Genomic DNA, 57,671 nt, shown 5'->3' with positions numbered 1-57,671 from the left:
TGTCGGTGGCGCGGTCGTAGACGAGCGGATGCGTCAACCGGCCTAGATCCTCCAGTTCGTAATCCGTTCGTTGCAGCAGCGACGACACCGTATTGTTCTCGAAGAACTCCGGCGTCACCCGCTTGGTCGTCGCTTCCCATGTGACCGCTTTGGCGCCGTTCTCGCAGAACTGGAACGTGGACTTGTGCTCCTTGTCCGGCCAGGCGCAACCCGGACAATCGAAGCCATCAGGCTGATTGGTCCGCATCAATGTGATCGGCGCCTCGATGCTTTCCATTTGGGTTCGGACAGCCTGGGCTGTCGCGCGGAGCGCGCCCCAGCCGCCAGCGGGTCCGTCATACGGTCGGATTCCAGGCACTTCGCGTCGTGTGGTCATTTGAAACTCCATGGCCTTCATTAGGATGCCTGATAGCCATCCGGATTGAGGATACGTCGCATCGCGGCATAAAGCGTGGATACGGATTCAGTCTAGCTGGGTTGATACGCTGCGAAAGGTACAGATCGACCCGCGGCCGGCGTGCACAGTACACACAGTACGTGTGCGGTCACACCGCCTGTATCGCCCAGGCTGGGACCCCGCACACCGTCGGCAATGACGTAGCGGTGGCTCCCAGCTGGTTATGCACCTCATTGCTTCGAGTGAGCGCTTTCCGTTTCCTCGGGGCTGCTGGCCTCTTTGGACGGTTTCTTCTTCGCACGTCCGTTGCTACCCTTCGCGCCCGTTGCCTTGGGCGTGGATGGCGCCTCGCTCTTGCTGAACTTCACTTTGCCGCTATCCTTGTCGTAACTGACATCGACGGTGTCGCCCGACTTCAGGACGTCGCCAAGCATCTCCTTCGCAAGCCGCGTTTCCAGTTCCTGGCGAATCTGGCGCTTCAACTCGCGTGCACCGAACTCCGGCCGGTAACCAGCATCGGCGAGGTGATCGACAACCGATTCGTCTATCTTGAGGGTAATGTCCTGTGCAGCGGCAGTGCGCACGACCCGTTCGAGTTGGATCTGCACGATCGAGCGGATGTTGTCGCGCGAGAGCCCGTGGAAGACGATGATCTCGTCGATCCGGTTCAGGAACTCGGGCCGGAAGTGGCCCTTGAGCACGCCCATCAATTCCTCGCGAATTGCTTTCTCGGCCTGGCGGTCTCCCTCGGGTTTTTCGAGGTTGTCCATGATGATCGATGCGCCGAGGTTGCTCGTCGCAATGATGATCGTGTTGCTGAAGTCCACCACGCGGCCCTTGCCGTCGGTCAGCCGCCCGTCGTCGAACACCTGCAGCAGCACGTTGTACACGTCGGGGTGCGCCTTCTCGATCTCATCAAGCAGGATCACGCTGTAAGGACGCCGCCGCACGCGCTCGGTCAGCTGGCCGCCCTCGTCGTACCCGACGTAGCCCGGAGGGGCCCCGATCAACCGCGCGACCGAGTGACGCTCCATGTACTCGGACATGTCGATACGAACAACCGCCTGCTCGTCGCCGAACACCGTTTCTGCCAGTGCCTTCGCAAGTTCGGTCTTGCCGACGCCCGTCGGTCCGAGGAACAGGAACGTCGCGATCGGCCGGTTCGTCTGGCCGAGTCCGGCACGTGACAGGCGCACGGCGTCGCTCACGGCAATCACCGCGTCGTCCTGGCCGACCACGCGTTCGCGCAGCTTCTTTTCCATATCCAGCAGCTTCTGGCGCTCTTCCTGCGTCAGTTCCGTGACCGGAATGCCGGTAAGACGCGACACCACTTCAGCGATTGACTCCACGGTCACTTCGAGCGTCTCTGAGCCGGTCTTGCGCTGCCATGCCTCCATCTGCTCGTCGAGTTTCGCCTGCTTTTCGCCGATAGTTGCCTCGAATGCCTTCGCTTCATCGAAGCGTTTGCGCGAGGAGGCATAATCCTGCTCGCGCTTCGTCTGCGCGATTTCGGCTTCGAGTTCCTGGATGGCTGCGGGACGCGAGGTCGCACCGATGCGCACGCGAGCTGCCGCCTGGTCAATCAGATCGATGGCCTTGTCAGGCAAAAAGCGCGATGTAATGTAGCGATCCGACAGCTCGGCTGCCGCCACGAACGCATCGTCGGCGAACGTCACCTGGTGGTGTGCTTCAAGCTTGTCGCGCAGGCCACGCAGGATGACGATGGTCTGCTCGACCGTCGGCTCCGGCACTAACACCGGCTGGAAGCGCCGCTCGAGCGCCGCATCTTTTTCAATGTACTTCTGATACTCGTTGAGTGTCGTTGCGCCGATCAGACTGAGTTCGCCGCGCGCAAGCGCAGGCTTGAGCACGTTCGCTATATCGAGGCCGCCCTCGCCCCCGCCTTGCCCCGCGCCCACGATCGTGTGCAGTTCGTCGATGAACAGAATCAGTTCGTCCTTCTTGGCTGTGACTTCATCGATCAGTTGCTTGGCGCGCTCCTCGAATTCGCCGCGATACTTCGCGCCTGCCACCATCGAGTTGATGTTGACTTCGACAAGCCGCTTGCCGCGCAGCACTTCAGGCACGTCGCCGTTGATAATCCGTTGCGCCAGCCCTTCGACGATCGCCGTCTTGCCAACACCTGGCTCGCCAATCAGCACGGGGTTGTTCTTCTTGCGCCGCGCGAGCACCTCGATCGTGCTTTCGATTTCCTGCGCACGGCCGAGCACCGGGTCGAGCTTGCCCTGACGCGCCATGGCCGTAAGGTCGCGCCCGAACTTGTCAAGGTTGGGCGTGCCGGTTGGCGTGTCGACACGACCGTCCTCCGCCCCTTTGCCCACGACTTTTACGACCTTCTGTCGCAACGCCTCCGGCGTCACGCCATATTTCTTCAGCAGTGTGCCCGCGATACTGTCCGGCACGGCAGCAAGCCCAATGAGCAGATGTTCCGGCCCGACGTATGAATGCCCGAGATCGCGCGACGCCTGGAACGCATACTGGAACGCCTTTTTCAAACGAGGCGATATGGTCATCTTGTCGACCGGTGAGTCAGGATCGCCCTTTCCCTTCTGCGCATGCTGATCGATGTAAGCCTTGATGTCCTGCGGGGAGAGCTTGAGTTCCTTCAGCAATGCCGCGCACACATCGGTGTCCGCTAGCACGTACAGCAAGTGTTCTGTGTCGAGCTCGTTACGGCCAAGCTCGTGTGCTTTTTCCGCGGCGCGCTGTAACAATTCGAGCGTCTGCTCGCTGAAAGCATCGGTGGCGTCGACCGATTCACGCGGCACTTCGGCGTATCCAGCATCATCTTCCTCGTCCCCGCCCTCCATGCCGCCGAAAAAGCGCGACAGGCCTCCGCCTCCCAGCAGTGAATCGAATGGGTTCTGCATGCTTTGATGTCGCATCAATTGCCGATAGTCGTAGTCGCAGATCGATAAGGACTTCCGCTCGCCGTTTTGCACAACGGTTACACGGGCGACAGCGGGACGGGCATTACAGATTTCGCAGAGAGCTGGCATCGGGAGTCACCTTTTCGGTTAAGGCATCCGGCTACGTAAAAGGTTATGGGGCGCGGTCACATGAGTTGCGAAGGCTTGACGGGCTTCGACAACATGTTGATTAGCATAACGAACCCCTGAATCCGTCATTGGATTCTATGAGGGGCTTGTGAAGAATGGAACATTGGTTTTTCCGATGATAGGCATTGGCGCAATCTGCCAGCGGCACCTCATGGAACAGGATTTCGCGGCCCGGCTTCAGGACCGCATCACGGCGTTTTCTGACATCACAGCGGCGTTGGACGCCCTCATTTGCCGGTCTCGCGACGGCTCTGCTCTTCAACAGTCAGGATCGCTTCCGGGGCGACTTCGAGCCGGGCTTTTGGTATCGGGTCACCACTCTCATCGGAGAGGCCGTAAGTCCCCTCGTCGATCTTCTGCAGCGCTCGCTCGATATCGATGATGCGCTGGTCGTTCACGTCGTGCAGCGCCTGGTTGACCTCGTTTTGCGCCATGCTCTGCGCCTCGTCCTCGAACTCGTGCGCTTCGTCGCCGTGCTGTTCCTCGTCCGTTCGCTCGTCCGCGATCGTATTCTCCTCTCCACCCAACAGTTCCTGGCGTAACGCGAGGAGGCGCTTGCGCTGCTGCGCGATGAACTCGTCACTCAACGTACCCTGCTGCTCCGACATGGTTCTCTCCCTCGCCCTATATCAGGCGACAGCGCGCTTTCAGCCAGCCTAAGGCAAGAATAGTACTAATTTGTAGAGATCAAAGTGCTATGTCGCGATCAGGCACCCAACTCCTGAAACGCATGGCCGTTCGCCTCAAGCCCCTTCAGAATGTCTGGCGTCAGCTCGCTTTGCCACACGTGTCCATTGAGTTGCCAGTCACTTGTGTCGACGAGGTCGGGGAGGCCCGCTCCCGTGCGCACATAGAGACCGAGTGTCGGCTTCTTCAGGTTGATGTAGAAATCGAATTCCTGCTGCATGGCAGCACCTCATGCGAAATACGGAGAATCAACTATCGTCGACGTTGTCCGCATAGTGGTCGATAGCGACTTTGCATTCGTCCACAACGACCTGAAGGAAGGCGGGCTCATTTCTTTCAACCCATCGTTCCACATGGAGAAAGCGCGCCGTTCCCAGATCGGCAATGCGCGCCTGATCCGAGGTCGTGACATCGACTGTGACGATCCCCCGATTACCCTGCAGAGGTGAAATCGTTGCGGCGATCTGGAACCGCCGGTATGAAAATTCATTCTGTGCCATGAAACCTCCCGTCAACCGAAAAGTTTGAGCCTCACCATTCCTTTGTACCCAAAGTCTATGAGCAAGTCATGTTCATGTGAACATAGGTTTCTCCGATGCTAGATATTGGTGAAATACACCTACCGGTTTATCACTTAACCTCAATAATCCGCGTGTCGGACTGCTGGAGTTGCGGCATGATGACGCTAGAAGAGAAGCCCTCACGCCGCGTTGCGGGCGGATATCGATCATGACCGCTGCAAAGGAGAGAACGATGCCAACACGCACTGTTTCTTACGGCGAATTCGAAATCGCCGTGCGCCCTGAGCGCAACAAGCTCGGCGCCTGGATCGCAAGTGTGAGTGTGAGTCACGGCACCCGAACAGTCGTCGATATTCGTCCCATGACCGTTCAACCCGAGTGGCTAACCGAAGAAGAGGCAGCAAGAGACGGGGTCGAATGGGGATGCCGGTTTATCGATCGCGAGTTCAACACGCCGCCGTCGCGCTCCTGGGTTGCCGAGCGCTCTCATGCGGAAACCTGGTTCCGTGATGCCGAAGAATCGGGTAGCTCGGAAACCAGCGTGTAGATAACACGTCAACACAGAAACCCTGCGAGGCCACGATCCGTGGCCTCGCAGGGTTAAGTGTGTGAAGGCCGTTCAGTGTCGCCGCAGGTGTGCCTCGATTTCCCGGGCATTGAGCGTCGACAGATCCTCGCTGGTTTGCTCGAATATCAATCGACGGGTTTCCTCGCTGAGATCCGCTTTGACCATGCCGAGAAACTTCGGCTCGATGGCAAGTCTTAGCCGATTGTAGAGTTGATGGAGCCGCCCTGCCTCCAGATACGCGGCAACGCGCTTCGCGAATTTCTCGCGATCCTTTTCCGTCAGCATCGTGCCGGTATATTCAGTGTTGATGAGACTTTCTTTTTCATGCAAGTCGAGTGTGAGCCCGGGCGTCTGGAAAACACGCGCACGGCCTCCGTCAGCCACAACAAGCCACGTCATTCCGATCATCATGCACCTCTAAGCAGGGATTTATCTGCGTCTACGGCATCCGTTCTGACTGCTCACCTCCGTCCTCACCGAAAACCGCGACCGCCAACTGCTGCGTCAATAATCATCCGTGGTCCGAACGGCGTTCACTCACGATAGCAGTTCGGAGCCACCGCGCCCATGGTCGATTTACCGATTCATAGTATAGGTCTTAAAGTTCACGACGACGCCTCCCGTGCGTATCCGCAGCGGCTTCCGGTTTGGCCGGGAGGCACGCATATCCCATACCCGAATTGCGGGTCTCTGGCTTACTAGTTAGAAATTGAAGTTGTCGATATTGCTTGAGTCGAACGTGGTCGGCGGTCCAAGAATGATTTCGCCTTGCGGTCCGATCGTGCGCTTGCCGAGCTTGCCGGCATCAAACGATTCGCCTTCCTTGCCGGCAATCGTCCCCGAGGACAGCGCCGCCGCCGCATAAGCCGCCAGATAGCCGAGCTGATTCGGATCCCACAACTGGAACGCCTTGACGGTTCCATTCTTCACGAACGCACGCATCTGATTCGGCGTGCCCAAGCCGGTCACCTGTACCTTACCCTTGCTCGACGACGACGAGATATAACGCGCCGCCGCCGCAATGCCCACCGTGGTCGGCGCGACGATCGCCTTCAGATTCGGATACGCCTGCAGCAAGCCTTGCGTTTCGACGAATGACTTCTGGTCGTCGTCGTTACCGTACGCGATCTTCACGAGCTTGATCTTCGAGTACTCGGGTTTCTTCAACTCCTCCTGCATCCACTTGATCCACGTATTCTGATTCGTCGCGTTCGGCGTGGCCGACAGCACGGCAAACTCGCCCTCGCCGCCCATCAGTTTCGCGACCAGTTGGATCTGGCCCCGCCCGATACCCTCGGCGTTCGCCTGGTTGACGAAAAGCTGACGGCCTTCAGGCGCCGTGTCCGAATCGAAGGTCACGACCTTGATGCCTTGCGACATCGCTTTCTTCAGATACGGCACGACCGCGTTCGCGTCGTTGGCCGCGATCACGATTGCGTCCTGCCGCTGCGTAATTAGCGTGTTGATGTATTGCACTTGCGACGATGCGCCCGCATCCGACGGTCCCACGACCTTGCCCACCCCGTTGAATTCCTTGATCGCGGCCATGCCGCCGTCGTCGGCAATCACTTCATAGGGGTTGTTGATCTGCTTCGGCACGAAGGCAATCTTCAGACCACTTTTCAGGCCCGCTGCGGACGCGGCACAACTGATCGCGACTAGCGCAATGCAAAGCGCGGTCTTGCCGGTGTGACGTAGAGGATTGAACATGAGGTGTCTCCTGCTTTGTTGTTGGACGGCATGCTGTCCGGGTTGTCGGTATTTGGTATTAGGTATTTCTTGTGGAGCCGGTTATAAGAGAACGTTATAAAGAAGAAGCGGACTTCGCGATGAAACGCCGGTCACGCGCCGCACGCCAGCGCGCAACCAGATTGGGAATCAGCACCGATGCCAGCAGCAGCACGCCGGTGACGATCGTGAGCGTTTCGCTCGACACATCGTCGAGCGTCAGCGCGTTTTTCAGCACACCGATAATCAGCAGCGAGAGCAGGACGCCGAACATCGAGCCGCGTCCACCGAAAATACTCACACCGCCGAACAGCACCGCCGCGATCACGGACAATTCGAAACCTTCGCCGTTATCGCCGCGTGCGCTGGTGAAGCGCAGCGTGTAGACGACGCCGGCCAGCGCGCTCATTGCGCCGGACAGCACGAATAGACGCAACCTGATCTTCGCGACTTCGATACCGGAGAAAGCCGCCGCGGTCGGATTCGCCCCGATTGCGTAGAGGCTGCGGCCGAACGCCGTGGATTGCAGCAGCACGGTAAATAACACCGCGCCGACGATCACGATCGCAAAAGGCAGCGGAATGAAAGTCGAGCCGACCGTATCCATGCCGAACGCCGTATAAGCTGCGGGGAAATCCGCGACCGCCTGATCGCCGAGCAGCACATACGCGAGGCCACGAAACAGCGCCAGCGTGCCGATGGTGACCGCGAGCGAAGGCAGATTGAGCTTGACGATCACAAGGCCGTTCAGCAAGCCCGCCAGCGCACCGGCAATCAATACCAGCACGATCACGACCGGCATCGGCAGGCCCATATGCCACAGCACGCCCATCAGCGCACTGGAGGCGCCCAGCACCGACGCCACCGACAGGTCGATTTCCGCGGCGACGATAATCAGCGTCATGGGCAGCGCCATCAACGCGATCTCAGTCAGATCGGCGAGGATGTTGCTGACATTCGCGCCGGTGAGAAACACCGGCGACAACAAGCGCCCGAGCACGAGCGACAGGGCCAGCACGATGACCAGCAACACTTCCCATTGCAACGGTGTTTCGTGTTTGCGCGTGAGCAGCGCGGAATCGGGTTTAGCCATGATCGCGTTTCCTCATCATGCGTTTGGCGACGGAGCGGGCCAGCAAAGTATCGGCGGTAATCGCGGCGACGATCAGCGCGCCCTGAATCGCCTGCTCCCAGAATGGCGAGACGTGCAGCACGACGAGCGCGATGCTGATCACACCCAGCACGAGCGCGCCGAGCGTGGCGCCAAGAATGGTGCCCACTCCACCGGTGATCGCCACGCTGCCCACCACGGCGGCGGCAACGACCTGCAATTCGATACCCTTTGCGGTGCTTGCATCGACGGTGCCAAAGCGCGCAAGCCACAACGCGCCTGCGAAACCGGCGATCGCGCCGGACAGCAGAAAACCCGCCATCACCCGACGTTCGACGTTCACGCCGGCAAGCCGCGCCGCCTCCGGATTCGAGCCGATGGCATAGTGTTCGCGTCCGCCGCGAAACTGCTTCAGATAGACAGCCAGACCGGCCAGCACGACAATCGCGATCAGCGCGAGCGTCGGTATGCCGAAGAAAGTGCCGGTAGCGAGGCGGGAAAACGCATCGGGCAAACTGGTTGCGTTGATCTGGCCGCCGTGCACCCATGCATAATCCGCGCCGCGAAAGATGTAGAGCGTGGAGAGTGTTGCTACCAGCGACGGCACGCGCCCCACGGCCACGAGCAATGCATTGATACTGCCCGCCACCAGACCGATTGCCAGTCCGGCCAGCAACGCGACGATCACCGGCATATGTGGAAACGCAACGTACAGGCTGCCGACCGCATACGCGCTGATGCCGACCGTCGACCCCACCGACAGATCGATATGCCGCATCAGGATGACCACGGTCATGCCGGCCGTCAGCAAGCTGATGATCGACACATTGAGGAGCACGTCGCGCAGATTCTGCAGATTCAGAAACTGCGGTTTCGCGAGCCCCGTGCCCACGATCAACAGAATCAGCACGACAAAAAGCGTCGTTTCGCGGCTCTTCGCAATGCCCGCGATGAAGCCACCCGGCGCGCTGCCAGTGCGCTTGGGAGCGGACGCCTGAACCGGCGCGGGATGGGTCGTCGAATGGCGCATCATGCGGCGTTCCCCAACGGTGGAATCGGTTGGCCAAGCGCCGCGCCCATGATGCGTTCTTCGTCGGCTTCGGCGCGCGCTATGTCCGCGCTGATACGTCCCTCGTGCATGACCAGTACGCGATCGGCCATGCCGAGTACTTCCGGCAGTTCACTCGAAATCATCAGCACGGCCATGCCGTCGCGCACCAGTTCCGCGAGCGCGCCATACACCTCGGCCTTGGCGCCGACGTCGATGCCGCGCGTGGGTTCGTCGATGATCAGGACCTTTGGATTCGTGGCGAGCCACTTGCCCAGCACGACTTTCTGCTGATTGCCGCCGGACAGCGTGCCGACCGGCGCATTCGGGTCGCCCGCTTTGAGGCGCAAACGCGTGCCCCACTGATTGGCCAATTGCGTTTCGCTTCGCGTGGAAATCAGGCCGTGTTTGACCAGCCGCCCGAGCACCGTCATCGAGGCATTGCGCGCAATGCTCAATTCCAGTGCCAGCCCTTGCTGACGACGGTCCTCCGGGACCAGCGCGAGGCCGGCACGCACCGCGGCGGCCGGACTGCCGGCGGCGAGACGTTTGCCCCCAATCGAAATTTCGCCCGAATCGAGGGGATCGATGCCGAAGATCGCGCGTGCCACTTCGCTGCGGCCCGCGCCGACGAGCCCCGCCAGCGCGACGATTTCGCCCGCGCGGACGTCGAAGGAAATATCCTTGAAGACACCGATGCGCGTGAGTCCACGCACTGACAATCGCACTTCGCCCGGTGGCCGGTCGGCCTTCGGATAGAAGGTTTCCAGATCACGGCCTACCATCTTTGCGACGATGGATTCAGTGGTGAGATCGGCAGTGAGTCCGTCGAATACTTTCGCGCCGTCGCGCATGATCGTCACGCGTTGCGTCAATGTGAACACTTCGTCGAGCCGGTGCGTGATGAACAGAATCGCCACGTCACGCTCACGCAGCTTGCGCACGATTGCAAAGAGGCGCTCCACTTCGGGCAGCGACAAGGCGGCGGTCGGCTCGTCCATGATCAGCACGTTCGCGTTCAACGACAACGCCTTCGCAATTTCGATCACCTGCTGATCGGCAATCGAGAGCCCACGCACCAGTTGATCCGCGCGCAGATCGACCCCGAGCGAGGCCAGCAAACCATCCACTTCGCGGCGCATGGCGTCGTACTGAATGCGGCCGATCCGGTCGACCGGCTGCCGCCCCATGAAGATGTTCTCCGCGATCGAGAGATCGAAGAACAGCGTCGGCTCCTGATAGATCACGGCGAGGCCCGCGTCGCGCGCTTCGGCAGGCGTGGCGAAGCGGCGCGCCACGCCGTCGACTAGCAGTTCACCGGTATCCGGCTGATGCACACCCGCGAGAATCTTCACGACCGTCGATTTGCCCGCGCCATTTTCGCCGAGCAATGCATGCACTTCGCCCGGCCACAACGCGAGATCGCCGTCGGACAACGCACGGACCCGGCCGAATGATTTGCTTGCGTGCCGTAGTTCGAGTCTGGGCACAGCGGATGGGGATTGCTTCACTACGTGTCTCCTTCTCTTTTGCTTTTGGGAATGCGTCAGACGCGGCGGGTACGTCAGATACGATAAAAACGCTCCGCGTTACGGCAAAACAGCGCTTCTTTTTCAGCATCGCTCGCGCCATCGACGATCGACGCGTACGCGTGCCACAAATTCTGGTAAGAGCCGAACAAGCGATCGACCGGAAAGTTCGACGCGAACATCGCGCGCTCGGCGCCGAACGTATCGATCGTTTCGAGCACATAAGGGCGCAGGCTCTCGACGCTCCATTGATGATCGAACATGGCGAGTCCGCTGATCTTCACAGCGACATTCCTGCAACCTGCGAGCGTCCGCATACCTTCACGCCACGCACGATAACCGGCGACGCTGCTGCGATCCACGAACATGCCCGCATGGTTGACGATAAAAATCGTATCGGCATGCGCGCGCGCCAATGCAGCCGCCTCCTCCATCTGCGACGGATACAGTTGCAGATCGAATGACATGTCGTAACGGCGCAGCAAGGCGAAATGTTCGCGCCACTTCGACTCGCGCATGAAATGACGGCCCACGTAATCGAACAACTTGTTCTCGTGCACATTCAGGATCTGCCTGATGCCACGCGTGTTGGCAAACGCCGCGTGCGCCTCGAGCAGTTCGGGTGCGTTCGCCGCGGACAGATCCACGGCCGCGACAATCGCATCCGGCATGCCGTGCGACGCCGGACGATCCGCAATGGACTGCAACCAGCGGGTTTCCTCGACCGGATCGGCAGGATCGTGATTCGCTTCCACATGCACCAGTTTCAGCACCTCGATATCACCCGCCTCGCCGAGCAGATCGTCGAGCAGGTAGTCGTGCTTCAGGTCGCGCGCGTCCCCCACGAACGACACGCCCGGGTTTTCCAGCCACGGATAGCGATGCGTCTTCAGATCCCACAGATGGATATGCGAATCGACAACCTGCATGCGACACCCTCCGCCCATTGGGCAAGCACAGTCAGCTAAGCGAATTCAGATGAAAGACCGGCTCCAGCGGTTGCTGAAGCGGCGTATGGTCAGGGGCCGTCTGCATGATGTCGGCCATGTAATCCCACCATTTGCGCATTACGTCGAGTTGCGGCAGCGCGTTCATAGTGTGATTCGTGCTGCGCGTCAGAATGGCGAACAGGTGATGCGAGTCTGCGTCGAAGAAGATCCGATAGTCGCGCACCCCGGCGTTGTGCAATGCATCAACCAGTTCAGGCCAGATTTGCGCATGACGTCGTTCGTATTCCTCGCGCATGCCGGGGTTGAGCACCATCCGGAAAGCGATTGTTTCCATTGCGGCCTGTCTCCCGTCGTATCCGGGCGCTTTCCCTGAGAAGCGTAGAAGCGTCTGGTACGACTATAATTCCTGCGTCGATAGCATCTCAATCCGTTGTTGGGATTGGGCGATCCACAAACCGAATCGCACCCGCAACCATGAGCCAACACTCAGCTGCCATCGCACTCGTCAATCGGCTCAAGTTCAAGCATCTGGCGCTGCTCGTCGCGCTCGACGACACGCGCAATCTCCACCAGGCCGCCGAGGCCATCAACGTCGCGCAACCCAGCGCGAGCCGCATGCTCGGCGACATCGAGGAAGCGTTCGGCTTCCTGCTGTTCGAGCGCAATGCGCGCGGCATGACGCCCACACCGCTCGGCGTGGTCACGCTGGCGTATGCGCGGCGCGCACTCGCCGAGTTGACCCGATTTGCCGAAGATCTCGACGTCAAACGCCGTGGCGGACATGGACAGCTGACCGTCGGCGCGATCATGGGCGCCGCGCCCGATCTGCTGGCCATGGCAGTCGCCGCCCTGAAAACCGAAAGCCCGCTGCTGAACGTGCGCATTCTGGGCGAAACCAGCGACCAGGTCGTGCAATTGCTGCATCGCCGCGAAGTCGATCTGGCGCTTGGACGCCTGACCAGTCCGCTGCAGCACAACGATTTCAGTTTCGAGCCGCTCGCACGCGAGACTTTGCTGCTGGTGGTGCGTTCGGTACATCCACTGGCGCAGCGCTCGCGCATCACGTTGCGGGAGCTGATCGACTGGCCGTGGGTCGCGCAACCTGTTACCAGTCCGGCGCGCGTGCTGTTCGAAGAGGAACTCGCGCGTGCAGGTCTTGCAACGCCCGTCAACCTGACCGAGTGCGCGTCGATCTTCGCCACGCTGCAATTGCTCGAGAACTACGACGCTGTGGCCATGCTGCCCGAGTCGGTAGTGCGCGATCATGTGCGCGGCAAGCTGCTGGTCGCGCTGCCGCTCGAGATCGGCAAGAGCCTCTCCGGCTTCGGCATTCTCACGCGCAAGGAAGAAGCCCTCGCCGAGCCCGCGCTGCGCTTTATCGATTTGCTGCGCGGTTTCTCGCGCAAGCTCGCCCGCGATGATTCCACCGGGAATGCGGCGGAGCCTGTGATCGTATCCGCTCCGGCTAGTTAAAGTCACCATCGTGAAATCGGCATCGCCCGTTACTGCAAGTTGACGAACAGGCCGCCGTCCACCAGCAGCGCGGCGCCTGTCACGTAACGGGCGCGGTCGGAGGCAAGGAATACCACGCAATCGGCGACGTCCTCCGGGCGGCCCAGTCGGCCCAGCGGAATACGCTTTTCGAAGTAGGCTTTTTTGGCTTCGTCGGCGAGATCTTCCGCGTTCAGGTCGGTCGCGATTGTGCCGGGCATCACCGAATTGCAGCGAATGCCGTACGGTCCCAACGCCACCGCGCATGACTGCATCAGCGAATGCACACCGGCCTTGGTCGGCGTGTAGTGCGTTTGCATGCTACCGCCCACCAGCGCGCTGATCGAACTCGTCGCCACGATCGCGCCGCCCGTACCCTGCGCTTTCATCTGCTGCGCGGCGGCCTGTGTGACGTAAAACGCACCGTTAAGATTGACTGCTACTGTCGACTCCAATATCTCAGGCGGCATGTCGAGAAACGCGTGAAACGGACAGATGCCGGCATTGCTAGCGAGCACATCGACTTTGCCGAAGGCTTCGACGGTGCGGCGGACGAGTTCCTGACCTGTTTCGCGTAAAGCGACATTCCCTTCGATCGCGATCACGCGCCGCCCCAAGGCTTCAATTTCGCCGACCACTTCCGCGACGGCCGAACGGCGCCCATACGATGCGTCGTTATCGCCCCAGTAGTTGATCGCCACATCCGCCCCTTCGGTTGCGCACGCAACGGCTATCGCGCGGCCGATGCCACGCGAGCCGCCGGTAACGATCACGACCTTGTCCTTGAGCAACACGTCATTCTCCTGTTGGCTGGATCGATAAGATGTCTTGCGGGTTGAAACCTGGTCCAACCCATCGTCAATAAGCATTCAACGCGGATAAGGCCGCACCAGCGCGCACTCCGGATTGAGCCGTACACCAAAGCCCGGTGTGTCCGGCACTTTCATCCGCCCATTCACGGGGACCGGTTCATCGAGCAGCAGCGGCGTGAACATCGGCACGACTTCATCCGCCTTCGGCGCCATCATCAGAAACTCGGCGAACGGTGAGTTGTGCCGCGTGACGACGAAGTGATAGCTATACACCGATGAACCGTGCGGCACCACCATCACATTGTGGGCGTCGGCGAGCGCAGAGATCTTGATGAGTTCGGTGATGCCGCCGCACCAGCCCACATCCGGCTGAATCAGATCGCAGCACTGCATCTCCAGCAGCATGCGAAAACCCCAACGCGTCGCTTCGTGCTCGCCGGTCGACACCATCATGCCGCGCGGCACGTTGCGGCGCAGTTCGGCGTAACCCCAGTAGTCGTCCGGCGGCAGACACTCTTCGATCCATTTAAGACCGTACTCGTGCGCCGCCTGCGCGAGCCGCGTTGCATAAGGTACGTCGAGGCTCATCCAGCAGTCGTACATCAGCCAGAAGTCATCGCCAACGCGACTGCGCATCTCGGCGAGCTTCTCCAGATTCTTCTTGAGGCCCGCTTCGCCTTCAGCAGGACCGTGCTGCAACGGCAATTTGCCGCCGATGAATCCCATCTCCTTCGCGAGGTCCGGACGCGCGCCAGTTGCGTAGAACACGAGTTCGTCGCGCACCGGGCCGCCCAATAGTTGGTACACCGGCTCCTTGCGCACCTTCGCAAGCAAATCCCACAACGCGAGATCGACGCCCGAGATCGTGTTCAACACCACGCCTTTGCGGCCGTAGTACAGCGTCGAGAAATACATCTGATCCCACATCTTCTCGATGTCGGTGACAAGCTGGCCCTCCAGAAAACGTGCGAGATGTTTTTCGACGATGAACGCGCCGATCTCACCGCCCGTCGTCACCGCAAAACCGACCGTGCCATCGCTCGCTTCGATCTCGACCACCAAGGTGCCGAGCACATTGATGCCGAACGACTGGCGGCTCTGGCGATACTCCGGATAACGCGCCATCGGCGTGGAAATGTGATCGTCGATCCAGTGTCCGTCAGGTTGATCGTGATAGTCCGCACCGCCACCGCGGACGATGAAGGCACGCACGTGCCGGATAGTAGGCATGGCCATGAAAAGGGCTCCGTTATGGGTGCGTCGAACGTGCAGCCAGAAAATGCGCCTAGCGGGCGCGGTGCAATAAGTGTTGGAAAGACCAGCTTGACTCGGCGCCGTCACGACGCAACAACGTGCCGATCAAGAGTGCCGCCAGCAGACTCGACGCGCCCAATACGATCAGCCCCGCCGAGGTCGACGAAAACGCCCGCTCTGCCGCGGTGCGCAAGCTCGGTGCAATGAATCCGCCGAGGCCGCCGAGCGAATTGATCAGCGCGATCCCGCCCGCCGCCGCAGCACCCGTGAGATGTCGCGTCGGAAATGTCCAGAACAGCGGTTGCGCCGCGATGAAGCCGCTGGCTGCGCAGCACAGCGCGATCAGGCCGATCGACGGGTTATGAGCGAGCCCCGAGGCGCCGATGCCGAGACCCGCGAGCACCAGCAGCGCAACTGCCCAGCGCCGGTGTCCACCCGTACGATCCGCTCGACGCGGCACGTACCACGTCACGGCCAACGCACACAGCCATGGCAGTGCACCGACGAGGCCCACGCGCAAACCGACCGTCGTGCCGAGCAATGCCGCCACCTGCTGCGGCAAATAGAAGATCACGCCGTAGACGCTCATCTGAATCAGCAGATAGATCGCCGAGAGCAACAGCACGCGGCGGTCCACCAGTGCCGCAAGAATATGACGCGGCCCATGCGCCGATGCGGCGAGCGCATCGTCGTCGAGCGCGCGGCGCAAGGTGGTGCGCTCCTGCGCATCGAGCCAACGGGCATCTTCAGGGCGGTTGTCGAGATACCAGAACGCCCACACGCCGACCACCGAGGCCATCGTCCCCTCGATCAGAAACAGCCACTGCCAGCCGGCCAAACCCATCGCGCCATGCAGCTCGAGCAAGGAACCCGACAACGGACTGCCGAAGATGAACGCCAGCGGCGCGCCGAAATAAAACACGCCCACCGCGCGAGCTCGCGCGGCTTGCGGAAACCAATGCGTCAGGTAATAGATCACGCCGGGGAAGAAACCCGCTTCGGCGACGCCAAGCAGAAAACGCAGCGAGTAGAAAGCAGTCGGCGTATGCGCAAGACACATCGCCGCCGAGACGAGCCCCCAGGTCACCATGATCCGGCACATCCACGCGCGCGCGCCGACCTTATGCAGCAGAAGATTGCTCGGTACTTCGAACAATGCATAACCGACGAAGAACACGCCCGCGCCGAAGGCAAAAGCCGCATTGGACAAGCCCGTATCGTGCTGCAACGCTTTCTGTGCGAAGCCGATATTGGCCCGATCGAGAAACGCCAGCACGTACATCAGCAACAGAAACGGCAACAGCCGGCGCATGACCTTGCTGTTGATCGCCTCCAGTGAAGCGGGCGAATGCGGATTCATGTCGTCTCCTTCGCAGAGCATGCGGGTCGCGCTCTGCGTTTTTCTACCTTTTGTACTGCAACGGCCACTGCTACGGCTTAGGCGACGCTATGACGACTCAATAAGTGGCGCGACCACCGGACAGGTCGAATACCGAGCCGGTGCTGAACGCGCAGTCTTCGGAAGAGAGCCAGAGAATCAGCGACGCCGCTTCTTCCGGCAACAGGAAGCGGTTCATTGGAATCTTCGAGAGCATGTAGTCGATATGCTGCTGCGACATCGAATCGAAGATCTCGGTTTTGGCCGCTGCGGGCGTGACCGCGTTGACGAGAATGTTCTTCGTCGCGAGTTCTTTGCCGAGGGATTTGGTCAAGCCGATGAGCCCGGCTTTGGAGGCGCTGTAGTGCGAGGCGTTCGGGTTGCCCTCCTTGCCGGCCACCGAAGCGATATTGACGATCCGGCCGTAGCCCTGCTTGAGCATCTGCGGCACGACCGCGCGGCAGGTGAGATACGGGCCGATCAGATTCACGTCGATCACGCGGCGCCAGACCTCGGGGTCCAGCTCCCACGTCGTGCCGTTGCCGCCGGTGATGCCGGCGCAGTTGATCAGCACATCGATTGCACCATGGGCGGCGACCGTTTGCGCCACCGCCTGAACCACTGACGCTTCCTGGGTGAGTTCGACCGTGACGGCGGTGACTTTGCCCAGTTCGCTGAGTTCGCGCTCGCTGCGCGCGAGGCGCTCGGCGTCGATGTCCCATAGCGCAACCGACGCGCCCGAGTTCAACGCCCGTTGAGCCACTGCGTAGCCAATGCCGCGTGCGCCGCCGGTAATGGCGACAACACGCCCCTCCAGATCGATTCGATTCATCGCTGCGCTCCTGTAGCAGGCCCGGGAGGCCTGCCGTTCAGTTGTTGTATTTCTGCTGTCTGTGCTTACGTCCAGCAAATATACGAGCGGTGCGATGCGCTAACAATCCGTGTATTGGAGGGGTCGATAACAAAAACGGATCGGTTGATCCTTACGCTCGACGCTTATCGGCTAGTCAGTACACGCCGGACACGCCATGGCTTTCGCGGGCACTTCCTGCTTGCTTCGTCCGAAACTCGCGAGCGCCGCGAGGCCCAGCAACGCCAGGCCGCTGCCAAAGAGAAAGTCCGCGGAAATACCGACATGGTCGACCACCACGCCGCCGATGAGCGATCCCAGCGCGATGGCAACCTGAATGATGCTGACAAACAGCGCTGAACCCGCTTCCGGCGAGTCCGGCGTGGCGCGCTGAATCCAGATGCTTAAACACAGCGGCAGCGCGCCGAACGAAACACCCCACGCGAGCACGAGCGCCGCGACTCCAATCGGCGATTGCTCCAGCAACGGCATTGCCAGCAGCGCGAACATGAGCAGAGAAACCATCACACCCAGAGACACTTTCAGGTTATGCGTCACCGTCGACGAAACGGCGAAGTTCGAGAAGAAGCCAATAATGCCGAAGCCGAGCAGCAGCCACGTAATCGCCGACATCGAAAAACTCGCGTTATGCAGCAGGAACGGCGTGATGTACGTGTACGAGGAGAAGTGCGCGCCAAATACGAGCGCCACCATCAGCATGCTTCTACGCGGATGCGGTCGGCGCAGCAGCGCCACCAGATCGCGCAGCCGCAATGCAGTGCTCGACGGCAACGACGGCACGAAAACAAACTGCGCCACGAGCGCGATCGCGACAAGCACGCCGGTTGCCATAAACGACGCACGCCACGACGCGAAGCTGGCGATGAATGTGCCGAGCGGCACACCGATCACGGTCGCGCAGGTCACGCCGGTCAGGATCGTCGCCATCGCTTTGGCCGAATCTTTCGGCTGCACGAGACGCCCCGATGCCGCCGTCGCCAGGGTCCAGAAGCCGCCCAGCGCTGCGCCGAGCAACGCGCGTCCGACCAGCATGATCAGGAAATTGGGCGCGAAGGCGGAAATCAGATTCGACGCCAGCAGCAAGGCCGTGAGCAACAGAAACACGCGCCGGCGATCCATGCGTCCGGCCACCAGCATCAAACCGGGCGCCGAGATGGCGGCAATCACGCCCGGCACGGTGACCATCAGCCCCGCGGTGCCAGGCAGCACACCCAGATCCGCCGCTATACGCGGCAGCAGCCCGACAGGTAAAAACTCCGTGGTCACGAATGCGAACGCGCCAATTGCAACGGCCACGACGGCGAGCCAGGAACGCAGGGACGACGAAGTCCCATCGTCCGGCGAGGCAACGCTCGCCGGCAGATTATCTTCCATCAACATAGTATTGTTTGCGAGTAACTAAACAACGGGTGGGATTGGAGCAGTCACCGGACTAATCAAATCGCAGACGGCAATTCATGAATAAAAAAGCAGGCGGTATTGGCCTGCTTATGATTGCGATCGGAAAAGACAGCGGGTGAAAACCTGAATGGAACACACCTTAACATCGTATTAAATCGCCCGCTGACGACTCCGTAAAATTGCACTCGGGCGTGTGGGTATTCCGATCAGGGTGCCATACGGGGATGGAAGTGGATGGAATCGGAAGCGGTGCGTTCTGCTGCCCCACCGCCTCCTGAACTGCCGGCCTGCTACTGGCCAAAATAGATCCTGCATTGCGGCCCGGAAGCGCACGGCCGCTCCTGCCGGCCTCCCACTTCCGTCGCGCCTGCAGCCACTCCGCCATAGGAGACGCTCTGCACCGCTTGCCCGGCCGGCATCACGGTCCGCGCAGTGTCACCAAACGACATGTCGGTGGTGGCTTGCGCTGATTCGTTTGCGTTCTGCATGAGCGCCTGGCCTGATACGGCCTGGCCCTGCTGGCTATCCAGTGCGCCGGCTGTGCTCGGCGCCAGAAACAGAGCGGCGCTTGCCAACGCCATCAATAAACGTAGTTTCATGTCCAGACTCCTCGAATCCGGCGCAGCAGCGCTTATCCCCTTCAAAAAAGAATTGATCCGCGAAAAAACGTCGTGTCATGAAATCGAACTAACTCACTGCCGAACTGACAAACGGGCGAATGCCTATGCGGGACTGCTGCGGCGAGTCACCGAACTAAATGAGTAAATAGTTGCCAGACCTGAAACCGATGTCGGGCGTGCGCGCACGGCTTGCCGGAAACGGTCGCCACCAGGCTGGAAACGCAGATTGTTGCTCCGCTGTTTCGTTATAGCTCGGCCACTCAGGATTTCAATCCCGGCGGTGCGGACGGCCATGGCGGCACCAGCCGCCGCACGATTGGCGGCATGCAACAACAAAATCAGGTCGGCAGGCGCGTGCGTTACCCGAACAGTGCGTTATGATGCTGGCATAACGCACAAAAATCGGCCCCGCGCGAGGCACCGGCGAGAGACGGAGCGTGGACTTGAGGCCGACTGTTCGCAATCATTGCATTGTCATCACCGTTTTTTCCATTGCGGCCGTAGGGCTTACCCAGCCGTACCTGCCGCGCGGCGGAGCGCTTGAATATTCACTGATTGGCACAGTCAGCCTTATAGCCAGCCTTGTTGGACATATGCTGTACCGCAATGTATGGGGCGACGTTCTTTGACGCAGCCACTGGAATTTCCTTCGATCAATAACCTGACCGCGAGCGGACCCCATATACATGGGCTCGATGCTTTCGCGGCTTCCCCTTGCAATCTGTAACTGACAGAACGCCGGACGCTTTAGAAGGACGAATATCTTATGGACGAAAGGAAGCGAGATAGCATGATTGCGTATCTCCGCCACCGCATGGAAGAGTTTGGTATCAAACCAGAAGACCTCGCCGCCGTGCTGGCGGCCGAACCGAAGGGGCAAAAAGCTGAACGCTACCGCAGCGCAACGGGAGATAGCTGGGACGGCCAGGGTGAAATGCCCCAATGGCTTAAACAGGCAATTAGCGCTGGTCAATCAATCGACCACTTCGAATTATCGGCCACGCCGGCACCCGCCCCGCAGCCGAAAAAACAGGTGGATTGGCTAAACGACCCGTTCGCGGGAAGTCCGCTTGCGCGCCCGAACAACCGCTAAGCCGTCTGATCGCCACACCGCCAGAGCAACGGCATAACCCCGAGGCATCACCCCGTACTGGCTGACGCGCCGGGGCCGTTCACACGTTGCACTGAATGGCGGGCCTCGTTGTGTCGCTCATCGATGCACACGACGCGTCGCTGGTGCGAGCCGGCGCCGCCGCGTACTGCGGCAATTCGATAAACGCGCTGACTTGCCGGACGATTTGCCAGAACACCTTTTCAAACGAACGGACGCGCTCCGGCTCGAGCATGCCATCGGCAAGCGGATCGGCAAAGATCCAGCTACACAACGCAGGTTCTCCCGGAAAGCCCGGCGCATGATGCCCGGCGACGCACGCGTCCATGGCGATGACGAGGTCCATGCGCGGCGCCCATTCGCCGGTGAATTCCAGCCAGCTTTTCGGGCAGAGCACGCCGAGGTCCGAGATACCGGGGCGCAATTGCGCGATCGCAATGGGATGAACGCGCGTGGCCGGCTCCGGCCCCGCGCTGAACGCTTCGAACCGGTATCCAGCCAGCTCGCGCAGTAAAGCTTCGGCAATGATGCTGCGTGCTGAATTCTCGCGACAGAGAAACAGCACCTTGTATTTTCTGGTCACACTCACCCCGAGTTTTTTTTATCTCTCTCTATGCGCAATTCTGCCGGCCTAGTCTTGCGTCCCCGTGACACTACGATGACGTAATTTGTTGCGCTACAAGAATTTGTACCAGGACGGTCAACCCACGGGTATCGCGCGCTGCATTGACGACGAAGTGTAGCAGCGCAAGGTCGAATCTTTCATTATGCCGACAACCGCGCGCCGACCTCTCCTCAAACGGAAGCACCGCTGTCGCGCTTCTCTGACACGATCCGGTTCGCGGCGTCGCTTGTGCCGTCAGACGTCGCCGGTGACGTTTCGAACAACATCGCCGCAGGCTGCGCGCTGATCGCCTTGACGCCGTTCGCAATGCCCGGCGCCGCGACGTACGGGATAAACGCTGCCACCGCAACGACAAAAATAAAGGTAACCATGGCCGTCGTGCCTCTCGGAATCTGCAACGTGGAGGTCAAGCGAAGCGGGTCTTTCGCGGGGGGAGTAGAGTCGGCGACAAGGGGAGGAGCAGCGGGCACACGTACAACCTGTGCCCGACCTGCTGATGCGTCCGCCACCCGCTTGCGTGGCAATGAAGAGCCGTCGCTTCACGTCGACGCTCGAACGACACATGTCACGGACATGTCTTTGATTCTAGAAGCGGATATCCCAACGCCGAAGGCCGCTCCCCATATCAATTCGGCCTACGTCTGGGGTCTATCGGCCAGAACCGTCTGTTCAAAACCGCAAGCCGTTCAGGAACTGGAACCAGAGTCCACCCAGTACGCCGGCCGGATGAGCATCGCTGGCATTTTCTTCTCGTTTGCCCGAGTTGGCGGACTTACCTGGTGCGTCACGATTGGCGGCATCGTCGTTCACCGTTGTTGCCTCCGCTTTGGCCGAAACGTCGGGGACGTCTACCGTTTTTGCTGCCGCCTCGGCGGCAGCCGCCGCCCTCTCCGCCTCGCGCCGCGCCGCCTGCAAGGCCGACACGCTGTCGGCGATCTGCGCGGCCCGCTGTGCCTCGCATCGACGTCCTAGCAGCACGCCGAACAACACATCGCGATTGTGGCCGTCGTCGGCGAAACGCATGGCGAGCGACACCATCTCCGCGTAGGCCGCTTCGTCCGCGGCACGTACCGCCGCCTCACGTTCGGCCTGCGCTTTTTGCTGGCGGGCGCGCTGCGTTTCCCAGCCGCGCATCTGCTCGGCATAGACCGCGTCATACACCTTGCGCTGCGCGGCGTCCGAGAGAATCGCGTATGCGTCCTTGATTTCCTGGAAGGTGGCGCGCGCAACTTCTTCGGCGCCATTGTTGCGGTCCGGATGCCATTTCATCGCGGCCTTGCGATAAGCCCGCTTGATTTCTTCGTCCGTGGCGTGCGCGTGCACACCAAGCGTGTCATACAGGGTTGCCATTGCTTGTTCGACCTCGCCGTGATTCGCGTTGCGGACCATCGTAGCATGCAAAAAACGGCTTTATCGTGAAGCGGCAAGCGCTGGCGCCAGTGAAAGTCCAGACGAAAAAAAGGCCTCGCCATTTGCGTAGCGAGGCCGAGTCCCATGTCAAGGAGATGTCATGGAGGAGACGACTCGATCATAACCGCGTGTCATCGCGCCCCCAAACAATGGTTCGCCATATGCTTATCCGGGGCGGCCTCAACTTCATTGCATAGGGCGGCGCATGTGGATCGAAAACGGCTTCGAAGCATCCGCCGGACGGCCCACTGAGCCGCCGATAACCCCGCGCGGTTATATCGTTAGAACAAAAAGTCGCTTCGCCCGGCTCGCGGCGGTCATTAAGATGACACTTCAAAGTCCGGTTCGCCCCGGTTCGTCTACGCGCAGCCCCGCGCCAGCGTCCCGTGAGCCGCTACCGAAGGAGCATTTCGTTGACCAGTTTCGACCATCATCGCCGGCCGCTCGTGATCGGCATCGGCGGCACGACACGCGCGGCGTCGTCGACCGAGCGCGCGCTCGGCTTTGCGCTGCGTGGCGCGGAAGCCGCGGGCGCCAATACCCGCCTGTTCGGCGGCACCTTCCTGCATAGCCTGCCCCACTACGCTCCGGAAAACCCTCAACGCACCGCCGAACAGCTCGAGCTGATCGAAGCCGTGCGCCATGCGGACGCGCTGATCATCGCGACGCCCGGCTATCACGGCGGCGTCTCCGGCCTCGTCAAGAACGCACTCGACACGCTCGAAGAGCTGCGCGCCGACGAACGGCCGTATCTGGATGGCCGCGCGGTCGGCTGTATCGTCACCGCTTATGGCTGGCAGGCTGCCGGCTCGGTGCTGACGTCGCTGCGCTCGATCGTCCACGCGTTGCGCGGCTGGCCGACCCCGTTCGGCGCCGGGATCAACACGCTGGAAACGCGCTTCGACACCGTCGACAGCTGTTCAGACGCCAAGGTGGTCGATCAGCTCGCCACGGTCGGCCAGCAGGCCGCGCAATTCGCCCTCGCGTTCAACGCGCATCGCACGCCGACGGCCGCGCCGCTCGGTAATGCCGTCAAGGAAGCACAGCCCGCCCGGTTGCTGCACGCGGTTTAACGCCTTTTACGTACGACGGCGAGGGCCCACGCGTAGGGGGTCCTCGACGCAATCGCGTTTGCACTAGAGCGACGGTCATTACGCTGCCTCGACGAACCATTCGACGCATGCGTGTGCTTGCCCCCTCGCCCCGCCAACCGCGACATCCCCCAAACATCGTTTTAAGGCCGACAAGCCGCGCCGTGCGCGTTCGAAAGTGCTCGCGTTTCCGCTCGCCCAAACCGTGCGCCACACAACAGACCGCGCTCCCACAACGCCGGATAGTGTGTTCGAGCGCTGCGACTATGGTCCGATCCGGTCTCCTGAAGACCGTTCCCGAACCTCGCTGATTTGCTTACGACGAAAGATTGGTTCACCCGCTGCGCGGCGCGGCCTACGCTTGATCCTGCCCGCTCACCACCGGTTGCCTGACGCACAGGGTTGCGTCCCGCGCGCCGGCTCCTTAGCAATACACGCGGGCACACTCACTGCCACGACCATGAATTCAAATATCCGCTACAAGGGCTACGAAGTCGCACCGGCTGCGCAACGACTGCCCAACGGCCTGTTCGCCGCCAACCTGACCATCGAAAAAACGTCTGCAAGCCACGGCCAGGCTTACTCGTTCGATGCACTCGACTACTTCTTCGACGAAGAGCACGCGCTCGCCTATGCGTTCCGCTGGGGACGCATGTGGATCGACAGCCGGCAATAACACGCCGGCAGACTCATCAGATAGCGTCCAGGCGGTCACGCCGGTCTCGCGTGCAGAAATATGTAGAAGGACGATTGGTCCGCGAGTCAGTCAACGCGGACCACCTTGCGCCACCCGGCGTCGATTTTTAAGCGGCTGTGCCAGAATAGGCGACACCTCGATTAAAGGAGACGCCTGCAATGACATGGACCGTCGATCAACAGTTGGCCCTAACCGCAACCGAAGCGGTCGCCGCGATCCAGTCCGGGCGCCTCAAAGCCGCCGACTATATGGCCACGCTACTGGCGCGCGCGGCGTCGCTCTCCAGCCTCAATGCGCTCACCACGCTCGACCTCGACGGCGCACTGGCCGCAGCGCAGCGCATCGACGCCTTGCCGCCCGAAGTAAAAGCGCAATTGCCGCTCGCCGGTTTGCCCATCGTCGTGAAGGACAACATCAACACGGCCGGCCTGCAGACCTCGGCGGGCACGCCCGCGTTGGAAGGCTTCGTGCCGAAGACAAACGCGCCTTCGGTACAACGGCTTCTCGATGCCGGCGCGATCATCCTCGGCAAAGCCAACATGCACGAACTCGCGTTCGGCATCACCAGCACGAACTTCGCCACACACGCCGGGCCGGTGCGCAATCCGTACGACCCCACGCTGATTCCCGGCGGCTCATCGGGCGGCACCGCCGCCGCGATCGCCGCGCGCATCGTGCCCGCGGGTCTGGGCACCGACACCGGCGGCTCGACTCGCATTCCGGCTGCGTTGACAGGCATTGCGGGATTTCGTCCGTCGGTTGGTAACGGCGGTGCCGAACGGCGTTATCACGACCCGGACGCCGTCGTGCCGATCAGCCATACGCGCGATACGGTCGGGCCGATGGCACGCACGGTTGCCGACATCGCGTTGCTCGACGGCGTGATCACCGGAGCCGGAGCGTTGCCAGCACTCACGCTGAACGGTTTGCGCATCGGCCTGCCCGAGCCGCTCTGGGAAGGGCTCGAAAAGCAGGTGGAAGACGTCGCGCACGCCGCCTTGCGCCGCCTCGAAGCCGCCGGCGTCATCTTCGTACCTGTAGCGATGAGTGAACTGGAGACCTTGAACGGCCACGTCGGCGGACCGATCGCAATCCACGAGCCGCGCGAGGACGTGCTCGCGTGGCTCGTCGCCAATAACGCACCGGTAAAGACCGTCAGAGAAATGGCAGCCCGCATCGCGAGCCCGGACGTGCGCGCGATCTACGACGGCGTGCTCGCCGACGTACTCGGCGCTCATTACGACGCAGCGCTGAAGCAGTGGCGGCCGCGCTTGCAGCAGTATGTCGCGGCGACTTTCGCCGATGAGCGTCTCGATGCGCTGCTGTTCCCGACCACGCGCCTCGCCGCGGTGCTGATCGACGACCTGAACGGCTCGTCGACGGTATCGATCGATGGCGCCGCGCCAATCGATACGATGGACGCGTTCCTGCGCAATACCGACCCGGCCAGCACATCCGGCATTCCGGGCTTGTCGCTGGCGGCGGGGATGACTGCCGGCGGCCTGCCGGTCGGCCTGGAACTGGATGGCCCGCTCGGCGATGACCGGCGGCTGCTGGCGATCGGAGTGGCCTTCGAGCAATTGCTCGGCGTGCTGCCGGCGCCGGTGCTCTGACGGTTCTGAAAATGCCGTCGAAGGTGCCGTTGAAGATGCCATTGAAGATGTCGCTGAACACGCCAGTAAAAAAATGCCGATCCGCATGCCGATAACCATGCTCAAATCCGCCCGCCTTCGCCAAACTATTCTGCGCACCGCCGCCGCATTGGCGGTCGCCTTCACCGCCGCCTCCTGCGCGCGCCTTGCCGCAGTCGATTCGAACGCGCTCTGGAAAATCGTCGATATGCGCTGCGTACCGTCGCAACAGGCCACCGGCACGCCGGGCCAATGCACGGTTGTCGATCTCGACAAACGCTATGCGATCCTGAAGGATATTGTCGGCCGCTCACAGCATCTGCTGATTCCGACCGACCGCGTCACCGGCATAGAAAGTCCGTTCGTGCTTGCGCCGAATGCACCGGACTACTGGGACGATGCGTGGGTGTCGCGGCTGTACGTCGAGAAGTCCGTCAAGCGATCCTTGCCCGACAATCAACTCGGCCTTGAGATCAACTCGCAATTCCGCCGCACGCAAAACCAGTTGCATATCCATATCGATTGCATGAACAGCAAGGTGAGCAACGCCTTGGCGCGTCACGCGAACGACACGCCTGGCGAATGGCGTTGGGATACGCTCGACGGCCAGCGCTACCGGATCATGCGCGTCACCTCACTCACTCAGGCGAGCAATCCGTTTCTCATCGTCGCGCGTGATAACAAAGACGCTGCAGCGATGGCCATGCAAACTATTCTCGTAACGGGTGCCGGGCCATCCGCGGAGAAAGACGGCTGGCTCGTCGTGAATAGCAGTCTCGATGCCGACAACGGCAGCGGCTCGGCGGAAGGCTTGCTCGATCACGCTTGCCACGTCGCGGACGATAAATAAGCGTCTTTTACCGATTGCCCGAACAGGATCCGCGAGGACCTTGCACGGCGCTCTGCGCGCTGCGCGATAGCGGCCTGGCGCTGCGCAAGGGCTGGCGATATGTCCCTCCGCTTTTGCACGTATTTGCAGATGCATTGCTGAACAAAATGGTTCTAGTCGCGTGAATTGGTCCGTAGGATCGGTCTAAACCTGCATTTCGACCGATCCAGCCGATGGCGATTTATCTCGACGACACGCAACGTAAAGCACTCGCCAAACAGGCTACAAGCTGGACATGGCGCACCCAATGGCCGACGTGGCTGCTGATCGCCACGATCTACGGAGGATGGTTCGGTGTGGCGATGCATGCGAGCGTACTCGGCCTGCCGCTGACCATTGCGCTGCTGGCGTTGCTGGGTGCGTGGTACATGTCTCTGCAACATGAGTTGCTGCACGGCCATCCGACGCGGTCGCCGTTCTTCAACGCACTATTAGGATTCGCGCCGCTCGCGGTGTGGTTTCCGTACAGCGTCTATCGTGATTCGCATCTTCAACATCACGACGATCCGCATCTGACACTTCCTGAGCGCGATCCCGAAAGCTACTTCGTCAGTCAGCGCGTTTGGCAACGCGCGGGTCTGGCGATTCGCGCGCTGCTGACCTTCCGCAATACGTTTACTGGCCGACTCATAGTAGGGCCGGCTTTTTCCATAGCGGCAACCGGTGTCGATGAACTCCGCAGTATCAAACGCGGCGATTTGCGTCATGTGCCGATGTGGGTCGCGCATCTGGTTGCGTTAGCCGCGCTGACGGTGTGGCTTCAACGCGTTTGCGGAATCCCTGCCTGGGCCTTTATCGTTGGCGCGGGTTATGGGTCGTTGTCGTTAGGTTCGATCCGTTCGTTTCAGGAACATCGGGTGGCACATGCTCACGAGCATCGCACCGTCATCAACGAAGCGGGATGGTTTTGGCGGCTGCTGTTTCTGAACAACAACTATCATCTCGTGCATCACGACTTGCCTCATGTTCCGTGGTTTGCACTTCGGGCGGTTTATGAAACGTCCCGGCAGCAGTACATAGAACGCTCGGGAGGGTTTCTCGTACACGGTTACAGCGAATGGCTCAAACTTTATACGTTCGCTTCAGTTGCGCCTCCGGTTTATGGGGACCTGTCTGGAGCGGCTATTCAGGGCGCAGGACGCACGACACCCGCGGTACGTTTAGCACATAGGCCCACGAGCGGGGATTCTCTCCACTGGTAATACAGTCATTCGCGAAGATCGCGCGGGACTTTTACGCCAGATGCGCGGGCCCCTGTGGTTTTTTCGCGACCGCTTCGCCATCCAGCTATGGCACCAGGTACATCCATCAAGCCTTGGCGGGGACACAGAAATCATCACACCAAACACCCGATTTGCATCCGCTGCGAGCCTCGATACCCTAAGGAAGCACGTCAGCGTTCCCAACGTTCGGCGTGTGTGTTTGTTCGCCGCAGCATTGCCTGCGGCTTTTTTTTTTAGCATTGCCCACGCATCGGCCACTGCCTCAGGTCACGGGGTAACACTTCTTAAGTTTCCCTTCAGCCCCCAAGGGTAAATTAATTCCACACTATCATTCGCCGCTCATTGCGACTCAGTCCAGCTATACGCCCGGCAGTGCATGCACGCGTACATAAAAAGATTGAGGGACTTCATGCCACAAGGAAATACAGGTGGTGCCACCATGGTGGATGCCCGCGCAACTTACGTGCTTGAACTGGCACGAGGCTGTTCATACATCAGCAGCACTTTGAGTCCGGAAACGCGGGACAGCGCTATCGCTGAAGTTCTTGGCGAATTTCGCGAACTGTACGGCGAACAGGAAGGAATCCTCTTTCAGAGACTGCTTGCTGAGGATCTGCAGCGTCGAGGCAGGCCGAACGCCGCCGCGGCAGTTCTCGCCTTCAAATTCATCAGCCCGTGAGGGTGGCCAGCTCGTCTCCGCTGGACGTCTATCACTTCTGCCGTTGATTCGAGTAGAACACTCCTGAATATTGCTGGCGACAGAAAGGCCGAGCCATGGCTAGGCTACTTATTCAATGGAGATCAGAGGTGCGACTCCCCTTCAGGTCGCCCTTCTCCATTCGGGTCTGGTATTTGCTCACTGGTTCGGGACTTGCCAGCCGTGATCGCCGCCATTCCGCCGACGCGATGTCCGGCGCGTTTCGCCTTGAGCAGACGTTCAGCACAGCGGCAATGCGAAGCACTCGCCAAACCGACTTCATACGAGGCAAATCCATGGCCATCAGGAAAACCTCAGGCAAATCGAAACGTCCAGTCGCGCGAGGTAAAGCGGGACGCCCGCCACGCCAGCGGCATGCGCAGGCGCACGCGGCTCATCGCGCGAAGACCGCCAAACGCGGCGCCACGAAGAGCGAACAGAAATGGTCGCATCATGTGATGGAAACCAGCGACGCGATGGACATTGAGCACAACATTTTCAAAACCGGGAACGCGCAGTCGATCGCAGAGTCGCTGAAACGTTCGTCGACGCAAAGCCGCCGCCGCAAGGGCTCGCCGTTCCAGTCCGCGATGTCGATGCTCAACTTTTACATCAATCGTGCCGGCAGAAATCTGCCGAAGGAGCGCCGCGATACGTTGCAACAGGCCAAGCGCAAGTTACGTGAACTGTTCGGGCGCGCGCCTTGAAGTGCCACCGCGGGCACGATCGTGCGCGACACATTCACTGGGCTGAGGCAGTACGTTCTGCGTCTCCAATGGAGGCAGGATGGTTGTTGCCGGTCACTTGAGCGTAGGAGGAAATCATGCCCTCATACTCGACTACACGACCGATTCACCGGCTAGGGCTTCCGGACCATCCCGTCCACAGCGTTGCTCCAGGTACCAAGTCGCCGGCGCCGAACGTTCGCGCGTTCATCGCGAACCAGTTCGGCGCTGAGCTATCTCACTGGGCCCGAACTTCGATGGAGACCCGCCTGTCCGGTTGCAGGCAAGCGATGACTGCCCTGCTCCCGCCGTCCGGACATTGAGTTGTTGAATCACGGGCCCCTACTCCCGTCGCATGAATCACCTCACCGTTAAGCCCATGATTGATCATGTATTCGCGTATCGTCTCCGCACGGGCCAGTGACAACGACTGGTTGACCGCATCCGGCCCGATGCGGTCGGTATGGCCTACCACCGAAATGGACTGAACACCGCTTCGTTGCTTGATACGCGCGATGACCTGCTCGAGGTTGGCCGCGCCGCCCGGCAAAATCGAAGCCAGACTGGACTGGCCGAAAGCAAACAGGGCATCGGTTTGCAACACGAACTGATCAACCGTTTGCGCCACAGGTGCGGCCGGCTGCGTGGCCGCCGCTGCTGGTGCATCCGGCGCGCCACCGCACGCGAAGGTCAGCCGCCTCGTGACATCGGATTCGTCATTATCCGGCAGGAGGCGTCCGACTTTCTGCACTGGGCGAACCGGTTCTCCCTGACAAATCCGCTGGGCCACCTTCATGCAGGTCGCAGGTCCTTCGAATATCCCATGACATTCGACCTGATGAAGCCGCGAGCCGTCCGCGGCCGTGACCGTATATGCGTTAAACGTCGGCCCGGAAGCACTCGAACATCCCGCAAGAAAAACCAGGCTCAGCGATAAACTCCATCCAGAAAGCTGCTTCATTGTGTTCTCCATACTATTTTTTCGTACGTCCGGTTCGGCGCACGATCGATCACGTTGTCCGCACTTGAGCGAAGGCGTCTGCGCTCTACCATTGCATCGCCGCACCCATCCCGAAGGTTGTGCCACCGGGGCTCATACCGACGCCGGCTTTCATCTTGATGTTCTCGGTGATACGCGCGGTTCCGCCCATCGCGACGGCCTGATAGCCGCGGAAGCCCGCCGTGCCGATGCCAAATGACAACGTCTTGTCCTTGTCGACCTCCGGAATCATCGTCAATGCCGTCGCTGCGGCGATGCCGGAATAGGCATTGCGCGCGACGGAGTTGATTCCCGACTGCAGTTGGTCCACCCGTTGGTCGGTATAGGCATTGGCCTGCGCGAGCCCGGCATTGAGCTGGTCCACGTTGACTGCGTCCGTCCCCTGGGTTCCCGCAGCCACATTTGCCACCTGCCGCGTATCGTTAAGTGAGCCGACGGATACCACGTTGCTTCGGCCTCCGTCCGTGCTATTCGAACCCAGCGCCACCGAGTTATTCCCGCTCGCGGCCGCGCCGACGCCAACCGCGGTCGCGCCATTCGCGCTGGCTTGCGAGCTGTTGCCGACCGCCGTGCTATTCGAGCCGGAAGCTACCGAGCCCTGCCCGCCCGCCGAAGAATTCGAACCCGTGGACGCGGGTGAAGAACCAGGAGTGGACGAGAAGGGAGCACCGCCGCCACCGCCCCCGTTTTGGTTATTGATCAGCGTGGTCAACTGCGTGGTGACTGCGGCAAGCTGGCTTACGTTCACTGCGTCGGTTCCGGCCTTGCCGGCTGCCACGCCGGTGATCTGCCGATTGCCGATATTGACCTCGCCCGCGGACGACTGCGGACTGCTCAACCCGTACGCAATGTAGTTGCTCAACGCGCCAACCGTGGTCACCGATCCAGCGCCCAGCGCAACGCTGTTTGCCATCGACGCGCTCGCGCCTGAACCCATCGCGACCGCATCAATGGCGCTGCTTTGGGCCCCCGAGCCGATAGCAATGCCGCCTGCATTCGCAGCCTTCGCATTCGCCCCTTGTGCAATCGACTGGGCGCCGCTTGCGATAGAGCCGCTGCCGAGCGCAATCGCGTCGGCCTGTGCCGCGTTCGAGCTTTCGCCAATCGCGACGCCGCCCGGCGCCGTCGCGTCGACGATGGCGCCGTTGCCGATGCCCACGCCGTTGTCACCGTTGACCACCGTCGTCGGTCCGACCGCAATCGACTGCGCGCCGACCGCCAGCGAATCCGCCGCCGTCGAATTCGCGTGGAAGTACATCTGTCCGGTCACGGCGAACGACGACAGCGCACCCGCAAGCTGCCTGATGGTGACCGCATCCTGTGCCTGCGTGCCGTCCGCGACATTGGTCAACTGACGATACGTGTTGCCGGCCGCGCTGCCGAAAGAGACTGCGCCGAGCAGCGTTTGATCCGACGTGTTGAAGGGAATCGCATGGGTGCCATTCGCAATCGAACCGATGCCGGACAGGACCGCGCGATTGGACACCGATCCCGAGCCGATCGCGACCCCGCCGGCCACCGAGGCGCTCGACTGAGCGCCCAGCGCAAGCGCGTTGTCCGCCTGTGCGGCAGCACCGTTGCCGCCAGCGAAGCTGCTCACGCCGGCGGCCGTCGCCCCCACGCCCGCCGCCAACGCATTGGCGCCGGTGGCGCCATCGTTGTTGTAGTTGCCACCCTGCGTGCCGCCATCGTTGACGCTGTAGTAGTGCGTCTTGCTGGCCGTCACTACGCTGGCGAGGCTGCCGACCGCCTGATCCGTCGCGTACAGCTGCGAACCGTTCACTGCATCGGTACTGGTCGCGTTCACCCGGCCCGCCGCCACGTTCGTCACCGTGCGCTCGTTGCCTGCGCTGCCCACGCTCACCGTGCTCGTCGGAGCAGTCCCAGCGTATGTGTAGGCCGTGCCGTTGATCGTGTCGCCGGTCGTTGCTACTGCCGCAGCCGTAGTCGAGCCACTGCCCAGCGCAACGGCATTGGCGTTGTTGGCCACCGCGCCCTGACCCAGGGCCGTGCTGTTGGCGCCGGCCGCGGTGGCGGCTACGCCTGCCGCAAGCGCGTTGGTGCCGGTGGCGCCGTCGTCGGCGTAGTTGGCACCCTGAGTACCGCCGTCGTTGACGCTGTAGTAGTGCGTCTTGTTGGCGGTGATCGTCGTGGACAGACTGCTGACTGCCTGATCGGTCGCATACAGCTGCGAGCCGTTCACCGCGTCGGTACTGGTCGCGCTCACCCGGCCTGCCGCTACGTTGGTCACCGTGCGCTCGTTACCCACGCTGCCCACGCTTACCGTGCTGGTCGGAGCAGTCCCGGCGTACGTGTAGGCCGTGCCATTGATCGTGACGCCTGTCGTCACCACCGCCGCGGCGGTTGTCGATGCGCTGCCCAGCGCCACGCTATTGGCGAACGTCGAGCTCGCCCCTGCGCCAAGCGCTACGGCGTCCGTGGCGCTACTCTGCGCGCCTGAGCCCACAGCCACGCCGCCCTGATTAGCGGCATTCGCGTTGGCGCCTTGCGCGATCGACTGCGCACCGCTCGCCACCGCGCCGCTGCCGAGCGCCATCGCGTCGGCCGCGGCCGAATGCGTTTGCTGGCCAATTGCGAGCCCGCCGGGCGCCGTCGCATCGACCACTGCCCCGTTGCCGACACCGACGCCGTTGTCTCCATTGACGACGGTCGTCGGTCCGACGGCGATCGACTGCGCGCCCACCGCCAGCGAATCGGCCGCCGTCGAATTCGCGTGAAAATAGTTCGTGCCCGTCACCGAGAACGATGACAATGCGCCCGCGAGTTGCCTGACGGTGACTGCGTCTTGCGCCTGCGTGCCGTCAGCGACATTGGTCAACTGACGGTAGGCCGTGCTACTGCCGACGGACACCGCACCCAGCAAAGTCTCGTCGGAGGTATTGAACGGAATCGCGTGAGAGCCGTTGGCGATCGATCCGACTCCGGGCAGAACCGTGCGATCTGAAACCGATCCCGATCCGATCGCCACGCCACCGACGACCGAAGCCGTCGCCTGCAGGCCGAATGCTGTTGCGTTGTTTGCCAACGCCTGGGCACCGTTGCCCAGTGCCGTACTGCTTACCCCCGAAGCCAGAGCGCCGACGCCCGCAGCCAGCGCGTCGGTGCCGGTGGCGCCGTCGTTGGCGTAGTTGGCCCCCTGAGTGCCAGCGTCGTTGACGCTGTAGTAGTGCGTCTTGTTGGCGGTTACCGTCGAGGACAGCGCGTCGACCGCCTGATCGGTCGCGTACAACTGCGAGCCGTTCACCGCGTCGGTACTGGCCGAATTCAACTGGCCCGCGGCAACATTCGTCACGGTGCGCTCGGCACCCGCTTTGCCGACGCTGACCGTGCTCGCCGGCGTAGTGCCGGCAAACGTGTAGGCGGTGCCGTTGATCGTCGCGCCTGGCGTTCCCACCGCGGCGGCCGTCGTGCTTCCTGCACCCAGGGCCACCGCGCCGGCGTTGGTGACCGTGGCGCCAGAGCCGATCGCAACGCCTTGCGTCGCCGCGGCCGACACCGTTGCGGCATCGCCCAGGGCGACGGAACCGGCATTGTTCGCTTGCGATGCGTTGCCCAGCGCGACAGAACCCTGGCCAGTTGCTGTATTGGCATTGCCGAGCGCCACCGCGCCCTGGCCGTTGGACGTATTGTTCGCACCCATGGTTATCGCACCGGTCCCGATCGCCGAGTTCGGATCGCCGATGGCAACCGCGCCGTTGCCGCTGGCCGTATTGCCCACGCCGATTGACACGGCCTTGCCGCCTGTAGCGGTGGCCGTCTGACCAATCGCTATGGCGCCGGCTGTGTTCGCGGTTGCCCCGGTACCCTGGGCGATCGAATTGCCGCCGGTGGCCTGGGCCCCATTACCCATGGCAATGTCGTTGGCCGTCGTCGGTGTGCCGCTCACGCCGGCTACCGCATTCAGGCCCTGGGCGATTGAATCATTGCCGAAGGCATTGGCAACCGGCCCCACTGCAATCGCGTCGGTGCCGGTGGGAACGCTGTCCGCCAGCACCGAATTGGTGTGGAAATATTTGATCCCGTCGCCATTGTTGATGTTGGAGATCGCTGTGGTATTGGCCGTGACTTGCTGGTTGGTGGCGAACAGCTGGGAGCCGTTCACCGCATCCGTGCTCGTCGCGTTCAGTGCAGCCGGCGCCATGTTGGTAATCGTCACCGGGGATCCAGCTCCCACGCCGCCAGTCGCACCGAGGGTGATCTTCGTGCCACCAGCCGCGTCGTACTTGACCGCGACATTGGCCGTGTTGTCGATATTCGTATTCAGCGCGGTCAACGCACCGGCGACCGTCGTCTGCGCCGTCGGTCCGCTTACGGCCCCGGTACTGCTGACGCTGTTGATCGGCTGGCTAAAGCCCGTGAGATCGCCGGTCGCTGCGCTATAGCTGGCGCCGCCGCCCAATGTGCCCGCTGTCGACGTGCCGAGGTTATTGACGCCGGTGACGACCGTATTCAGTTGCGAGCCGTTGATAGCATCGGTGCTGGCAGCCGAGATCACGCCTGCCGCCACGTTCTGCAGTTGTCGTTCCTGCCCCGCCGAGCCGACCGACACCACGCCATTGGCCGCGCTCGCGATGCCGGCCGCCGTGCCGCCATAGAGCGCAGTGGTACCCGCGTGCGGTGCTGCGGTTGTACTTCCCGCACCCAGCGCCACGTCGTTCGCGTTGCTTGCCGTAGCACTCGGTCCGATTGCGACACTGTTGGTGCCCAGCGCCTGGCTGTCCGGTGCGCTCGAGTTAGCGTGGAAGTACTTGATGCCCGGCGTCGTGCCGCCACCGGTCAAGGCGTTGACCAGGTTCTGCACTGAGGTATAGGTGCTGCCGCCGTAGTTCAGGCTGGTGGTCAACGCACCGGTCGTGGTGTTATAGGTGCTGCCACCTCCCAGGCCGGAGGCCACACTGTTGCCCAGACCGGTTACCTGGCCGCTCAGCGTGTGGCCCACGTTGTACAACTGGCTGCCGTTCACCGCATCGGTGCTGGTGGCGCTCACCTCGCCGTCGGCCAGTTGGGTAATCTGGCGCTGACCGACCGCCACCGCACCGTTGGTCGGCGCCTGGTGTACGGTGAAAGTCTGGCCGTTCACCACGGCATTGGCCGTCGTGTAGGTGGTGGTCGCGTCCGCTCCATTGCTGGTCGTGCCGTTACCGAGCGCGACATCCCCCGCGCCGTTGGCCACCGCCCCCGAACCCACCGCTGTGCTGTTGGTGCCGGTCGCCGTTGGCGCCGTATATGTGGTCGGATTACCGGTGATCCACCTGTTTGCCGCCGAGGTGGTCGAGCTGGTCAACTGACTGACGTTCACCGCATCAGTTGGATTGACCCCCGCGGCAAGGTTGGTGATAGTGACGCCGCCCGCGGGTGCGCCCACGCCGCCGGTCGCACCGAGGGTGATCTTCGTGCCACCCGCCGCGTCGTACTTGACCGCGATATTCGCCGTGTTATCTATATTCGTGTTCAGCGCAGTCAAAGCACCCGCAACCGTCGTCTGCGCCGTGGGTCCGGTCACGGCCCCGGTACCGCTGACACTGTTGATCGGCTGGCTAAAGCCGGTGAGGTTGCCGGTCGCCGCGCTATAGCTGGCGCCGCCGCCCAATGTGCTCGCTGTCGACGTGCCCAGGTTATTGACGCCGGTGACAACCGTATTCAGTTGCGAGCCGTTGATTGCGTCGGTGCTGGCAGCCGAAATCACACCCGCCGCCACGTTCTGCAGTTGCCGCTCTTTGCCCGCCGAGCCGACCGACACCACGCCATTGGCCGCGCTCGCGATGCCGGCCGCCGTGCCGCCATAAAGCGCAGTGGTGCCCGTATGCGGCGCTGCGGTGGTACTGCCCGCACCCAACGCGACGTCGTTCGCGTTGCTGGCTGAAGCGCCGGCACCCAGCGCGATCGCTTTGGCCTGGTTGGCCACCGCCGAATCGCCTAACGCCAACGCGCTCGCGCCGTTCGCGTTGCTCGCGTTGCCCAGCGCGACCGCGCCTTGACCATTGGCGGTATTGCCGTTGCCCTGCGCTACCGCGCCATCGCCCGTGGCGGTATTGTTCGCGCCCACGGCGACAGCACCATTACCGGTCGCGGTATTGGGATCGCCAATCGCGACCGCGCCGTTGCCGCTGGCAGTCTGCGCCTGACCGAGCGCCACTGCGCCCGTCCCACCAAGTACCTGAGAGTTATGGCCGCCGGCGAACGAACCCGCGCCGGCGGCGGCAGCGACGGTGCTGCCGTCGCCGATGGCAACCGTGGAGGCGGCGAGCGCACTTGCGGCATTGCCGATGGCAGAGGCATTGGTCGCGTTAGCCGTCGCGGAGGTACCCATGGCGAGGGCATCGGTATTGGCTCCCGTCTGAGCCGAATCGCCTATCGCAATGGACGACGAGCCAGCCGAGCTTGCGCCGGAGCCGATCGCAATCGCGCGAATGCCCGACGCCGCGGCGCCTGCCACCGTCGCCGGGCTAGACGCGCCGCCTTCCGCAACGGTATCGGATGACCCCAACGCTATTGAATTAGCACCGGTGGCTTGTGAGCCGTTCATCATGCCGAGCGCGTTGAGCCCTGAGGCGACAGCGCCCGCTCCCAAAGCAACGGCATTTTGTGCCGTGGCTTTGGACACTGTGCCGGCGGCCAGTGAAGAGGGACCGGACGCAGTCACGTCCGTGCCAATGCCAATCGCCCCCGCCGCCGTTGCGCCCGTCCCTGCGACGGCACGCGGCCCGAGATAAACGGCGTTGAGGCCGCTGGCGATCGACTGAAAGCCGACAGCGACGGCATGCGTCCCGGAGGCTGTGGCGATATAACCGATCCCGACGGCTGCCGGCCCGCTTACCACCGACTGGAAGCCAATCGCGGTGGCATAGTCGGCGTTAGAGGTAACGTCGGTGCCAATGGCAATGGACGCCGTTCCCGTCGAACCGGTGCCCGCGGCGGTGCGCGCCCCCAGATAAAGGGAGTTTGCACCGGTGGCGCTGGCTCCCGAGCCAACGGCTATACCGTTGGTTTGCGAACCAGTGGCTCCGCTGCCCAATGCGACGGCGCCCGACGCGGCAGCGTTGGCGCTCGCACCCAGCGCAACGCCGTTATCTCCAGTTGCCTTCGCCAAGGGGCCGACAGCAGTCGACTGGTTGCCGCTCGAGACAGCGTCAACGCCAATCCCGATGGCCGCCGAGCCGCTAGCGGTGACATCCGTGCCGATGCCGATCGCAGACTGCGCGGTCGCGCCGGTGCCCGGAGCAGTGCGCGCGCCCATGTAAATGGCGTTGATACCATTGGCGATGGCCTGAAAGCCGAAGGACAAGGCATTAATGCCTGTACTGCTGGCCCCATAACCTACCGCGGTGGCTCCGCCGCCAGAGGCGGTAGACTGTTGGCCCACGCACGTCGTGCTGCCACTATAGAAGTTATAGGGCGCCGACGCGCAGCTCAGCTGCGCCTGCGCCTGCGCGCCCCATCCCCCCACGCCAATCAGCAACAGAATGCTCAGGACACGCGGACTCGAACCGTGCGACACCGCGGCACCCTGCTCGCCACTGCGTGCGTCGCATATAGAAGCAGCCGCTCCCGACTTTCCCTTGCCGCGCGACGTGTCCAACTCCGACGCGGCTACGAAGGCTCCCAGCGCCTTGTTCCAGATGGTCCGATATGCTTTGTTCATGTCGTTGCCTCACCAGATAATTGAAATGAGAAGTTCATAAGCACGAGCGTGTGCATGCATCCCATTTATTCAGGATGCCTATTTGTAGTGTTTAAAATGTCTCGCTACGGCGCGCGTTGCTTTAGCGTTGGAACTGCGGCAAGTTGCTTCCGCCCTCGGTGAATCACGAATTCTGAGCGCGAGCGAATACCCATGCAGACGAGGCAATTCGCATGACTAAGTAGACAATGAGGGTCGGTCAGATGGCCGATTTTCGGCGAGCTGGCCGCTGAGACGATCGACGAATGACTGGGTTATGAAGGCCCGAAGGGGTGTAGCAGAGGAAAGGCGGTCGCGTGGCGGAGCGCCAATTGCCGGCCAGACTGACGCGCTTTCTTCGCCGAGCCGGTGCCCGGCTCTGTTCCGACTGGGATATTCATCCTTACTGCCCCCTCAGTAGCCTGTTGCAACGTTCCCTCGGCTCGTGGCATGACAAATAGTCTTGCGCCAGGCTACACGCACCGTTTTTCTTTCTCGCAGCATTTTGATCACTATGTGAGACGAAGGCGTCAAGCTATTCGCATTGAATGCGACATCTCTCTTTATTAAATCGTGTAATGAAAAGAAAGATAAGTGCTTACGGGAACTTTCTCATAGGTCTTTTAATTTGTCTACAAAAAGCCTTTGCGATATCTGGGCATTGCGAAATTTAACAATTGCCAGGCCATGAACCTATTGCGAATTTGCCTTCCGACTGTGTCGCGCTCGACACGGCATCGTGTTTGCGTCGCGGCCATAAATTGCTACCAACGGGCTGTCAAGCCTTGCTGCGAAAGTCATCGATGCGCGGAACGCAATTTATTGCAAAATCCTTTCAGTCTCAAACGGATTAAATACAAGTCAGGATTTCCTTACGGCAAGATAAGGATTTTCTTCACTTTCTCCGGTATTTTTAAGTCAGTTTTGTGAAACAATTCTTATTAATTAAATTCATGCAAGACAGATACGAAGACTCTTCCAGCCTCGCCATTGTTCTCACACCCTCGCGAAAGTCAGAGAGCGAAAATGAAATAAAAATTCATTCGTGATGCTGTGTTCCCGGACGCTTCTATCCCTTCAATGTCTGCCCGCGTCGACTGATTCGCTTTTCGTAGAAGTAGGAGCGGTCTATCGAAGCATTTTCTTTTCGTGCCGCTCCGCACTTTTATGACCATGGTCTTCCTCTGCTAACTCCAGACGCTTCGCCCGCTGCCGCAACACACGGTCGACGGCAGCGGGATACCGACAAATTACTTACCAGCGATAGCCAACGCCCGCGCCTGCACCCACGGAGCCGTGACCAGAGACGCCCGTGGTGACCGAGCCTTTGACCATCCACTTTTGCGTCGCGACCGAAAGACCCACGGCCATCGCGGACTGCCCGCCGTAGTTGCCGGCCGCGAGTGCTACCACCTTCTCACCCGGCAACACGGCTTGCGGCAAGTTCGCCATGGCGATTGCGGATGCTGTACCCGCGCTCGCGTCACGGCGATATTTCTGCATGTCATCGCGAACGCTGTTGATTGCACCATTCAGCTGTCGCACGTTGACCGCATCAGTCGGAGCCGTACCGTCTGCAACGTTGGTAATCTGACGCTCAGCGCCCGGCGCACCAACCGAAACCGTGTTGTCCCGGTCTGCGACTGAATTTGCACCCAAGGCAACCGAATTATTCGCGGTAGCCTGGCTGTTGGTACCGATTGCGGTCGAATCCGTGCCTGTGACTTTGGAATTCGTGCCGATGGCGGTTGCACGCGCAGCCGTGACAGTCGAGTTCGTGCCGATGGCCGTACCATCTTGACCCGAAACGTTCGAGCCGTTACCAACAGCCGTTCCATTGGGAACGGATACGACCGAATTGTTACCCACTGCCGTACCTGTCGGGTCTGCAACCGTGCCATTCGAGCCGGATGTCGAAATCCTGTCGACCGTGGTGGTGATTGACGTCAGATTGCTCGAGAGTGCCGAAACCTGCGAAGCAATCGAGAAAAGCTGCGAGCCGTTCACCGCGTCCGTGCTGGTGGCGCTGATTTGACCAGCGGCGACATTTTGCAACTGATGTTCCTGACCGACGGCGCCGATACTCACGACGCCGGTCGGCGTCGCGCCAGCGAAGCCACCGAAGGTAACGCCGTTCAGCGTGACGCTACTCACGTTCGTTGCCGCACGTGTAACAGCGCCGGAACCGAGCGCTGTCGATTCTGCGGTCGAAGCCGCGGCTGCGTTACCGATCGCGATTGAATTTGCGCCCGTCGCTTGTGTGAGCGTGCCCAGCGCAATCGCGTTGGCCGATGCGGCTTTCGCATTAAATCCAAGCGCGACAGAAGTAATTGCTGATGCGGTTGAAGACTGACCAATTGCAATAGCCGATCCCCCGCTCGCCAAGCTTGAGTTGCCGAGCGCCGTCGAGCTGCCGCCGCTTGCCGTCGCTAAGGGACCAATTGCCGTGGCGCTGTTGGTGGATGCGTTCGACCCGGTCCCTAACGCTACGGTATTCACATCACCTGCCGAGGCATTCTCACCAATAGCGATTGCGTTCTGGGCAGTTGCCTGTGCGCGGGCAATTGCAACGCTACCAATCCCGGATGCAACGGAATCCACACCGATGGACGTAGCGTCAGCCGCACTGGCATTCGCCTGAAAACCCACCGCCGTTCCGCCAGCGGCTGAACTATTGGTACCGACCGCCGTTGAGAACTGAGCGGTAGTGTGTGCCAGAGCGCCAATCGCAGTCGAGTCAGCATTAGCCGCGCTCGATCCACCGCCGAAAGCTACTGCTCTGGTGCCGGTTGCAACCGAATTTGCGCCAACTGCCGTGGCATTCTGGCCGCTTGCAGTTACCGTATCACCAAGAGCGGTTGCGGCCCCGCCATTGGCGGTGACATTGATCCCGACCGCGGTGTTCTGACTTGTGTTGCTCGCGTCACCGGCTACAGCGGGATTGGTCCCGCCTGTACTCGCGGACGGAGCCGTAGCCCCCCCTATCGTTGCAGTCGTCCCGCCGACCTCGCCGCCAACTGCCAGGTTATCTGCATGTGCGTATCCAGCCGAGAGCGTGAGCGCCGTGAGTGCAGCCAGTGCTACTTTCGACTTCAGGGGACTACCACCCTGCCCCATTTCCGCTTGCCCCGCTTCGCCCTGCACGCCGCGTTGCGTCTCCGCTGCCGCGACCAACGCGCCAAATCGGCGATTCCAACCCAACTTATATCTGCTCTTGTTCATTACGTTCCGTTCTCACTCGTCTGATGGCCAATAAAAGGATTCATGTCTGGTCTCCGTCACGCTCTATCTGAGTCTTTAGCTTGCCCATGCCATCTGGTTTTTCTCGGCACGCCGTTCGATAGCGGCGGTCGCTACAACACGTCCACCGCCACAGTCAAGCCACTGATATCCACGGCTACAAATGTTTGAATTAGAAATTTTGTGTAAGGACGCGAGGAATTATGGGCAGCGTTACTGCCACGATCGTTTTGCCAGAGGGGCGAAATCCTTTGCCTGAGGGAAAATTCTTTTGATATCCGTGCGGAAACCGCTCGATTTAAATTGAATTAACAATCTGGTACGCTTCGCGGCTTTATGCTGGCGACCGATCCGCGCGAGCCTCAAGCTGCGCAATCAGCCGCCGTTAACCAGACGGTTACCCATCAGCTTCTTTCGCCTACACGATGTCGCCCCGAAACAGTGCCCTCACGGATGCCCATCTTCTTGTGGTAGACGACCAGCCGGACCAGCTTCGATTGCTAATTGATGTGCTGCGCAACGCTGGATGCCGGATCAGCGTCGGATTCGACGGGTCACAGGCGTATCAACGAGCACTGGCGATTTCACCCGACCTGATCCTGATGGACGTCCGGATGCCGCGGATGGATGGATTCGCCGCCTGCCGGCTGCTTGCCGCGGACCCTCGCACCTCTGCGATTCCCGTCATATTTCTCACCGTGGCCGGTGACCTTCACGATCGGATCAACGGTCTGGAAATCGGTGGCGTGGACTACGTGCTCAAGCCATTCGAGGCGGACGAGGTACTTGCACGGATTCGCGTTCACCTTGCCCGGACACGCGGCAATCGGGATACGGAAGATGAGGTATCCGCTTCGGACTTCACCGGCAACAGCGTCATCGTTCGCGCGGCCATTCGACATTTGTCGCAAAGGCTGAACGATGCGCCAACGGTCGAGCAACTCGCGCGCCTCGTGGGAACCAATGAAAAACGACTGTCGCGTGCGTTCAGGGACAACCTGGGCCGGACAGTATTCGAGTATCTCCGGGACGAGCGCCTGCGGATTGCACAAAAGCTGTTGAGTAGCACGTCATTGAGTATTGCCAGCATCGCCGAAGAAATTGGCTTTTCCAGCGCTGCAAATTTCGCCACGGCGTTTCGTGAGCGGTTTCGCATGCCCCCCTCAACCTATCGAGAGGAATATCGCAGTCGGGACCTGGTTGATACCGCGGAACCCACCCTCGAGGCAGAGTGACGACATCATGACTACAGCTCGGTGGTTCCGCTTACTGTTCATATGTCTGAGCTGGTGGGCCACTCACTCTTTTGCCGTCGGTCTCGACACCACCGGGAAACAGACACAACGGGTTCCCACCTTGGACCAGGTGGAGGTATTCGAAGACGTCTCGGGCAAGATGAGATTGGACGACATACTCACACTGTCCGCGGGAGCCGCGCCAGGCTTCCTTCCGGTGCAGGGGAATCGACTGAAGCCAGGTTTCACCCGCTCGGCATGGTGGCTCCGCGTGGTGGTGGGCAACCGTAGTTCAGCAGCCGCCCCGCTCGTGCTCGTGTTCCAGGACGCGCGCGTTCAGAAAGTGGACTTTTACACGGTGTCCAGTGGCCACTGGGAGCGTGAGGGCATCGATCCTGTCCGACCCGCATCCGAGTCATTTTCATCCCGCTATTCGTTGGTGCATTTCACGCTCGCTCCCGGTGAGAAGCGCATTTTCCTCATCCGGGCAGCCAGCGATACGGCACTCACGCTTGAACCGAGGCTGTATTCCGCAGCGGCATACGACGCGCTGGAGAAACGCGCGGCGCTCTGGGACGGCGGATTGATTGGCGGCACACTTGCACTGGCGTGGTGCGCGCTGCTCATCGCCTATTTTTCCCGCAGTGTCTCGTTTCTCGTCCTCACAGCACTGTGTGCCATGACAGCGCTGTTCGAAGCTGCCGATCGCGGCTATACGAAGCTATATCTGTGGCCGTTCGCAATCGAGTGGAGTGCGAGAAGTGTGACGGTGCTCGGATGTACTGCCGTGCTGCTTTTCATCGTCTTTATCCTGCGCATCTCTCACAGCGAAAAGGCGAACCTGCCAGCACGCTACATACTGTTCGGGTTTGCGTTTCTGGAGTGCGTTGCGGCAATAGGCGCCGCATTCGGCAATCTGTTCGTGTTCGCGCAAGTCGGCGTGTATGTCAATGCGCTGTTCGGCGTCTTCACGGTGATTATCGCTGCACACCTCGCGCGTCAGTCGACCCCCACCGCGCGGATCATGCTGCTCGTCATGATCTTCTCGCTGTTCAGCTTTGCGTTGCGCATGCTCGAAACGCTCGGGTCCTTGCCGACAGCTCTCGCCTGGCTGAGGTCCGACATTCACCCGAACCCCGTCGTTGCAATTATTGGGTTAGCCACCAACCTCATTGTGCTTGCAGCGTGGATAAACCACGTCGGAAAGCAGCGAATCGCGGCAAGAACCGAACTCGCAGACTGGCAAAGAACCGAACACGACAGACTACGCGAACAGGTTGCGCAGCGCACATTGGAGTTGAACGAAGCATTGCTTTACGCCGAGGAGAAAAACCAGCAACTGATCGAAACCTTGGGTTACGTGAGTCATGACCTCCGTGCGCCGCTTGCTACAATTACGGGCTATGCCAGACAGTTGCGGGATCTGGCGGATTCGAAGCAGGTGAAACCTATCCAGGCAATCGAGCGCAGCGTGAACTATCAACTCGGCCTGATCGACGAACTGGTCGGGTACGCAAAAACTGAGTTGCAGCCGTTGGATATCGCCCCGGTCGCAACCGACCTGCCCGCACTTCTCGATGACATTGCCGAATACGCGCTCGCACTCTGCGCGCAGTTGAACAACCAGTTCAACTATCAGGCACTGACCTCGTTGCCCCGTCGACTGACAATCGACGGCCGCCGCTTGCAACAGGTACTGCTCAATCTGCTCTCGAACGCATCCAAGTTCACCCGCGACGGCTTCGTCACGATGACGGTGAGCGCGCGCCTGCTGGACGATCAATGGCACTTGGGTTTTGAGGTCACTGATACCGGCATCGGCATCGACATCGAAGCGCAGTCGAAACTCTTTACCGCTTTTCGCCAGATACAGGCTGTGAACGGTAGCACTGGGCTTGGCCTTATTATTGCGCAGCGCATTGTCAACACCATGGGCGGCGACTTGCGCGTGTCAAGTGCGCCGCATCGCGGCACCTCGTTTACCTTCGAACTCATCGTTCCATCTGTGGCAGATGAGGATGCGCTGCCGTCGAACATCGTAGAGCATTCTTCCGGCGGCTCTGCTCCTATTCGTTCACAACGCAAACACGGGTTCGCCGTTGCCGTTCCTCCAGAGAGCGATCGCCGGGAACTGGCCGTTCTTGCGAAGGACGGACGCCTGACTGACATAGAGCGATGGATAGAAAACATGATCGCCGCTCACCCCACCTGCATCGCATTTCTGACTGACATGCGGCATTGCCTCGAAGCGTTGGATTTCCCAAGCATCGAGGTTCTTGCTCTCGCACCGCACGAAACATACGACGCCTCACGCGCCTGCTAACTTAGCCTGGCTGTTCTCAAGCTAGTGCAACTTTCGGCCGATATCCTCGAAACACTCGTGCGCAATGCAACGAAGAGAGACACGCCACTGAAGCGTGCGACGCTCACCGGAGACAAACGAGGCGGCGGCGGGACGGCTGTCGCTCTTTGACAAACGGGCCGGCCGAGCAGGCTGCCAAGAAAACGGAGCAGCAGAAGATGGTGTGGACAACGGGCGCGAGGCAGCGTGCGATCTCTGTCACAGTGAAGGGGATGTTTTGCGCAGCGGCAGCCGGCCATGCACATGCGCAGGTGACACAACCAGCGAACGATACTCAGGCGAAAAGCGTCGCAGTACAGGCCGATGTGAAACCCGACGTCACGCTGTCAGAGATCAAAGTGAAAGACGCGGCAAACGCGGCGTCAGTCGGACTCGTCGGCAAACGCACCGCGACCGGCACGAAGACCGACACACCGATCACTGAAGTTCCGCAAACGATCAACGTCGTCACTGCGCAGCAGATCGAGATGACCGGCGCAACCGATCTCAACCAGGCACTGCGCTACGTGCCAGGCTTCGCATCGTTTGGATCCGACAGCCGTACTGACCTGTATGCGGTGCTGCGCGGCTTTACTCCCACCTTGTTCATCGACGGATTGCAAGCGCCGAATACGACACCTATCGCGAGTTGGCGCGTCGACCCGTACATGATCGACAGCATCACTGTGCTACGCGGGCCGACGTCGGTTCTGTATGGGGCAGGAGATCCGGGCGCGATCGTCGACGTGCAAAGCAAGCGGGCCGACGGCGAGCGCGTGCGCGAGGTGGAAGTGCAGGTCGGCAACTACGCGCGCAAGCAGATAATGTTCGACATCGGCGACAGGCTCGACGCCGACGGTAAGTACGCGTATCGCTTCGTTGGCGACGCGCGCGACGGCAACGCGGTGACCGGACCGAATGCGGACCAGCGCGTCGCGCTTGCGCCGTCGTTTCGCTGGCGACCGGATTCCGGCACTTCGCTGACGCTCACGGCGACCTACCTGCAAGACTGGAATGATATTTCACATAACTTCCTTCCTGCGCAGGGCACCGTATTGCCAAACCCGAATGGGCAGTTGTCGCATGACGTCTACACGGGAGAACCGACGTTCAATGACTACCGCAAGAAGCAGTGGTCGCTCGGCTACCAGTTCTCGCACGACCTCGATTCCATCTGGACGTTAAGCCAGAACCTGCGCTGGATGCACTTGTCGCTCAGCGACGCATCGGTTTTTGGCGGTGGCCTTGCCGAAGGCAGCACGACCGATATCACGCGTTACGCCGGGCTGTTTCAGCCCAACTACAGCCGCTTCGACATCGACAACAACGCGCAGGCACGTTTTGGTACCGGGCCGCTCGAACACCGGGTGCTGCTCGGCTTTCAGTACAACCGGCAGACGACGACCGACAGCGTGTGGCTCGCGCCGGCGCCGGAGCTGAATCTTTACAACCCGGTCTACACGCCGGTCACGACCGCGATCTTCTCGGGCCCGACGTCGCTCGGCCGCCAGGACCAGTACACCACGATGAACACGTTCGGCGTGTACGCGCAGGACCAGGTCAAATGGAACCGCTGGACCTTGACGCTCGGCGGCCGCGAGGATTGGGTCAACACGCGCCTCGACGACCACGAGGCCCACACGCAGACGAACCAGGATGTCAGCGCGTTCTCCGGTCGCGTCGGCCTCACGTACGAAGGCGACTACGGGCTGTCGCCATACATTGGCTATTCAACATCGTTCAATCCGGTCATCGGCGTGGACATGTTCGGCGGCGGATTGCCCGCGCCGACGCGCGGCAGGCAGATCGAGGCGGGCCTACGCTGGCAGCCGGCCCGCAAGAACCTGATGTTGAGCGCAGCCGTCTATCAGATCAATCAGACGAACGTCGTGACACCGGCACCGACGAACCTCGATCCGACAGGAACGTCTTCCGTGCAGACCGGAGAGGTGCGTTCGCGCGGTATCGAGCTGAGCGCGGTCGGAAACGTGACGCGCGAACTCTCCATTATCGCGTCGTACATCTATCAGGACGTGAAGAACGTGAAGGCAAACGACGCCTCGCTGAACAACTGGCCGGTCGACATTCCTCGCCCTCGCCAGATGGCGTCGCTGTGGACCGACTGGACATGGCATACAGGAGCGCTCGCCGGCTTCGGGATCGGCGGTGGGATCCGCTACCAGAGCGCGTCCGCGGGTGCGCCGGACAACTCGCTGACGGTCGCAAGCTATACGCTGTACGACGCGGCACTCCACTATCAGATGCGCAACTGGCGTTTCACACTGAACGCGGCAAACCTGTTCGACCGTCACTACATCAGCGGCTGCCAATCGTACTCGGTCTGCGCATTCGGCAACGAGCGAACCGTGCTAGCCAACGCGAAATACACCTGGTGATAGAGCATTCCCGATTTTGGGGCGGCTCCGGATAAAGGAATGCGCCTGCGTGCCGATATACTCGGCATGCTCCCGCAATGATCGTGGTATTTCCTGCAGAAAATGCCCCGCCGAAAGCTGCGTGCAAGCTGCCCTCGGAGACTAGTTTGATTCTGAATCGACCGTCCATTATCTGGCGGGCGATCGCTTTCGTCGCGATCGTCTGCCTGTCTCTTGTCGTGCTCGATGGCTGGCGGAGTTGGAGCGCCCGGTCAGTCCAGCTGGCTGAAATGGATGTCGCCACGTCGAATCTCTCACAGGCAATGGCTCGGCAGGCCGACGACACGTTTAAGGAAGCAGACACGGCGTTGCTGGGCATCGTTGAGCGCGTGCAGCACGATGGGACCGGCCCGGCGGCTCTTCAACGATTGCACGACGTTCTGGTGATGCACCAACAGGAGCTTCCTCAGCTTGCCGGTCTTTTTGTCTATGACGAAAGCGGAATCTGGATCGTCAATTCCACGCCGACGCCACTCAATCGATTCAATAACTCGGATCGCGAATATTTCATTTTTCATCGACACAACGCTGATCCGGGTCCGCACATCGGTGTCCCGGTAATAAGCAGATCGAGTGGAAAATGGGTTATTCCCGTTTCAAGGAGAATCAATAAACCGGATGGCAGTTTCGGCGGCGTTGTGTTGGCAACTGTCGATATTGGTTTCTTTGAGGCCTTCTACAACAACCTTCAGATTGGCAACGCGGGCGCCGTTGCCCTCGTCCTGAATAGCGGGGTGATGCTGATTCGTCGACCGTTCGATGTAAAAGTGATCGGCAAAGACATGCGGGGAACCGAGCTGTACCACTATTACACGACGCGAGGTCCGGCCGGAACGGCTTTCATCAAGTCGGCGCAGGATGGTGTCACGCGGCTGAACAACTATCGTCGCCTCCCGGACTATCCGGTCTTTGTAGCAGCTGCATTGTCCAAGGATGAGATCTTGCATGAGTGGTGGCGCGACACTATCTGGCATTCCTCTGGCGTGCTTTGCCTTGTAATTGTTGTGGGCTTGTTCGGCTGGCATCTGATCCGGCAAATCGAATTGCGCACGACAGCCGAAGCGGAACTGACAAAGACCCACGCCTCACTTGAAGCGCTCAATCGGACCCTTGAACGACTTGCGATGCAGGACGGCCTGACGGGGCTCGCAAATCGCCGTCAATTCGATGTTGCATTGCAAAACGAATTCAGTCGTGCCACGCGTCACGCGAGCGCTCTTGCACTGATCATGGTCGATGTCGATTGTTTCAAGCAATACAACGACATTTATGGGCATGCAGCGGGCGATAACTGCCTGCGAACGATCAGCCATCTCATCAGGGACCTGACGGCCCGGCGTCCGGGAGACCTTGCCGCCCGCTATGGTGGAGAAGAAATTGCGGTGCTTCTTCCGAATACGGATGTATTTCACGCCGTGGAAATCGCGGACACTATCCGGAGCGCTATTCGTGGTCTGGAAATTGAACATTCGGGCAACCCGACTGGCTTTGTCACGATAAGCGCAGGTGTTGACGCCCAGATCCCGATTCGAGGCGCGAGCGAGCCTACGGAACTGATACTGGCGGCCGACAAGGCTCTATATGAGGCAAAGAGCACAGGGCGAAATCGGGTACTTGCCGCCAGGGTGGCACGTTACGATGGGACCGGGCAAGCGCAGAAAACTGGCCATGAGTGATCGTCTCGACGTGATATTCGATCAGATCGAACGCCTGAAAACCCGCATCCGTACCGAGATGGAGCATCCATTCCCTGGCGCCCTCGTATTGCTTTAGTGCCCGGCGCTCTGACCGCCGTCGACGTGCAGAATTTCGCCCGTCACGAACGGCGCCGAGTCCAGATACAGGATCGCGTTGACGATGTCGCTCATCTCGCCCATATGGCCCATCGGGTGGAGTGCGCCGAGCGCCCCGTGCGTTTCAGCGGCGTGCATCGGCGACTTGATGATGCCGGGCGAAACCGCGTTCGCACGGATGCCGCGCTTCGCATATTCGATTGCGAGTGACTTAGTGGCTGCGTTCAGACCGCCCTTCGTCAGCGAAGCCAGCACCGACGGCACACCGTCGACGGCGTGCTCGGCCAGGGTCGTCGTGATGCTGACCACGTGGCCGCTGTTGTTCTTCTCCATCTCGGCGATCGCCAACTGCGTGATGTAGAAGAAACCGTTCAGATTCACGCCTGTCATCGCAGCGTAGTCTTCAGACGTATAGCTGGTAAAGGGCTTGGCGATGAAGATACCGGCGTTGTTGACCAGCGTGTCGATGCGGCCGAAACGCGCCACGCCCTCGGCAATCACGCGACGCGCCGTCGCCGGATCAGCGATGTCACCCGCTACCGTCACGATGTTAGGATCTTCGGACGGCTCGATACTGCGCGCCGTTGCGACGATGCGGTAATCAAGCTTGCGGAATGCTTTGACGGTCTCGGCACCGATGCCTTGCGATGCCCCAGTAACAACTACGACCTTTTGCGACGTGCTCATGGAATACCTCGAATATTAGATTGGGCTCTATTGCCCACCGGGCCGGTGGCTCCGATAGGTGCCTAATCTAGGTGTATTCACGCGCTGAGCAAACACCCGCTATGGACAAACTATTTTGCGTGAGCGGAACAAATGAGATCGAGGGTGACGTCCTGTGCGAACGAATCGGGTGACCTGCCGAAGGTCGATGCGAGCCCCTTCGCCCCTATCAGCCCTCGCCGCCAGGCAACGCGGCATTGAACACCAACGAAAGCGCACCCACCAGAATGAGGCTTGATGCCCAGACTGCGTCCAGGTTGAACCAGCTCCGTGACACGAACTTGAGCCCGAGGTAGCGGTAAACCAACCAGGCTAGCAGCCCGCCAACCGCAATCATGGCGGTAGCATGGACACCTGAGACAAGCAAAGCCATGCCCAGATTGGCGTCGATCAGGGTGCGCGCCGCTTGATGCCCTCGATCCATGTCGTAGGACCGGCACAGGCCGAGGTAGATCGGCACCAGCATCAGTCCAGCGCCATGCGCGATGGCAACGGCGAAGGACCAGAGCGCAAGCCGCGACGGCGGGATACGCGCAAGTACACGCGGATGACGCCGCCAGATCAGAAGGCAGACACCGAAGCCGATCACCAGTACACTCGCGCCGATCTGGATCTCGCGCTGCCAGGTGAGCAGCATCGCAAGCATGGCGAAAGGCACGATCACCACGAACATGGCCAGCACGTGCCCCGCCGCGAGATACAGGAGTGCGGAGAACAGCGCCCGTGCACGTTTGTCCATCAGCCCGCTCGAAACAGCGAGCGGCCATCCCATCGCCGGGTTAAGCCCGTGATAGAGACCGCTCGCCGCGACGGCTAACCAGAGGCCGGTCTGCGGCCAGCCATTCCCAATCAAGTCCCCACCGACGGGTAGCAGAACGAATCCGTCGAGCAGTCCCCGCCTTCGAGCCGGATCTGGTGAGCCCGGTATCCGTCGGGAAAGTCGACCCAGTAGTCGTCGGCGAGTGCAAGGCCACCAGCCGGTTCAGCCCGCGCCATGACCTGTGCCGCCGGCACACCGGCCGGGTAGAACTGGTCGTCCCACGTCGAGTAGAGCGAGTTGGTCCAGTAGACGCGCTTCCCGTCACGACTGATCTCGACCATCTGCGGACCACCCGCGAAGGTCTGACCGTTCGGGTGAGGCGTGCGCCGTACGATCCCGCCGATGTGCACCGATCCCGTGAGCTTCGGCTTGCGGGGTTCCGTCACGTCGTACTGGCGCATTTCGCCGGTTCCCCAACAGGCAACGTAGAGGAATTTGTCGTCGATGGAGAGATCGATATCGGTAACGAGCGGCGGCACCGCGCCGAATCCCTGCAGCAACGGTGGAAGCAATTCCGGATCTGCTGGCTCCGGCGGAATCGTCGCGGTCTTCTCGATGTGAAACTTTCCATCTTCGCGCCACCAGGTCCAGATCGATCCTTCAAGGTTCGTCGTATCCACCACCACGCCGATGAAACCGTATTCGCGGCTGGGATCGTGCGCGGGCCGCACTTCGAGCGCCATCTGATGGTTGGCGCCGAGGTCGATCGTCTGCACATTGCGCCGCGCTCGCAAATCCCAGAAGTGGATGCGGTGCCCGTACTTGTTCGAGAGAAGATCTTCGGGGACGATGCCGTTCTCGAATTGCGGCGGCAACGCCCACTCGCTTGACACCATGTAGTCGCGCGGGAGGTTCCACCAGAAATCGTAGTGTTTCTCCTGTGGCCCACGGTCGATTTCCCAGCGGCCAAGGACCTCGAAAGTCTCGCAGTCCATGATAAAGATCCCCGGCGGCCCGTCTGTGCCATCCTTCCCCGCGCCGCCGAGCGTGCTGACGTAGATGCCTTCAGGTCCGCAATGAACCGTATGGGGACGCGAGTAGCCCGTCTTGCGGAAGATTTCCTCGGGTTCGATGATCTTGTGGATTTTCGCCTGAGTCGGATGGGGCTTGGTGTCCACGATGTAGATGCGCGAGGAGCGCATCCCCGGAATGATCAGATAGCGCCGTTCGAGAAAGGCGTGGCCGGTCAGCGGCGACAGTGACGACGAGCAGGCATTCCATCCAAAGTGGTGAAATTCGTCCCCTTTGTTCGGCACCGGCACCGTGTGAACCACCTGGCTGTAGGTGGGCGATCCGGGCTTCACGTCGATAACGGCGAGCGCATCGGGCTGTGAGAAGTCGGGGCTGAGCAGCAGCGTATAAGCGAAGTCTTCCGCTGGCGCATCCATGGCGAGTTTCGGCGATGCGTGGAACGTAGGATCTGGGCGCATTCCCATGACGGGGTCTCCTGTCGATCTGGTTCGGGGCCGATCGCGGCGAGAGCGACCGGTTGTTTCGCCAACTTCAGCGCGCTTCGCATTTCGTCATACTTAAGCGCGCCGCTACACCTTCATTGTCGCGCCGTCGGACCGTCAGTGCTGCACGCCCCAGCGCCGAACGGTCACGCGTTCGAGCGTATCGAACACCAGATGCTCGATCAGCAGGCCAATCACGATAACCGCAGCCAGCCCGGCGAAAACGCGATCCGTATACAACTCGTTGCGATTCTGAAAGATATACCACCCAAGCCCACCGCTGCCGGAACTCGCACCGAATACGAGTTCGGCGGCGATCAGCGTGCGCCACGCAAAGGCCCAGCCCACGCGCAAGCCGGCAAGAATCGACGGCAATGCGGCCGGCACCAGGATCAGCAGCACATGGCGTATGCCGGTGAGGCCGTAGTTACGCCCCGTCATACGCAGCGTCGCCGGCACCGATTGAAAACCGGAGTACGTGTTGAGCGCGAGCGGCCACAACACTGCATGCACCAGCACGAACAGCAGGCTGCCGGTGCCGAGGCCGAACCACAGCAAAGCGAGCGGCAACAGCGCGATGGAAGGCAACGGGTTGAACATCGCGGTCAGCATCGAGAGTAAATCGCGGCCTATGCGCGTCGATACCGCAAGTGAGGTCAGACCAAAGGCGAGTGCGGCGCCAAGCAGATAGCCGCGCAGCAGCACGGACATCGACACCGCCGTTTTCTGCAGCAATTCGCCCGACCAGACACCTTGCACGAAGGCGCTGAACGTCGCGCCGAAAGTCGGCAGCAGCAGATCGTTGTCGACCGCACGCGCGGCGAGTTCCCATATCCCGATCAACACGAGCGCAATCAGCGTCTTGCGCAACCAGCCTTGCGCAAAGAGGCGCTTGCCGAGCGGCAGCGGTGCTTCGAGAACAAGTTCACCGAGCGGTTCGAGCGAGCGCTCGTACTCTTCTCGAACCGGCGGCAGCAGGACGGTGGGCGTACTCATTGAACGGCCTCCGTTTGTTCGAACAACAGGTGATGAATACGCGCAACACTGTGCTGAAAGTCGCTGCGCCCGAAACTATCCTGCGAATACTGGTGACTGTTCAGCTCGGCGCGCACGCGGCCGGGATGTGGCGACAGCAACAGAATCCGGTTGCCGACCACCAACGCCTCTTCGATTGAATGCGTGACGAACAGCAGCGTGAAGTTCACCTCTTCCCACAGGCGCAGCAGTTCCTCCTGCATCTTGCGGCGGGTCAGCGCGTCGAGTGCTGCAAACGGTTCGTCCATCAGCAGCACACGCGGTTGCATCGCCAGCGCGCGGGCAATCGCGACGCGCTGCTTCATCCCGCCCGACAATGTATGCGGATAGGCATTGGCAAACGAAGCCAGCCCCACCTTGTCGAGATAATGCAGTGCGCGTTCTTTGGCTTCGGCACGTGACAGCTTCTTCGCCACCCGCAGCGGGAAAGCCACGTTCTGCAGAACCGTTTTCCACGGCGGCAACTGGTCGAATTCCTGAAACACGACAATACGATCGGCGCCTGGGCCGCGCACGGCAACGCCTTCGAGCGAGATGCTGCCCGACGTCGGCTGAATGAAACCGGCCACGGCTTTGAGCAGCGTCGACTTGCCGCAACCCGAGGGGCCGAGCAGAACGAAGCGGTCGCCGCCGTAAACATCGAAACTCACATCGTGGGTCGCGCGAACGATCCGCTCACGCGTGCGGTATTCGAGGTTGACGTGTTCGACCGCGAGCAGTCTTTCGCTAGTCGCCGGAGCGGCTTGCTCAGCATCGTTCGGAAACAGCAAGGTAGGATTGGCCACCATCAGATCGCTCCCTGTAAGCCGGCCACACGCGCCGATGAATCGCCGGCGAAACTCGAGAAGAAAATCACGTTCAACTTCCCGCCGCCGTTGCCGGATCGTCGAAGAAATAATCCTTCCATGACTTGGGCTCGTTTTTGATGACGCCGACGCGATACATAAACTGCGCAAGTCCGAACGTGTTCTGCGGTGCGACCTTGAACTGCACCTGTGGGTCCTTGATGACCTTCAGCAGCAGATTGCGGTCGATTTTCGACTGGTTCGTCCGGATGTAGATATCGGCTGCTGCGTCGGGATTCGCCGAGATAAAGCGTGCGGCATCCGCCAGCGCATCCACGAATGCGCGATAGGTCTTCGGATTGTTGTCGCGGAATTTTTCTGTTGCGTACAGCACGGTTGCCGAGCTCGGACCACCCAGCACGTCGTACGAATTCAGCACGATGTGCGCCTTCGGATTGCCGGCGAGTTCCTGCTCCTGAAACGGCGGATTGCCGAAGTGTCCGGTGATTTCTGTTCCGCCCGCGATGATCGCCGCTGCCGCGTCCGGATGCGGCAGCGCCTGCGTGAACTTGTCGAGGCGGTTGTAATCCTTGTCGCCCCAGCGTTTCGCCGCCGCGTACTGCAGCACGCGCGATTGCACCGACACATTGACCGCCGGCAGCGCGATGCGGTCCTTCTCCGTGAAGTCGGCGATCGTCTTCACATTGGGATTGTTGCTGACGAGGTAGTACGGCAGATTACCGAGCGACGCCACGCCCTTCACGTTCTGCTTGCCATGTGTGCGGTCCCAGATCGTCAGCAACGGGCCAACGCCGGCACCGGCGACATCCACCGCGCCGGAGAGCAGCGCGTCGTTGACCGCGGAGCCGCCCGAGAGCTTCACCCAGTCAACCTTGATATCGAGGCCCTGCTTGCGCCCTTCTTTCTCGACAAATTGCTGGTCGCGCGCCACGTTCAGCAGCAGATAGACGATGCCGAACTGTTCGGCGATGCGGATCTGCCCTTCGGCGTACGCGGGTACGGCTGCGCCGAAACTGGCGACACCCATCGATAAAGTCAGCAGCGTTGCGGTCAAACGTCGGGAAAGAGACGACCGAAGATCGGTCGGGCGAAACCTGGCAAGCATCGGAACTCCGGTCTGCATGTAAGCGTGTGGGTATGGTTATGGCGGGCGGCGTTGCCGTCAGAACGGCACGTCGCCTTCAATCGTCGTGCGATACAGTTTGCGGCGCAGATGATCCGGCGTGCCGGCCGCCAGATGCATCAGCGAGCGGTTGTCCCAGAACACCATGTCGTGTTCGGACCATTGATGCCGGTACAGATGCTTGGGGCGCACACTGTGCGCGAAAATTTCTTCGAGTAACGCCTTGCTCTCGTCTTCCGGCAAGCCGATCACACGGGTCGTGAAATGCTCGCTGACGAAGAGCGCGCGCCGCCCGGTCTCAGGATGCGTGCGCACGATCGGCTGCACCACCGGTTTCACCTGTGCGATCTGCTCCGCCGACAGATTCGGCCGCCACGGGCTGCGCTTCTGCAATTCCGCGTATTTCGCCAGATACGTGTGCTCGGCCGAACGTCCTTCCACTGCGCTGCGCACGTGCTCCGGCAACGTGTCCCACGCGAGGTGCATGTTGGCGAACAGCGTGTCGCCGCCTTCCGAAGGCAGCTCCTGCGCATGCAGCAGCGAACCGAGGCTCGGCTTCTCCTTGTACGACAGATCGGAATGCCAGTAATGACCGGCGTCGCCGAGACCGATCGGCTGGCCGTTCTCGACGATGTTCGAGACGACCAGCACCTCCGGATAACCCGGCAACTGGAATTGATGCAGCACGTGAATCTGCAGCGGGCCGAAGCGTCGGCTGAAAGCGATCTGCTGATCCGGCGTAATGCGTTGATCGCGAAACACCAGCACGTGATGATCCAGATGCGCGCGGTGAATGCGTGCGAAATCCTCCTGGCCCAGCGGCTCGCTGAGATCGAGACCCAGAACTTCAGCGCCGACGGGGCCGTCGAACGCGCGAATTTCGATGTGCCGGGCTTGATTGGCATGGCCAGCGGCGCTGGCGGCGGTGGGTGTAATAGCAGTCGTCACAGGAAGCTCTTCGTCGAATCTGTTCGAAGGACGCCGGCAAAGGCGAAGTCAGACGAATTTACCGGTGCATACGCGCGACGACAACGAAGCAAATCCCATACGGTTATCTGCTGGAGTGATAAACCCGATGCTTTAACGCGCTGCGGGCCGCGTTCGGCCCCAAACCCCTGTTCGCTGCAGGGCTTATCCACCAGAAGCTGTGGTCGGAGTGGTGGTCGAAGCGGCCGCGGTTTCGGCTCGCTTCGTGCTGAAGTTCCAGCGCGGCGCCGTGGCCGTATCGACTGGCGCCGGCAGAAGCCCCGCTCGATAGAAGGTATCGGCGATCTTTTGCTGCTCACCGAAATTCTGCGCGTCTACAGCGCGTACGGCATAGCTGCGGCGTCCATTCGCACGCTCGATCGTCGCTGCGTCCAGGCCCCAGATCGGCGCGAGCAGCTTTGCCGCATCGTCAGGATGGCTGCGGACCCATCCCCCCGCCGACGTCAACTGTGCAACCACGATGCTGATCACATCCGGGTGAGCCGCGGCGAAGCTGCTGGACGCGAGGTAGTACCGTTGATACGAGGCGAGGCCTTCACCGTTGGCGAGGATGCGCACGTCCGGCGCTTTGTCCACCGACGCGACATACGGATCCCAGGTGATCCAGGCATCCACGCTGCCGCGCTCGAACGCGGCACGTCCATCGGCGGGCGTCAGATAGCTGATGCGTACGTCAGCAGGTGCAAGGCCCGCTTTGGCGAGCGCGGCGAGCAACAGATAGTGGCTGCCTGCCGCCTTGGTCACTGCGATGCGCTGGCCTTTCAGGTCGGCAAGCGTATGCAGCGGCCCGTCGCGCTTCACGATGATGGCCTGTGCGCCAGGCGACGGCGCTTCCTGCGCGACATACACGAAACGTGCATGAGCGGCCTGGGCGAACACCGGGACTGTATCGGCGACATCGGCGCTAAAGTCGACCGCGTCGGCGTTGAGCGCTTCGGTCAGCGGCAAGCCGCTGGCAAACTCGTTCCAGGTAATGCTTACGCCCAATGGCGCCAGCGCCTGCTCAAGCGAGCCGCGCGCTTTCAGGATTGTGATGAGCGTTGAAGACTTCTGATAGCCGATCCGCAGTTTCACCGGGGCCGAAGAATTGGTGGCGGTCTGCGCGTGAGCGGCACTCACGACGAGCAGCGAAGTCAACGCCGCGCGCACGAGCAAACGAAAAATAGAAAAGGTCACGGCTCGAAATTCCGGTCTGGTCAATACGATCAAACCGCGATCGTAACAACGCCGAATCGCATGGATAAGCGAGCGTTTTAACTATGCTTAGCAGGCTAAGGCATAACGACTGAAAACGGCGTTGAGACTCTGCGCATGTCCATGCCCTGCCAGGCGTCAATCGTCCACCTGCGCCTCAAGCCTTCTCCTGATCACGTCGATCAACGCGCGTACCTTTGCCGTCGGATAACGGGTAGGCGGAAACACCGCGTAGATGCCCTTGGGCTTGCCGGCC

At 61.0% G+C, this 57,671-nt stretch carries 48 protein-coding genes (2 of these 48 running past the window's edge); 15 read left to right on the top strand and 33 right to left on the bottom strand.

Annotation, left to right across the window (positions count from 1 at the left end):
- The 5 genes from KHO33_RS01530 to KHO33_RS01510 form a co-directional block, all read right to left on the bottom strand.
- Window positions 1-376, bottom strand: the 5' end (the start) of a protein-coding gene (locus KHO33_RS01530; protein WP_200561904.1) for an FdhF/YdeP family oxidoreductase. It extends 1,907 nt beyond the left edge of the window; only the first 376 of its 2,283 coding nucleotides appear in the window; its start codon is at window positions 374-376; the stop codon falls past the left edge of the window.
- A gap of 251 nt (window positions 377-627) precedes the next feature.
- The gene (locus tag KHO33_RS01525) at window positions 628-3,417 is read right to left on the bottom strand and encodes an ATP-dependent Clp protease ATP-binding subunit (protein ID WP_200561905.1); all 2,790 of its coding nucleotides are present in this window, start codon (window positions 3,415-3,417) and stop codon (window positions 628-630) included.
- A gap of 287 nt (window positions 3,418-3,704) precedes the next feature.
- Entirely contained in the window at window positions 3,705-4,085 is a 381-nt protein-coding gene (locus tag KHO33_RS01520) for a TraR/DksA family transcriptional regulator (protein WP_200561906.1), read from the bottom strand.
- Between the two features lie 98 nt (window positions 4,086-4,183).
- Window positions 4,184-4,384 carry a hypothetical protein gene (locus KHO33_RS01515; RefSeq protein ID WP_054035989.1) on the bottom strand — a complete coding sequence of 67 codons (201 nt, stop codon included), beginning with the start codon at window positions 4,382-4,384 and terminating at the stop codon, window positions 4,184-4,186.
- A gap of 28 nt (window positions 4,385-4,412) precedes the next feature.
- On the bottom strand, window positions 4,413-4,664 hold the full coding sequence (locus tag KHO33_RS01510; protein WP_200561907.1) for a hypothetical protein: 252 nt from the start codon (window positions 4,662-4,664) through the stop codon (window positions 4,413-4,415).
- Between the two features lie 253 nt (window positions 4,665-4,917).
- Between KHO33_RS01510 and KHO33_RS01505 the strand changes: the two genes are divergently transcribed.
- The gene (locus tag KHO33_RS01505; RefSeq protein ID WP_054035985.1) at window positions 4,918-5,232 is read left to right on the top strand and encodes a DUF6566 family protein; all 315 of its coding nucleotides are present in this window, start codon (window positions 4,918-4,920) and stop codon (window positions 5,230-5,232) included.
- Window positions 5,233-5,304: 72 nt separating this feature from the next.
- Here KHO33_RS01505 and KHO33_RS01500 read toward each other — a convergent pair whose 3' ends face one another.
- The 7 genes from KHO33_RS01500 to rhaM all read right to left on the bottom strand — a co-directional run bounded on the left by KHO33_RS01500 (window position 5,305) and on the right by rhaM (window position 11,953).
- Window positions 5,305-5,664, bottom strand: a complete 360-nt coding sequence (locus tag KHO33_RS01500) for a host attachment protein (RefSeq protein ID WP_234475510.1) — start codon at window positions 5,662-5,664, stop codon at window positions 5,305-5,307.
- A gap of 291 nt (window positions 5,665-5,955) precedes the next feature.
- Window positions 5,956-6,963 carry a rhamnose ABC transporter substrate-binding protein gene (gene rhaS, locus KHO33_RS01495; protein WP_054035983.1) on the bottom strand — a complete coding sequence of 336 codons (1,008 nt, stop codon included), beginning with the start codon at window positions 6,961-6,963 and terminating at the stop codon, window positions 5,956-5,958.
- A 94-nt stretch (window positions 6,964-7,057) separates the two neighbouring features.
- Window positions 7,058-8,074: an ABC transporter permease gene (locus KHO33_RS01490; protein ID WP_200561908.1), complete on the bottom strand. Its 1,017-nt coding sequence runs from the start codon at window positions 8,072-8,074 to the stop codon at window positions 7,058-7,060.
- Window positions 8,067-9,125 carry an ABC transporter permease gene (locus KHO33_RS01485; RefSeq protein ID WP_200561909.1) on the bottom strand — a complete coding sequence of 353 codons (1,059 nt, stop codon included), beginning with the start codon at window positions 9,123-9,125 and terminating at the stop codon, window positions 8,067-8,069. The genes KHO33_RS01490 and KHO33_RS01485 overlap by 8 nt, the downstream gene beginning before the upstream one ends.
- The gene (locus KHO33_RS01480) at window positions 9,122-10,651 is read right to left on the bottom strand and encodes a sugar ABC transporter ATP-binding protein (protein WP_200561910.1); all 1,530 of its coding nucleotides are present in this window, start codon (window positions 10,649-10,651) and stop codon (window positions 9,122-9,124) included. Before KHO33_RS01480 ends, KHO33_RS01485 begins: the two co-directional genes overlap by 4 nt.
- Window positions 10,652-10,704: 53 nt before the next feature.
- Complete coding sequence (locus KHO33_RS01475; RefSeq protein ID WP_054035977.1) at window positions 10,705-11,598, bottom strand: amidohydrolase family protein; 894 nt, start codon at window positions 11,596-11,598, stop codon at window positions 10,705-10,707.
- 31 nt (window positions 11,599-11,629) lie between these two features.
- Window positions 11,630-11,953, bottom strand: coding sequence for an L-rhamnose mutarotase (rhaM, locus tag KHO33_RS01470; protein WP_054035975.1), 324 nt, complete (start codon window positions 11,951-11,953; stop codon window positions 11,630-11,632).
- 140 nt (window positions 11,954-12,093) lie between these two features.
- On the opposite strand from rhaM, the gene KHO33_RS01465 reads away from it, so the two are divergent.
- A complete protein-coding gene (locus tag KHO33_RS01465) occupies window positions 12,094-13,092 on the top strand; it encodes a LysR family transcriptional regulator (RefSeq protein WP_054035973.1) in 999 nt (332 codons plus the stop codon).
- 29 nt (window positions 13,093-13,121) lie between these two features.
- On the opposite strand, the gene KHO33_RS01460 is transcribed toward KHO33_RS01465, so the two are convergent.
- The 6 genes from KHO33_RS01460 to KHO33_RS01435 form a co-directional block, all read right to left on the bottom strand.
- Window positions 13,122-13,904 carry an SDR family NAD(P)-dependent oxidoreductase gene (locus KHO33_RS01460; protein WP_200561911.1) on the bottom strand — a complete coding sequence of 261 codons (783 nt, stop codon included), beginning with the start codon at window positions 13,902-13,904 and terminating at the stop codon, window positions 13,122-13,124.
- Between the two features lie 75 nt (window positions 13,905-13,979).
- Window positions 13,980-15,158: an L-rhamnonate dehydratase gene (gene rhmD, locus KHO33_RS01455; protein WP_054035971.1), complete on the bottom strand. Its 1,179-nt coding sequence runs from the start codon at window positions 15,156-15,158 to the stop codon at window positions 13,980-13,982.
- Between the two features lie 49 nt (window positions 15,159-15,207).
- On the bottom strand, window positions 15,208-16,536 hold the full coding sequence (locus KHO33_RS01450; protein WP_054035968.1) for an MFS transporter: 1,329 nt from the start codon (window positions 16,534-16,536) through the stop codon (window positions 15,208-15,210).
- A gap of 97 nt (window positions 16,537-16,633) precedes the next feature.
- Window positions 16,634-17,386, bottom strand: a complete 753-nt coding sequence (locus KHO33_RS01445) for an SDR family NAD(P)-dependent oxidoreductase (protein WP_054035966.1) — start codon at window positions 17,384-17,386, stop codon at window positions 16,634-16,636.
- Window positions 17,387-17,557: 171 nt separating this feature from the next.
- Window positions 17,558-18,805, bottom strand: a complete 1,248-nt coding sequence (locus KHO33_RS01440) for an MFS transporter (RefSeq protein ID WP_200561912.1) — start codon at window positions 18,803-18,805, stop codon at window positions 17,558-17,560.
- A gap of 311 nt (window positions 18,806-19,116) precedes the next feature.
- On the bottom strand, window positions 19,117-19,425 hold the full coding sequence (locus KHO33_RS01435; RefSeq protein WP_054035965.1) for a hypothetical protein: 309 nt from the start codon (window positions 19,423-19,425) through the stop codon (window positions 19,117-19,119).
- Between the two features lie 210 nt (window positions 19,426-19,635).
- Between KHO33_RS01435 and KHO33_RS01430 the strand changes: the two genes are divergently transcribed.
- Window positions 19,636-19,827, top strand: coding sequence for a hypothetical protein (locus KHO33_RS01430; protein ID WP_200561913.1), 192 nt, complete (start codon window positions 19,636-19,638; stop codon window positions 19,825-19,827).
- Window positions 19,828-20,212: 385 nt separating this feature from the next.
- On the top strand, window positions 20,213-20,539 hold the full coding sequence (locus KHO33_RS01425; RefSeq protein ID WP_093636065.1) for an H-NS histone family protein: 327 nt from the start codon (window positions 20,213-20,215) through the stop codon (window positions 20,537-20,539).
- 79 nt (window positions 20,540-20,618) lie between these two features.
- Here the strand turns inward: KHO33_RS01425 and KHO33_RS01420 are convergent, their stop codons facing one another.
- From KHO33_RS01420 to KHO33_RS01410, 3 genes are all read right to left on the bottom strand, one after another.
- The gene (locus tag KHO33_RS01420; RefSeq protein ID WP_200561914.1) at window positions 20,619-21,140 is read right to left on the bottom strand and encodes an arsenate reductase/protein-tyrosine-phosphatase family protein; all 522 of its coding nucleotides are present in this window, start codon (window positions 21,138-21,140) and stop codon (window positions 20,619-20,621) included.
- 212 nt (window positions 21,141-21,352) lie between these two features.
- Entirely contained in the window at window positions 21,353-21,553 is a 201-nt protein-coding gene (locus KHO33_RS01415; RefSeq protein WP_200561915.1) for a hypothetical protein, read from the bottom strand.
- Window positions 21,554-21,851: 298 nt separating this feature from the next.
- Complete coding sequence (locus KHO33_RS01410; RefSeq protein ID WP_200561916.1) at window positions 21,852-22,532, bottom strand: J domain-containing protein; 681 nt, start codon at window positions 22,530-22,532, stop codon at window positions 21,852-21,854.
- Between the two features lie 473 nt (window positions 22,533-23,005).
- Here KHO33_RS01410 and KHO33_RS01405 point away from each other — a divergent pair, with 473 nt between their 5' ends.
- From KHO33_RS01405 to KHO33_RS01375, 7 genes are all read left to right on the top strand, one after another.
- On the top strand, window positions 23,006-23,665 hold the full coding sequence (locus tag KHO33_RS01405) for an NADPH-dependent FMN reductase (RefSeq protein ID WP_054035960.1): 660 nt from the start codon (window positions 23,006-23,008) through the stop codon (window positions 23,663-23,665).
- Between the two features lie 478 nt (window positions 23,666-24,143).
- Complete coding sequence (locus tag KHO33_RS01400) at window positions 24,144-24,359, top strand: hypothetical protein (RefSeq protein ID WP_054035959.1); 216 nt, start codon at window positions 24,144-24,146, stop codon at window positions 24,357-24,359.
- Window positions 24,360-24,538: 179 nt separating this feature from the next.
- The gene (gene iaaH, locus KHO33_RS01395; protein ID WP_200561917.1) at window positions 24,539-25,993 is read left to right on the top strand and encodes an indoleacetamide hydrolase; all 1,455 of its coding nucleotides are present in this window, start codon (window positions 24,539-24,541) and stop codon (window positions 25,991-25,993) included.
- A gap of 97 nt (window positions 25,994-26,090) precedes the next feature.
- Window positions 26,091-26,861, top strand: a complete 771-nt coding sequence (locus tag KHO33_RS01390) for a CDP-diacylglycerol diphosphatase (RefSeq protein WP_200561918.1) — start codon at window positions 26,091-26,093, stop codon at window positions 26,859-26,861.
- A gap of 212 nt (window positions 26,862-27,073) precedes the next feature.
- On the top strand, window positions 27,074-28,102 hold the full coding sequence (locus KHO33_RS01385; RefSeq protein ID WP_200561919.1) for a fatty acid desaturase: 1,029 nt from the start codon (window positions 27,074-27,076) through the stop codon (window positions 28,100-28,102).
- 430 nt (window positions 28,103-28,532) lie between these two features.
- Complete coding sequence (locus KHO33_RS01380) at window positions 28,533-28,802, top strand: hypothetical protein (protein ID WP_054036086.1); 270 nt, start codon at window positions 28,533-28,535, stop codon at window positions 28,800-28,802.
- A 314-nt stretch (window positions 28,803-29,116) separates the two neighbouring features.
- The gene (locus KHO33_RS01375) at window positions 29,117-29,527 is read left to right on the top strand and encodes a DUF3175 domain-containing protein (protein WP_200561920.1); all 411 of its coding nucleotides are present in this window, start codon (window positions 29,117-29,119) and stop codon (window positions 29,525-29,527) included.
- Window positions 29,528-29,783: 256 nt separating this feature from the next.
- Here KHO33_RS01375 and KHO33_RS01370 read toward each other — a convergent pair whose 3' ends face one another.
- The 3 genes from KHO33_RS01370 to KHO33_RS01360 all read right to left on the bottom strand — a co-directional run bounded on the left by KHO33_RS01370 (window position 29,784) and on the right by KHO33_RS01360 (window position 41,448).
- Window positions 29,784-30,506 carry an OmpA family protein gene (locus KHO33_RS01370; protein ID WP_201126542.1) on the bottom strand — a complete coding sequence of 241 codons (723 nt, stop codon included), beginning with the start codon at window positions 30,504-30,506 and terminating at the stop codon, window positions 29,784-29,786.
- Window positions 30,507-30,591: 85 nt separating this feature from the next.
- The gene (locus tag KHO33_RS01365) at window positions 30,592-38,208 is read right to left on the bottom strand and encodes an ESPR-type extended signal peptide-containing protein (RefSeq protein WP_200561924.1); all 7,617 of its coding nucleotides are present in this window, start codon (window positions 38,206-38,208) and stop codon (window positions 30,592-30,594) included.
- Between the two features lie 1,272 nt (window positions 38,209-39,480).
- Window positions 39,481-41,448: a YadA family autotransporter adhesin gene (locus KHO33_RS01360; protein ID WP_200561926.1), complete on the bottom strand. Its 1,968-nt coding sequence runs from the start codon at window positions 41,446-41,448 to the stop codon at window positions 39,481-39,483.
- A 443-nt stretch (window positions 41,449-41,891) separates the two neighbouring features.
- On the opposite strand from KHO33_RS01360, the gene KHO33_RS01355 reads away from it, so the two are divergent.
- From KHO33_RS01355 to KHO33_RS01340, 4 genes are all read left to right on the top strand, one after another.
- On the top strand, window positions 41,892-42,701 hold the full coding sequence (locus tag KHO33_RS01355; protein ID WP_200561928.1) for a response regulator transcription factor: 810 nt from the start codon (window positions 41,892-41,894) through the stop codon (window positions 42,699-42,701).
- 130 nt (window positions 42,702-42,831) lie between these two features.
- Window positions 42,832-45,024 carry a sensor histidine kinase gene (locus tag KHO33_RS01350; RefSeq protein ID WP_268963232.1) on the top strand — a complete coding sequence of 731 codons (2,193 nt, stop codon included), beginning with the start codon at window positions 42,832-42,834 and terminating at the stop codon, window positions 45,022-45,024.
- A 197-nt stretch (window positions 45,025-45,221) separates the two neighbouring features.
- Window positions 45,222-47,438 carry a TonB-dependent siderophore receptor gene (locus KHO33_RS01345; protein WP_200561932.1) on the top strand — a complete coding sequence of 739 codons (2,217 nt, stop codon included), beginning with the start codon at window positions 45,222-45,224 and terminating at the stop codon, window positions 47,436-47,438.
- A gap of 149 nt (window positions 47,439-47,587) precedes the next feature.
- A complete protein-coding gene (locus KHO33_RS01340) occupies window positions 47,588-49,153 on the top strand; it encodes a sensor domain-containing diguanylate cyclase (protein WP_236074650.1) in 1,566 nt (521 codons plus the stop codon).
- Window positions 49,154-49,246: 93 nt separating this feature from the next.
- Here the strand turns inward: KHO33_RS01340 and KHO33_RS01335 are convergent, their stop codons facing one another.
- From KHO33_RS01335 to KHO33_RS01295, 9 genes are all read right to left on the bottom strand, one after another.
- Window positions 49,247-49,957, bottom strand: a complete 711-nt coding sequence (locus KHO33_RS01335; RefSeq protein WP_200561936.1) for an SDR family NAD(P)-dependent oxidoreductase — start codon at window positions 49,955-49,957, stop codon at window positions 49,247-49,249.
- A gap of 208 nt (window positions 49,958-50,165) precedes the next feature.
- On the bottom strand, window positions 50,166-50,849 hold the full coding sequence (locus KHO33_RS01330) for a hypothetical protein (protein ID WP_200561938.1): 684 nt from the start codon (window positions 50,847-50,849) through the stop codon (window positions 50,166-50,168).
- Window positions 50,846-52,252, bottom strand: a complete 1,407-nt coding sequence (locus KHO33_RS01325; RefSeq protein WP_200561940.1) for a selenium-binding family protein — start codon at window positions 52,250-52,252, stop codon at window positions 50,846-50,848. Before KHO33_RS01325 ends, KHO33_RS01330 begins: the two co-directional genes overlap by 4 nt.
- A 135-nt stretch (window positions 52,253-52,387) precedes the next feature.
- Window positions 52,388-53,266: an ABC transporter permease gene (locus tag KHO33_RS01320; protein WP_200561942.1), complete on the bottom strand. Its 879-nt coding sequence runs from the start codon at window positions 53,264-53,266 to the stop codon at window positions 52,388-52,390.
- Window positions 53,263-54,093, bottom strand: coding sequence for an ABC transporter ATP-binding protein (locus KHO33_RS01315; protein ID WP_200561944.1), 831 nt, complete (start codon window positions 54,091-54,093; stop codon window positions 53,263-53,265). The genes KHO33_RS01320 and KHO33_RS01315 overlap by 4 nt, the downstream gene beginning before the upstream one ends.
- Before the next feature lie 70 nt (window positions 54,094-54,163).
- Window positions 54,164-55,216, bottom strand: a complete 1,053-nt coding sequence (locus KHO33_RS01310) for an ABC transporter substrate-binding protein (protein WP_200561946.1) — start codon at window positions 55,214-55,216, stop codon at window positions 54,164-54,166.
- Between the two features lie 57 nt (window positions 55,217-55,273).
- Window positions 55,274-56,182 (bottom strand): TauD/TfdA dioxygenase family protein, encoded by a 909-nt coding sequence (locus tag KHO33_RS01305; protein ID WP_200561948.1) that lies wholly within the window; start codon window positions 56,180-56,182, stop codon window positions 55,274-55,276.
- 183 nt (window positions 56,183-56,365) lie between these two features.
- Entirely contained in the window at window positions 56,366-57,397 is a 1,032-nt protein-coding gene (locus KHO33_RS01300) for an aliphatic sulfonate ABC transporter substrate-binding protein (protein ID WP_407946151.1), read from the bottom strand.
- Between the two features lie 156 nt (window positions 57,398-57,553).
- A protein-coding gene (locus KHO33_RS01295) for a LysR family transcriptional regulator (RefSeq protein WP_200561950.1) crosses the window boundary here: on the bottom strand, window positions 57,554-57,671 show its 3' end. Its footprint extends 797 nt past the window's final position; 118 of the gene's 915 nt are visible here — the last part of the coding sequence; the start codon falls outside the window, past its right edge — the gene reads right to left on this strand; it ends in the stop codon at window positions 57,554-57,556.

The organism is Paraburkholderia nemoris (assembly GCF_905221015.1).
Classification (GTDB): Bacteria; Pseudomonadota; Gammaproteobacteria; order Burkholderiales; family Burkholderiaceae; genus Paraburkholderia; species Paraburkholderia nemoris.
The sequence above is the reverse complement of the archived record's forward strand: the minus strand, read 5'-3'. Positions and strand labels throughout refer to the sequence as shown.

Bases quoted from the DNA above. Each gene is read 5' to 3' on its own strand.
- KHO33_RS01345 (WP_200561932.1), top strand. From the start codon at position 45,222: ATGGTGTGGACAACGGGCGCGAGGCAGCGTGCGATCTCTGTCACAGTG.
- KHO33_RS01390 (WP_200561918.1), top strand. From the start codon at position 26,091: ATGCTCAAATCCGCCCGCCTTCGCCAAACTATTCTGCGCACCGCCGCC.
- KHO33_RS01310 (WP_200561946.1), bottom strand. From the start codon at position 55,216: ATGCTTGCCAGGTTTCGCCCGACCGATCTTCGGTCGTCTCTTTCCCGA.
- KHO33_RS01320 (WP_200561942.1), bottom strand. From the start codon at position 53,266: ATGAGTACGCCCACCGTCCTGCTGCCGCCGGTTCGAGAAGAGTACGAG.
- KHO33_RS01400 (WP_054035959.1), top strand. From the start codon at position 24,144: ATGAATTCAAATATCCGCTACAAGGGCTACGAAGTCGCACCGGCTGCG.
- KHO33_RS01465 (WP_054035973.1), top strand. From the start codon at position 12,094: ATGAGCCAACACTCAGCTGCCATCGCACTCGTCAATCGGCTCAAGTTC.
- KHO33_RS01375 (WP_200561920.1), top strand. From the start codon at position 29,117: ATGGCCATCAGGAAAACCTCAGGCAAATCGAAACGTCCAGTCGCGCGA.
- KHO33_RS01445 (WP_054035966.1), bottom strand. From the start codon at position 17,386: ATGAATCGAATCGATCTGGAGGGGCGTGTTGTCGCCATTACCGGCGGC.
- KHO33_RS01385 (WP_200561919.1), top strand. From the start codon at position 27,074: ATGGCGATTTATCTCGACGACACGCAACGTAAAGCACTCGCCAAACAG.
- KHO33_RS01415 (WP_200561915.1), bottom strand. From the start codon at position 21,553: ATGGTTACCTTTATTTTTGTCGTTGCGGTGGCAGCGTTTATCCCGTAC.
- KHO33_RS01440 (WP_200561912.1), bottom strand. From the start codon at position 18,805: ATGTTGATGGAAGATAATCTGCCGGCGAGCGTTGCCTCGCCGGACGAT.
- KHO33_RS01490 (WP_200561908.1), bottom strand. From the start codon at position 8,074: ATGGCTAAACCCGATTCCGCGCTGCTCACGCGCAAACACGAAACACCG.
- rhaS (WP_054035983.1), bottom strand. From the start codon at position 6,963: ATGTTCAATCCTCTACGTCACACCGGCAAGACCGCGCTTTGCATTGCG.
- KHO33_RS01525 (WP_200561905.1), bottom strand. From the start codon at position 3,417: ATGCCAGCTCTCTGCGAAATCTGTAATGCCCGTCCCGCTGTCGCCCGT.
- rhaM (WP_054035975.1), bottom strand. From the start codon at position 11,953: ATGGAAACAATCGCTTTCCGGATGGTGCTCAACCCCGGCATGCGCGAG.
- KHO33_RS01435 (WP_054035965.1), bottom strand. From the start codon at position 19,425: ATGAAACTACGTTTATTGATGGCGTTGGCAAGCGCCGCTCTGTTTCTG.
- KHO33_RS01500 (WP_234475510.1), bottom strand. From the start codon at position 5,664: ATGATGATCGGAATGACGTGGCTTGTTGTGGCTGACGGAGGCCGTGCG.
- KHO33_RS01360 (WP_200561926.1), bottom strand. From the start codon at position 41,448: ATGAACAAGAGCAGATATAAGTTGGGTTGGAATCGCCGATTTGGCGCG.
- iaaH (WP_200561917.1), top strand. From the start codon at position 24,539: ATGACATGGACCGTCGATCAACAGTTGGCCCTAACCGCAACCGAAGCG.
- KHO33_RS01505 (WP_054035985.1), top strand. From the start codon at position 4,918: ATGCCAACACGCACTGTTTCTTACGGCGAATTCGAAATCGCCGTGCGC.
- KHO33_RS01450 (WP_054035968.1), bottom strand. From the start codon at position 16,536: ATGAATCCGCATTCGCCCGCTTCACTGGAGGCGATCAACAGCAAGGTC.
- KHO33_RS01485 (WP_200561909.1), bottom strand. From the start codon at position 9,125: ATGATGCGCCATTCGACGACCCATCCCGCGCCGGTTCAGGCGTCCGCT.
- KHO33_RS01380 (WP_054036086.1), top strand. From the start codon at position 28,533: ATGCCACAAGGAAATACAGGTGGTGCCACCATGGTGGATGCCCGCGCA.
- KHO33_RS01410 (WP_200561916.1), bottom strand. From the start codon at position 22,532: ATGGCAACCCTGTATGACACGCTTGGTGTGCACGCGCACGCCACGGAC.
- KHO33_RS01370 (WP_201126542.1), bottom strand. From the start codon at position 30,506: ATGAAGCAGCTTTCTGGATGGAGTTTATCGCTGAGCCTGGTTTTTCTT.
- rhmD (WP_054035971.1), bottom strand. From the start codon at position 15,158: ATGGCCATGCCTACTATCCGGCACGTGCGTGCCTTCATCGTCCGCGGT.
- KHO33_RS01425 (WP_093636065.1), top strand. From the start codon at position 20,213: ATGGACGAAAGGAAGCGAGATAGCATGATTGCGTATCTCCGCCACCGC.
- KHO33_RS01365 (WP_200561924.1), bottom strand. From the start codon at position 38,208: ATGAACAAAGCATATCGGACCATCTGGAACAAGGCGCTGGGAGCCTTC.
- KHO33_RS01355 (WP_200561928.1), top strand. From the start codon at position 41,892: ATGTCGCCCCGAAACAGTGCCCTCACGGATGCCCATCTTCTTGTGGTA.
- KHO33_RS01475 (WP_054035977.1), bottom strand. From the start codon at position 11,598: ATGCAGGTTGTCGATTCGCATATCCATCTGTGGGATCTGAAGACGCAT.
- KHO33_RS01315 (WP_200561944.1), bottom strand. From the start codon at position 54,093: ATGGTGGCCAATCCTACCTTGCTGTTTCCGAACGATGCTGAGCAAGCC.
- KHO33_RS01520 (WP_200561906.1), bottom strand. From the start codon at position 4,085: ATGTCGGAGCAGCAGGGTACGTTGAGTGACGAGTTCATCGCGCAGCAG.
- KHO33_RS01515 (WP_054035989.1), bottom strand. From the start codon at position 4,384: ATGCAGCAGGAATTCGATTTCTACATCAACCTGAAGAAGCCGACACTC.
- KHO33_RS01335 (WP_200561936.1), bottom strand. From the start codon at position 49,957: ATGAGCACGTCGCAAAAGGTCGTAGTTGTTACTGGGGCATCGCAAGGC.
- KHO33_RS01325 (WP_200561940.1), bottom strand. From the start codon at position 52,252: ATGGGAATGCGCCCAGATCCTACGTTCCACGCATCGCCGAAACTCGCC.
- KHO33_RS01510 (WP_200561907.1), bottom strand. From the start codon at position 4,664: ATGGCACAGAATGAATTTTCATACCGGCGGTTCCAGATCGCCGCAACG.